At 62.6% G+C, this 57,671-nt stretch carries 50 protein-coding genes and 4 pseudogenes (1 of these 54 running past the window's edge); 46 read left to right on the top strand and 8 right to left on the bottom strand.

Annotation, left to right across the window (positions count from 1 at the left end):
- The 6 genes from G3N61_RS08355 to G3N61_RS08330 all read left to right on the top strand — a co-directional run.
- Positions 1–687, top strand: partial view of a helix-turn-helix transcriptional regulator gene (locus G3N61_RS08355; protein ID WP_205822148.1) — the 3' portion only. Its footprint begins 180 nt before the window's first position; 687 of the gene's 867 nt are visible here — the last part of the coding sequence; its start codon lies beyond the left edge, outside the window; its stop codon occupies positions 685–687.
- An 87-nt stretch (positions 688–774) separates the two neighbouring features.
- A complete protein-coding gene (locus G3N61_RS08350) occupies positions 775–1,689 on the top strand; it encodes an alpha/beta hydrolase (protein WP_043178506.1) in 915 nt (304 codons plus the stop codon).
- A gap of 478 nt (positions 1,690–2,167) precedes the next feature.
- Entirely contained in the window at positions 2,168–2,515 is a 348-nt protein-coding gene (locus G3N61_RS08345) for a hypothetical protein (protein WP_205822147.1), read from the top strand.
- Between the two features lie 293 nt (positions 2,516–2,808).
- Positions 2,809–3,183, top strand: a complete 375-nt coding sequence (locus tag G3N61_RS08340; protein WP_043178503.1) for a VOC family protein — start codon at positions 2,809–2,811, stop codon at positions 3,181–3,183.
- A 75-nt stretch (positions 3,184–3,258) separates the two neighbouring features.
- On the top strand, positions 3,259–3,465 hold the full coding sequence (locus G3N61_RS08335) for a hypothetical protein (RefSeq protein WP_205822146.1): 207 nt from the start codon (positions 3,259–3,261) through the stop codon (positions 3,463–3,465).
- Between the two features lie 170 nt (positions 3,466–3,635).
- The gene (locus tag G3N61_RS08330) at positions 3,636–4,190 is read left to right on the top strand and encodes a hypothetical protein (RefSeq protein ID WP_205822145.1); all 555 of its coding nucleotides are present in this window, start codon (positions 3,636–3,638) and stop codon (positions 4,188–4,190) included.
- 91 nt (positions 4,191–4,281) lie between these two features.
- Here the strand turns inward: G3N61_RS08330 and G3N61_RS08325 are convergent, their stop codons facing one another.
- Positions 4,282–4,821: a hypothetical protein gene (locus tag G3N61_RS08325; protein WP_205822144.1), complete on the bottom strand. Its 540-nt coding sequence runs from the start codon at positions 4,819–4,821 to the stop codon at positions 4,282–4,284.
- 47 nt (positions 4,822–4,868) lie between these two features.
- Here G3N61_RS08325 and G3N61_RS08320 point away from each other — a divergent pair, with 47 nt between their 5' ends.
- Both G3N61_RS08320 and G3N61_RS08315 read left to right on the top strand, forming a co-directional pair.
- Positions 4,869–6,761: an SAM-dependent methyltransferase gene (locus tag G3N61_RS08320; protein ID WP_205822143.1), complete on the top strand. Its 1,893-nt coding sequence runs from the start codon at positions 4,869–4,871 to the stop codon at positions 6,759–6,761.
- A 135-nt stretch (positions 6,762–6,896) separates the two neighbouring features.
- Positions 6,897–7,547 carry a hypothetical protein gene (locus G3N61_RS08315; RefSeq protein ID WP_346778558.1) on the top strand — a complete coding sequence of 217 codons (651 nt, stop codon included), beginning with the start codon at positions 6,897–6,899 and terminating at the stop codon, positions 7,545–7,547.
- A 69-nt stretch (positions 7,548–7,616) separates the two neighbouring features.
- Here the strand turns inward: G3N61_RS08315 and G3N61_RS08310 are convergent, their stop codons facing one another.
- Entirely contained in the window at positions 7,617–8,588 is a 972-nt protein-coding gene (locus G3N61_RS08310) for a LysR substrate-binding domain-containing protein (protein ID WP_205822141.1), read from the bottom strand.
- A 137-nt stretch (positions 8,589–8,725) separates the two neighbouring features.
- Here G3N61_RS08310 and G3N61_RS08305 point away from each other — a divergent pair, with 137 nt between their 5' ends.
- The 9 genes and pseudogenes from G3N61_RS08305 to G3N61_RS08265 all read left to right on the top strand — a co-directional run bounded on the left by G3N61_RS08305 (position 8,726) and on the right by G3N61_RS08265 (position 20,440).
- Positions 8,726–11,026, top strand: coding sequence for an NADP-dependent malic enzyme (locus G3N61_RS08305; protein ID WP_205822140.1), 2,301 nt, complete (start codon positions 8,726–8,728; stop codon positions 11,024–11,026).
- A 674-nt stretch (positions 11,027–11,700) separates the two neighbouring features.
- Positions 11,701–14,232, top strand: coding sequence for a type VI secretion system Vgr family protein (locus G3N61_RS08300; protein WP_205822139.1), 2,532 nt, complete (start codon positions 11,701–11,703; stop codon positions 14,230–14,232).
- Positions 14,233–14,236: 4 nt separating this feature from the next.
- Positions 14,237–15,244: a DUF4123 domain-containing protein gene (locus G3N61_RS08295; protein ID WP_089453711.1), complete on the top strand. Its 1,008-nt coding sequence runs from the start codon at positions 14,237–14,239 to the stop codon at positions 15,242–15,244.
- Between the two features lie 27 nt (positions 15,245–15,271).
- Positions 15,272–18,133: a T6SS effector BTH_I2691 family protein gene (locus G3N61_RS08290; protein ID WP_277405090.1), complete on the top strand. Its 2,862-nt coding sequence runs from the start codon at positions 15,272–15,274 to the stop codon at positions 18,131–18,133.
- Positions 18,134–18,135: 2 nt separating this feature from the next.
- The gene (locus G3N61_RS08285; RefSeq protein ID WP_089453709.1) at positions 18,136–18,873 is read left to right on the top strand and encodes a putative type VI secretion system effector; all 738 of its coding nucleotides are present in this window, start codon (positions 18,136–18,138) and stop codon (positions 18,871–18,873) included.
- Between the two features lie 116 nt (positions 18,874–18,989).
- A pseudogene (locus tag G3N61_RS08280) lies at positions 18,990–19,114 on the top strand (IS5/IS1182 family transposase); the annotation flags it as partial.
- A 41-nt stretch (positions 19,115–19,155) separates the two neighbouring features.
- Complete coding sequence (locus tag G3N61_RS08275) at positions 19,156–19,365, top strand: hypothetical protein (RefSeq protein WP_089453708.1); 210 nt, start codon at positions 19,156–19,158, stop codon at positions 19,363–19,365.
- Positions 19,366–19,367: 2 nt separating this feature from the next.
- Positions 19,368–20,108, top strand: coding sequence for a putative type VI secretion system effector (locus G3N61_RS08270; RefSeq protein ID WP_089453707.1), 741 nt, complete (start codon positions 19,368–19,370; stop codon positions 20,106–20,108).
- 56 nt (positions 20,109–20,164) lie between these two features.
- Entirely contained in the window at positions 20,165–20,440 is a 276-nt protein-coding gene (locus G3N61_RS08265; protein ID WP_089453706.1) for a PAAR domain-containing protein, read from the top strand.
- Positions 20,441–20,507: 67 nt separating this feature from the next.
- On the opposite strand, the gene tssF (G3N61_RS08260) is transcribed toward G3N61_RS08265, so the two are convergent.
- A complete protein-coding gene (gene tssF / locus G3N61_RS08260; RefSeq protein ID WP_241017641.1) occupies positions 20,508–22,022 on the bottom strand; it encodes a type VI secretion system baseplate subunit TssF in 1,515 nt (504 codons plus the stop codon).
- Positions 22,023–22,029: 7 nt separating this feature from the next.
- Between tssF (G3N61_RS08260) and G3N61_RS08255 the strand changes: the two are divergent.
- The 5 genes and pseudogenes from G3N61_RS08255 to G3N61_RS08240 all read left to right on the top strand — a co-directional run.
- Positions 22,030–22,647 (top strand): annotated as a pseudogene (locus G3N61_RS08255) (IS3 family transposase); the annotation flags it as partial.
- Positions 22,648–23,542: 895 nt separating this feature from the next.
- Positions 23,543–24,271 (top strand): putative type VI secretion system effector, encoded by a 729-nt coding sequence (locus G3N61_RS08250; protein WP_089453704.1) that lies wholly within the window; start codon positions 23,543–23,545, stop codon positions 24,269–24,271.
- 11 nt (positions 24,272–24,282) lie between these two features.
- Positions 24,283–24,503 (top strand): annotated as a pseudogene (locus G3N61_RS39455) (PAAR domain-containing protein).
- 45 nt (positions 24,504–24,548) lie between these two features.
- Positions 24,549–25,286 (top strand): putative type VI secretion system effector, encoded by a 738-nt coding sequence (locus tag G3N61_RS08245; RefSeq protein WP_205822137.1) that lies wholly within the window; start codon positions 24,549–24,551, stop codon positions 25,284–25,286.
- Between the two features lie 35 nt (positions 25,287–25,321).
- Positions 25,322–25,573 (top strand): PAAR domain-containing protein, encoded by a 252-nt coding sequence (locus tag G3N61_RS08240; RefSeq protein ID WP_043178489.1) that lies wholly within the window; start codon positions 25,322–25,324, stop codon positions 25,571–25,573.
- A 52-nt stretch (positions 25,574–25,625) separates the two neighbouring features.
- Here G3N61_RS08240 and tssF (G3N61_RS08235) read toward each other — a convergent pair whose 3' ends face one another.
- Entirely contained in the window at positions 25,626–27,515 is a 1,890-nt protein-coding gene (gene tssF, locus G3N61_RS08235; protein WP_241017640.1) for a type VI secretion system baseplate subunit TssF, read from the bottom strand.
- Positions 27,516–27,608: 93 nt separating this feature from the next.
- Here tssF (G3N61_RS08235) and G3N61_RS08230 point away from each other — a divergent pair, with 93 nt between their 5' ends.
- Both G3N61_RS08230 and G3N61_RS08225 read left to right on the top strand, forming a co-directional pair.
- A complete protein-coding gene (locus G3N61_RS08230; protein WP_244912129.1) occupies positions 27,609–28,064 on the top strand; it encodes a hypothetical protein in 456 nt (151 codons plus the stop codon).
- A 486-nt stretch (positions 28,065–28,550) separates the two neighbouring features.
- The gene (locus G3N61_RS08225; protein ID WP_230624102.1) at positions 28,551–29,453 is read left to right on the top strand and encodes a hypothetical protein; all 903 of its coding nucleotides are present in this window, start codon (positions 28,551–28,553) and stop codon (positions 29,451–29,453) included.
- 40 nt (positions 29,454–29,493) lie between these two features.
- On the opposite strand, the gene G3N61_RS08220 is transcribed toward G3N61_RS08225, so the two are convergent.
- On the bottom strand, positions 29,494–31,188 hold the full coding sequence (locus tag G3N61_RS08220; RefSeq protein WP_205822136.1) for a bacteriophage N4 adsorption protein A: 1,695 nt from the start codon (positions 31,186–31,188) through the stop codon (positions 29,494–29,496).
- Positions 31,185–33,152, bottom strand: a complete 1,968-nt coding sequence (locus tag G3N61_RS08215; protein ID WP_205822135.1) for a glycosyl transferase family protein — start codon at positions 33,150–33,152, stop codon at positions 31,185–31,187. Before G3N61_RS08215 ends, G3N61_RS08220 begins: the two co-directional genes overlap by 4 nt.
- A 940-nt stretch (positions 33,153–34,092) precedes the next feature.
- Here G3N61_RS08215 and G3N61_RS08210 point away from each other — a divergent pair.
- From G3N61_RS08210 to G3N61_RS08185, 6 genes are all read left to right on the top strand, one after another.
- The gene (locus G3N61_RS08210; RefSeq protein ID WP_241017638.1) at positions 34,093–34,401 is read left to right on the top strand and encodes a hypothetical protein; all 309 of its coding nucleotides are present in this window, start codon (positions 34,093–34,095) and stop codon (positions 34,399–34,401) included.
- Positions 34,402–34,413: 12 nt separating this feature from the next.
- Entirely contained in the window at positions 34,414–36,057 is a 1,644-nt protein-coding gene (locus G3N61_RS08205) for a DUF2334 domain-containing protein (RefSeq protein WP_043178475.1), read from the top strand.
- Between the two features lie 107 nt (positions 36,058–36,164).
- Complete coding sequence (locus G3N61_RS08200; protein ID WP_205822134.1) at positions 36,165–37,133, top strand: hypothetical protein; 969 nt, start codon at positions 36,165–36,167, stop codon at positions 37,131–37,133.
- A gap of 312 nt (positions 37,134–37,445) precedes the next feature.
- Positions 37,446–38,645, top strand: coding sequence for a PLP-dependent aminotransferase family protein (locus G3N61_RS08195; RefSeq protein ID WP_205822133.1), 1,200 nt, complete (start codon positions 37,446–37,448; stop codon positions 38,643–38,645).
- 12 nt (positions 38,646–38,657) lie between these two features.
- Positions 38,658–38,849 carry a hypothetical protein gene (locus G3N61_RS08190; RefSeq protein ID WP_043178469.1) on the top strand — a complete coding sequence of 64 codons (192 nt, stop codon included), beginning with the start codon at positions 38,658–38,660 and terminating at the stop codon, positions 38,847–38,849.
- A gap of 95 nt (positions 38,850–38,944) precedes the next feature.
- Positions 38,945–39,541, top strand: a complete 597-nt coding sequence (locus tag G3N61_RS08185) for a pyridoxamine 5'-phosphate oxidase family protein (protein ID WP_205822132.1) — start codon at positions 38,945–38,947, stop codon at positions 39,539–39,541.
- Here the strand turns inward: G3N61_RS08185 and gcvA are convergent.
- Positions 39,514–40,434, bottom strand: coding sequence for a transcriptional regulator GcvA (gene gcvA, locus G3N61_RS08180; RefSeq protein WP_043178468.1), 921 nt, complete (start codon positions 40,432–40,434; stop codon positions 39,514–39,516). The genes G3N61_RS08185 and gcvA overlap by 28 nt on opposite strands.
- Positions 40,435–40,568: 134 nt before the next feature.
- On the opposite strand from gcvA, the gene G3N61_RS08175 reads away from it, so the two are divergent.
- The 7 genes from G3N61_RS08175 (at position 40,569) to G3N61_RS08145 (ending at position 48,767) form a co-directional block, all read left to right on the top strand.
- Positions 40,569–41,273: an SDR family oxidoreductase gene (locus G3N61_RS08175; RefSeq protein WP_039354670.1), complete on the top strand. Its 705-nt coding sequence runs from the start codon at positions 40,569–40,571 to the stop codon at positions 41,271–41,273.
- A gap of 198 nt (positions 41,274–41,471) precedes the next feature.
- A complete protein-coding gene (locus G3N61_RS08170; protein ID WP_089453695.1) occupies positions 41,472–42,749 on the top strand; it encodes an epoxide hydrolase in 1,278 nt (425 codons plus the stop codon).
- A gap of 422 nt (positions 42,750–43,171) precedes the next feature.
- A complete protein-coding gene (gene fabI / locus G3N61_RS08165) occupies positions 43,172–43,936 on the top strand; it encodes an enoyl-ACP reductase FabI (protein ID WP_089453759.1) in 765 nt (254 codons plus the stop codon).
- A gap of 61 nt (positions 43,937–43,997) precedes the next feature.
- Entirely contained in the window at positions 43,998–46,346 is a 2,349-nt protein-coding gene (locus G3N61_RS08160; RefSeq protein ID WP_205822131.1) for a DUF3141 domain-containing protein, read from the top strand.
- Between the two features lie 19 nt (positions 46,347–46,365).
- Positions 46,366–47,304, top strand: coding sequence for a phosphate acetyltransferase (locus G3N61_RS08155; protein ID WP_205822130.1), 939 nt, complete (start codon positions 46,366–46,368; stop codon positions 47,302–47,304).
- 4 nt (positions 47,305–47,308) lie between these two features.
- On the top strand, positions 47,309–48,487 hold the full coding sequence (locus G3N61_RS08150; protein WP_205822129.1) for an acetate/propionate family kinase: 1,179 nt from the start codon (positions 47,309–47,311) through the stop codon (positions 48,485–48,487).
- Positions 48,488–48,512: 25 nt separating this feature from the next.
- Positions 48,513–48,767: an RNA-binding protein gene (locus G3N61_RS08145; protein WP_205822128.1), complete on the top strand. Its 255-nt coding sequence runs from the start codon at positions 48,513–48,515 to the stop codon at positions 48,765–48,767.
- 167 nt (positions 48,768–48,934) lie between these two features.
- Here the strand turns inward: G3N61_RS08145 and G3N61_RS08140 are convergent, their stop codons facing one another.
- On the bottom strand, positions 48,935–49,330 hold the full coding sequence (locus tag G3N61_RS08140; protein ID WP_205822127.1) for a hypothetical protein: 396 nt from the start codon (positions 49,328–49,330) through the stop codon (positions 48,935–48,937).
- Between the two features lie 405 nt (positions 49,331–49,735).
- Between G3N61_RS08140 and G3N61_RS08135 the strand changes: the two genes are divergently transcribed.
- The 9 genes and pseudogenes from G3N61_RS08135 to G3N61_RS08095 all read left to right on the top strand — a co-directional run bounded on the left by G3N61_RS08135 (position 49,736) and on the right by G3N61_RS08095 (position 57,470).
- Entirely contained in the window at positions 49,736–50,779 is a 1,044-nt protein-coding gene (locus G3N61_RS08135) for an alpha/beta hydrolase (RefSeq protein WP_205822126.1), read from the top strand.
- Positions 50,776–51,321, top strand: a complete 546-nt coding sequence (locus G3N61_RS08130) for a cytochrome P460 family protein (RefSeq protein WP_346778557.1) — start codon at positions 50,776–50,778, stop codon at positions 51,319–51,321. Before G3N61_RS08135 ends, G3N61_RS08130 begins: the two co-directional genes overlap by 4 nt.
- A 292-nt stretch (positions 51,322–51,613) precedes the next feature.
- Positions 51,614–51,952 (top strand): annotated as a pseudogene (locus G3N61_RS08125) (DUF4148 domain-containing protein); the annotation flags it as partial.
- 84 nt (positions 51,953–52,036) lie between these two features.
- Positions 52,037–52,828, top strand: a complete 792-nt coding sequence (locus G3N61_RS08120) for an alpha/beta hydrolase (protein WP_043178457.1) — start codon at positions 52,037–52,039, stop codon at positions 52,826–52,828.
- Between the two features lie 76 nt (positions 52,829–52,904).
- Complete coding sequence (locus tag G3N61_RS08115; RefSeq protein WP_089453688.1) at positions 52,905–54,305, top strand: amidase family protein; 1,401 nt, start codon at positions 52,905–52,907, stop codon at positions 54,303–54,305.
- A gap of 426 nt (positions 54,306–54,731) precedes the next feature.
- Complete coding sequence (locus G3N61_RS08110) at positions 54,732–55,202, top strand: rhodanese-like domain-containing protein (protein ID WP_089453687.1); 471 nt, start codon at positions 54,732–54,734, stop codon at positions 55,200–55,202.
- 28 nt (positions 55,203–55,230) lie between these two features.
- Positions 55,231–56,169 (top strand): serine O-acetyltransferase EpsC, encoded by a 939-nt coding sequence (gene epsC, locus G3N61_RS08105; protein WP_089453686.1) that lies wholly within the window; start codon positions 55,231–55,233, stop codon positions 56,167–56,169.
- 8 nt (positions 56,170–56,177) lie between these two features.
- Complete coding sequence (locus G3N61_RS08100; RefSeq protein ID WP_089453685.1) at positions 56,178–56,399, top strand: helix-turn-helix transcriptional regulator; 222 nt, start codon at positions 56,178–56,180, stop codon at positions 56,397–56,399.
- Between the two features lie 138 nt (positions 56,400–56,537).
- Positions 56,538–57,470, top strand: a complete 933-nt coding sequence (locus G3N61_RS08095) for a family 2A encapsulin nanocompartment shell protein (protein WP_021156739.1) — start codon at positions 56,538–56,540, stop codon at positions 57,468–57,470.
- Positions 57,471–57,671: the final 201 nt, after the last annotated feature.

Below are 57,671 nucleotides of genomic sequence, written 5' to 3'. Positions count from 1 at the left end.
CGGCACCCGCGCGCGCAACTCGTTTACACCACGACGGGCATCGCCGAAGTCGTCGCCGGCCAGTCGCTGTGGATGATCCCGCCGCATCGCGCACTCTGGATTCCGCCCGACCTGCCGCACGCGATGCGCGCACACGGACCACTCGAAATGCGTACCGCCTACGTCGACCCGCGAGCGTATCGGTCGGCAACCCCGGATCAGCCGAGCCTGGTCAACGTTTCGCCGCTGCTGCGCGAGTTGATCGTGCGCGCGTCGTCGTTCCCGGTCGAGGTCAATCCCGATGGACGAGACGATCTCGTCATCCAGCTCATGCTGGCCGAGATCGAGTGGTCTCCGGAGCAGCCCTTGCCGCTGCCGTCCGGCCAGGACCGGCGTCTTGCCCGAGTCTGCGACGCGCTGCTCGAGCATCCGGCCGATCAGCGAACGCTGACGGAATGGGCCGATGAAGTCGGTGCATCGAGCCGGACACTCGCCCGGCTGTTCACTGCCGAAACCGGGTTGTCGTTCAGCCAGTGGCGGCAGCAGGCCCGGATTTCGGCCGCACGCCCGCTGCTGGCGTCGGGATGCGCGGTGATCGCCGTCGCGGCCGAACTCGGCTATGAAACCACGAGCGCCTTCTCGACCGTGTTTCGCCGGTTTGTCGGCATGACGCCCAGCGCGTACGCGAAACTGTCCGATTCCGCGTAGCAATCGTCTTTCCAGCACATGCGGCGCGTGGCGCGTGCCTTTATCGTGTCGCTCATCGAACCCACTGACCGAATGAGGCAAGCCGACATGACGCGACACGACATCGAATTCCTGTCCGAAGCCGCCACGCTGCGAGGCTGGTACTACGAGCCGGCGCAGCGCCTCGCCGATACGCCGACGTATCCGGCGATCGTGATGGCGCACGGTTTCTCCGGCGTGAAGGAGCAATATCTGGACCGCTACGCCGAAGTGTTTGCCGCCAGCGGTTTTGGCGTGCTGCTCTACGATCACCGGAATTTCGGTGCGAGCGACGGGTACCCGCGTCAGGAGATCGACCCCGTGCAACAGAAGCGCGGCTATCGCGATGCGATCAGCTATCTGCTGACCCGCCCCGAGGTCGACGCCGCACGCATCGGCATCTGGGGCACCAGCTACAGCGGCGGCCACGTGCTCGAAGTCGCGGCAATCGACCGGCGCGTCAAATGCGTGGTGGCGCAGGTGCCGACGATCAGCGGGTATCAGTCGGCGTTGCGCCGCACGCGTTCCGATCTGGTGCCGGCGCTGCTGGCTCGCTTCAATGAAGATCGCGCGCAGCGATTCGCGGGCGGCCCGCCGGCGATGTTGCCGGCAGTCAGTGCCGATCCCGCGACAGCCTGTGCGATGGCCGGCGCCGATGCGTACCGGTTCTTCACCGAGTCGGCGGCGCAGTTTGCACCGAACTGGAAAAACGAAGTGACGCTGCGCAGCGCCGAGATGTCGCGCGAGAACGAACCGGGCCAGTATGTCGATCGCATCTCGCCCACCCCGTTGCTGATGATCGTGGCCGACCAGGATCTGCTGACGCCCACCGATCTTTGCCTCAAGGCGTGGGGTAACGCGCTGGAGCCGAAGCGCTTGCTCCAGATCAAGGGCGGGCATTTCACGCCGTATATCGAGCATTTCGACGCAACCAGCCGGGCGGCGGTGGAATGGTTCACGCTGCATTTGGCCGGCACGCGTTGATCTGGCCCGTTGCTGCGTCGGCGGTGTCCACGGCTTGTATGACAGTCGCCGCCGGTTTTGACGGTGCGTGCGTTTGCCGGGCACATGAGAGCTTGATGCGCGATGGCGCCAATCTGCCGGCCGGAAGCGGTGTACGCGAACGGCAAGCCGAGCCGTCGTGACACGGGCACGCGGGCTCACGGCCTCATGGGCGATGTGTCACCACCTGAACGCACGCGACGGCGACCGAGGCTTCGTTATATGGAGTAATAGCTGTAATTTGGCCTGAAATTTTCTTTCCGGTGACTCGGGCTAGACTGGTCTCGCCTTGATACCCCCCCAAGGTTGTTGTTGTGTTCTCGGTTTGGCCCGCGCGTTCAAGTGCGGGCCAATTTTTTCGGGCGGGCGCCGCGGGCGGCCGAACGATCGCCGACCGGATGCACATTGGAGGAAACGTAGCGTGACAGTACGCCCGACAGTCCGCGGTGCCGGTTCGCTCGTGCGGATCGCCGCGTTGAGCGCGGCGGCGGCGGCCGCGATGATGTCCGCCATGCCGTCGGCATTCGCGCAAGCCAGCGAGCCCGTGGCCAGCAGCGTATTCGTGCACCGCTCGTACGACACGGGCAATAGCGCGATCAATGACAACTTCCAGTACATCGCGCATCCGCCAATACGGCCGGTTGCCGCGAGCGCGCCTCCGGTCGCGCGTGGCGCACACCGCGGCCGCCGCGGACAGACGGGCACCACGAATTCGGCCGGCGCAACGGGCAGCGGGGCGAATAGTGCGGCCATTCCTTTGCCGACCATGCCGGCGGACGGGTCATCCGGCACCCCGGTTTCGCAATAGCTATCTCTCTCTGAATCCTTCCTGGCGGTCCGGGCGACCGACGATCGGTTGCAGGGTCGTTTGAGATTGCCGGGTGTCGCCAGGCATCGCGATGACGTTGTGTAGCACGGTGTGACCGCTCGATGAGGGATGAGCGGGATGTCTCCTTGTATCTCGCTCGTTGGCCCGACTGTGTCGGGCTTTTTTTGTTCGGTTGCGAGCGGGGGTGCCGGCGACGGCTACGTGTGGCAACATCGCGGTGATTTCCGCATTCCATCCGGGTGTCGGCAGACCCATCTATCCGAGGGGGAGTCATGTTTGACCATGTCAAATTCGGCGTGAGCGACTATGCAGCCAGCAAGGCGTTTTTCCTGAACGCGCTGGAACCGCTTGGCGTAGTGGTGCAGGGGGAGGGCGAGCCTTCGTACGGCATCGAGATTTCTCCGCCGGGCCAGCCCTCGTTGTGCCTGTTCCAGACGACGGAGAAACCGGCGCATCTTCACATCGCGTTCGTGGCCGAGCATCGGCAGCAAGTCGACGCGTTCTATCGCGCGGCGCTGGAGTCAGGCGGGAAGGACAATGGCGCGCCGGGGCTGCGGCCGCACTATCACGCGAATTACTACGCGGCGTTTGTCATCGGGCCGGATGGGCACAATATCGAGGTGGTGTGTCATCGGGCGGAGGGGTGAGCGTCGGGCGACTGATCGCTGTCATTCAAACCATGAGCGAACGCATACGCCACGCACGCAACCGAGCATTCCCGGATGAGTGAAATCACCATTGATTGGCCTTTTTATCTCATCGTGCTTGGAACCGGCATGGAATACTGGCCCGTGACGCTTTGTGTCGGCGTGGTGGGATTGTATTTCGGGGCGACTCGCCTGCGCGGTGTGTGGCGAGTTGCCTGCCTCCTCATTGCGCTCTTGTTCATCGGTGATGCCGGTACCGGAATTTACTTATCCCTTGGTTAGCGTTCAGGAAAATCACGCTGACGCATGGCGTGCAAAACGTTGTCGGCGTGGGCGCGCGGTACGCGTCGGAGCGCGAGCGGTCAGGAGCAGGCGCCGGGTTTCGGTGTCTGGCGTGTCAATCAGTAGTGGAAAGGCAGCGTAAAAGAATGACGAGAAATCGCGGTAACGGGATGCGCGCCGACAGCGGTGCGGGCGTGTTCTCCTTGCGGGCACGGGCCGTACTTTTGCGGGCGGTTTTATTTTTCCCGTTGGCATACCACTGCCAGGCTCACGCCGAAGCGTCGGTACCAAAGAACATCACGCCGGCAAGCTCCGGATATAAAACGGAGATCTTCAATCTCGTCGGTCCGGACGGGGATCAATTCGATACGGCGATCGGCCGGACGGTATCGGCCGCATTCGACCGTTTCCTGAATCTGGCCGGCCAGGATTCGAAAACGATTCGAAAGCGCTTGCTGAGCGGTCCCGCGACGGAAGGGACACTGTGGCAAATCGGTGAGTCTCGCGAATGGCTTTATCACATTTGCCAGGCCCACCAGTGCAACGTGACGAATGTTGCCCTGCTTTACGATGAACAATCACATCGCGCGGCAGGACGGCTGCTGTACCGCTGCGAGACAAAGTGGCTCGGAAACCCGAGCGACGCGGAACGGGCGCTGATCGGGCGTGAATATCCCGTCAAGATCGACCCGGACGACGCAAAGTTCTTTTGCAAGAGGCCGTGATCGACGTGGTTTTTCTCGCCAACGCCGTGTTCGAGTGGGTTCCAGCGTGCGACTTCAGTCTGGCCGTTGGCGTAGCGGCCGGATGAATGGTCTATTTCTTCCACGATGGCGGGAAAAACAGCTCCGTGGTCGCCGCAAGCGAACTGGCGTCAAACATCTTCAAAAGGTGTTCGGCGCGCATGTCGTACAGCTTGATATGCACCAACTCGATCGCGCCGTTGTCGTCCTCAAGCGCGGATGCATCAACTTCCGGACTCACGAAGTGTTGTTCGCCGGCGAACCGTTCGAGTGGCTGCATCCCGAGCGTCGTCGCGAGGAAGATTCGGGTGGCCTCGGGCAGACGGGTATCGGCACTGAACTCCCAGCCATCGTCGGTTAGCCGCTTTTCATTCGGTAGCGGGAGAATGAATGCCGCTTCGTAGCGTCGCCTCAACGGAACCCCCTGAATCATGGCGAAAGACAGACGACTGAAGCATATCTCTTCCTTCTCCCGCGTTCGGCATGATCGGGCTTCGTCGACAAGATTCCGCGAACGCCGCCGCACACATTCGCGGCAGGTTTGCGCGAAGACCCGGCAGATGGCCCCGACGTCTTCCAGCCGCACACACAAACCCTTCGATTTCACTTGCACCTGACGCTACGTCAGCTTTTATGGTCGACACCGACGACTGGGAAAAAATGCGACTGAAAATCGGCGATCTGGCGAAGCAGGCGGGACTGAGCGTCCGGGCCCTGCATCACTACGATGCAATCGGGCTGCTGTCACCGTCGCAGCGCACGGACGGCGGCGCGCGCCTGTATGGGCGGGACGACCTCGTCCGGCTGCATCGGATCGAGGCGCTGAAGCGGTTCGGGTATTCGCTGTCGGACATCAAGGCCAGCCTCGATGGTCAACTCGCCGGTTCGCCGCTCCAGCTTCTGCGGCGCCAGATTGCGGAACTCGACGTGCAGGCATCGCGCGCGCAGCGCCTCAGTCGTCACCTGCGATACATCGTGGACATGATCGCCGCCGGCGACGAGACCACGGCGACCGACTGGCTGAACGCTCTGGAGTTGATGAACATGATGCAAAAACACCTTGATGACGACGAACTCGATGCGCTGCTGGCATCCGGGCCGGATACGATCGCGCCGACGGATCCATCCTGGCTCGAACTGATCGACGAAGTGCGCATTGCCAGGCAGCAGGCGCTGCCGGCCGACAGCGAGGCCGCCCATGCACTGGCGTGGCGCTGGATCCGGCTCGTGGTCCGGATGACCCGCAACGACCCGACGCTCGCGACCAAGCTGATGACGATGCAGCTCGACGAGCCGCGCGCCCCGCAAATCGTCGGCATCACGGCGGAGATGCTGGCATGGATCGACGAAGCGTTCACGCACGCGCGCTGTGCGCTGCTTGCGAAATACCTCGATCCGGCTCAGGCCGACGAAGTGCGGCGGCGCCAGTTCGCCGCGATGAAGCATCGGGCGTGGCCGGCACTGGTGGTCGAGCTGAGAGCGCACCTGGATGCGGGCGTCGACGCCGGCGCCGCACCGGTGCAGGCCGTCGTCAAGCGCTGGCAGCAGCTGTTTCTCGACAGCTTCTGCGGCGACGACGCGGCGCTGGAAGCACGCGTGCGCGATGCGATGATGCGTGAACCGGATCTGCAACTGGGCATCGGCCTCGACGATGCGTTGCTCGCCTATCTGAACCGGGCGCATATCGTCGGCCACGACACGACGCCGGTGAACGCCGGCCCCAAGCCGAGCGCATTGATGGTGGCCACGCAGCGGGCCGCGCACCAGTTGCTCGACCGGCCGCTGGTGCTCGACGATCCGGTCGCGCTGACCGTCCTCGGCACGGCCGAGGCGCAAGCGTTGCGCGACAACCTCGACAAGTTCCGCCAGCCGATGACCGTGGGCATGCGCAGCACGGTGGTCGTACGCAGCCGGCTGGCCGACGACGTCTGGGCCGATGCGATCGAACGCGGCACCCGCCAGTACGTGGTGCTCGGCGCGGGGCTCGATACCAGCGCATACCGGCGACCCGATGCGCCGGGACGCGTGTTCGAGGTCGACCTGCCGGCGACGCAGGCGTGGAAGCAGGCCCGCTTGCGCGAGGCCGGCATCGCGGTGCCGCCGTCGCTGCAGTTCGTGCCGGTCGACTTCGAGCGCGTCGGTCTCGCGGAGGGACTGGCGCGCGCCGGCTTCGATCCCGATGCGCCGGCGCTGTTCAGCTGGCTGGGCGTGACGATGTATCTCGACGAGGCCGCGGTCGTCGAGACGCTGCGCTTCATCGCCGGCTGCGCCAAAGGCAGTGCGGTTCTGCTCGAATATGTGGTCCCGCTGTCGAGCCTGTCGCCGATCGTGCGTATCGCGGTGGAGCAGATGATGGCGCGCTTCGCCGAGCGTGGCGAACCGTGGAAGAGCTTCTTCGAACCCGCCGAGCTGACCGGGCGGCTGGCTGCGCTGGGCTTCAGCCACTGCAACACCTGGACGCCGGACGAGTTGAACCAGCGTTATCTCGCGAATCGTTCCGACGGGCTGCATATCGGCGCGTCACCGGGGCGTCTGGTGCTGGCCACTGTCTGACGTGTGTTGGCCGGCGCGCGTCGCCGGCCGCACCCGTTCATTCGACAGACTCGGCCGGATCATCGACAATTCGCGCCTGACAAAACATGAGAGAAGGGGGGCAGGTGCATGCGCAGGGTTTTCAAGCGGCTCGGCGTGATCTTGAGCATTTCCATTGTTGGCATCGCAGGGGCTCAAGCCGCATCCAGCGAACTCGCATTCCCGCGTTTCGCCCAGGCGGAGGGCCGGCTGGACAACGAGGGGTTCCCGTTGTCCGGCGTGAAACTCTGCGTGCTCCCCGATCGCGCGCCGTGCTTCGAAATGCCGCCCGCGCCGCTTTACGATGGCTCGAAGGACGTGTACCAGTTCGGTCTGAAGCCGCGATCCGAACGGTTGCCGATTGCGTCGGGCGGCTCGTGGGTGTTCTTCTCGGGGATGTTCTTCGGCGGTGGCAGCGGGATGCTGGAGCGCGTGGCGATATTACGTTATGGCGCGAACGGCAAGATCGAGAACCTGATGCCGAAAGTCACCCAGACGGAGCTGGCCGACCGCGCGATGTGGAAGGTGCCGGACGTGTCGCCCTATCCGGTGTTCGTTCGAGCCGATTACCTGTGGGGCGACGGCGAGAGTCATTTCGAGGCGCACCTGTTCGTCGTCGATGCGTGGGTGTTCGATCCCGCCACCAGCCAGTACAGGAAGCGGTTTTCCTACCGGACGACCAAGCGCTATGACCGCGGCGAGGGCTCGGATCATGTGCTGACCGCCGAGCGTGCGGAAATTCTGCGGCGCCTCGCCGCCAGCCAGTAGCCTGCTACGGGGCGGCCCGGTATCCGTCGAAGCACGTGACGGCTTTCGGCGGGCCCGGCGCGCGAACCCTCATCGCTGCGCTTCGCCGTACGTCTCCCTGCACACCTTGCGCAGTGCGTCTACGAGCAGATCGCGCGCCGGCGCGCGCGAATCGGCGGCGCGGGTAAACAGCGCGATCGGCGGGAGCGTCCACACCAGCGAGTACGGCACGATCGCCACGCCGGCGAACCGCACCAGTTCTTCCGCGATATCGGCGGGCACGATCGAGACGGCCTCGTCGCTCGACGCGATCATCTCGCCGATCAGCTTCGACGAATAGCTTTCGACGATCGGAACGGGCGGCGGGATGCCGGCCGACAGGAACAGGTCGGTCACCTGTTCCCGCATCGGCGTATGCGGTGCGCCGAGAATCCAGTCGAGCGCGTGCAGCTTGTGCCAGTCGAGCGCGGTGCGAGCCAGTTTCGCGGCAAGACGCCGGCTCGCGATCATGCGCGGCTGCTGCTGGTACAGCACCTCGAAGGAGACCTGGCCCAGATCGATCGCCGACGACGCCCGCCCGATCACGATGTCGACGCTGTGGTCCCTGAGCTGCAGCAGGAGCTGATCGCTGGTGCCTTCGTGAATCGTCACGGTCACGCGCCGCTCCATGCGCGCTTGCAGCCGCTTGAGCGCCGCCGACAGCATCTGTCCGGAAATGAACGGAATCACGCCGATATGCAGGTGGGCCGCATGCCCGGCGGCGACGGCTTCCATTTCGCGGGCGAGGTGGTCGAGATCCTTGATCATCGCCTTCGCCCGCTCGAGCACGACCGCGCCGAGCGCGGTGGGCCGCATGCCGCGCGACGAGCGCTCGAACAGCGGCGTGCCGAACATGCTCTCCAGCTCGGACAACGCGTTCGTCACGGCCGGCTGGCTGCTGGCCATGTGCTCCGCGACGCGCGTCAGCGATCCGTGCTGCTGGATCTGCAACAACAGCACCAGGTGCCGCATCTTCAGGCGCGCGCCCAGCCGCCTGACCACGTCGTTTGCGTCAAAAGTCATTGACTGGTCATGTATTCATCATGAAAAAGTGATGGGCCGATATTAAAACAGAATCATCACCTTATGGCGGATCCCTAGAATCACCTTCATGGATCGCGCCGGGACTGGCCTGGCGCCCGTGCCCGGATCGGAAAAACATGAAACAGACAGAGACACAGCAGCAGGCCGCGTTCGACTATCACGAATTTCCGACCCCGGGAAAGATCTCGGTCGTCGCCAGCAAGCCGCTCGTGACCCAGCGCGATCTCGCGCTGGCCTACACGCCGGGCGTGGCGGGCGTGTGCGAAGCCATCGCCGCCGATCCGCTGCAGGCGCACCGTTTCACGAGCCGCGGCAATCTGGTGGGCGTGATCACGAACGGCACGGCCGTGCTGGGTCTGGGCAACATCGGCCCGCTCGCGTCCAAGCCGGTCATGGAAGGCAAGGCCGTGCTGTTCAAGAAGTTCGCGGGGATCGACGTGTTCGACATCGAGATCAACGAAACCGATCCGGACAAGCTGGTCGACATCATCGCCGGTCTCGAGCCGACCTTCGGCGGCATCAACCTCGAGGACATCAAGGCGCCCGAGTGCTTCACGGTCGAGCAGAAGCTGCGAGATCGCATGAAGATTCCGGTCTTCCACGACGATCAGCACGGCACCGCCATCACCGTCTCCGCCGCGTTCATCAACGGGCTGAAGGTCGTCGGGAAGTCGATTTCGGAGGTGAAGGTCGTGACGTCGGGGGCCGGCGCCGCCGCACTGGCCTGCCTGGACCTGCTGGTCGACCTCGGGCTGCCGGTTGAAAACGTCTGGGTGACCGACATCGAAGGCGTCGTCTATCGCGGCCGCACTGCGCTGATGGACCCGGCCAAGTCGCGCTTTGCGCAGGAAACCGACGCGCGCAAGCTCGCGGAAGTGATCGGCGGCGCGGACGTGTTCCTGGGCCTGTCGGTCGGCGGCATCCTGACCGCCGACATGCTGAAAGAGATGGCGCCGCGTCCGCTGATTCTTGCGCTGGCCAATCCCACGCCGGAAATCTTCCCGGAACTGGCGCATGCGACGCGCGACGACGTCGTGATCGCGACGGGCCGCTCGGACTACCCGAACCAGGTCAACAACGTCCTCTGCTTCCCGTACATCTTCCGCGGCGCGCTGGACGTGGGCGCGACGACGATCACCCGCGAAATGGAGATCGCCGCGGTTCACGCGATCGCGGGGCTGGCCGAGGAAGAGCAGAACGAAGTCGTTGCGGCCGCCTATGGTGCGTACGACGTGGCGTTCGGCGCGCAATACCTGATTCCGAAGCCGTTCGACCCGCGCCTGATCGTCCGCATCGCGCCGGCCGTGGCCAAGGCGGCGATGGAAGGCGGCGTGGCGAAGCGCCCGCTGACCGATCTCGACGCGTACGTCGAGCAACTGCAGCAATTCGTCTACCACTCCGGCGCGTTCATGAAGCCGCTGTTCGCGACGGCGCGCCAGCTGGTGCGCGACGGTGGCAAGGCGCGGATCGTCTTTACCGAAGGCGAGGACGAGCGCGTGCTCCGCGCGGTGCAGGTGATCGTCGACGAGAAGCTGGCGCGTCCGATCCTGGTCGGGCGCCCGGAAGTGCTGCTGGCGCGCATCGAGCGCTTCGGGTTGCGGATCCGGCTCGGGCAGGATGTCGAGGTGACGAACCCCGAGTATGACGAGCGGTTCCCGCAATACTGGACGACGTACTGGGAACTGCGGTGCCGGGACGGCATCTCGAAGGAAATGGCGCGGGTCGAGATGCGCCGCCGCCTGACGCTGATCGGCGCGATGATGGTGCGGCTCGGCGATGCGGACGGGATGATTTGCGGGACGGTGGGCGAGTATCACAACCACCTGCGGTTCGTCGACGAGGTGATCGGGAAGAAGCCGGGTGCGTCCACGTATGGGGCGATGAACATCCTGTTGCTCGATCAGCGGACGGTCGCGCTGGTGGATACGCACGTCAACGACAACCCCGATGCGGAGCAGATCGCGGAATTCACGATTGCCGCGGCACGCCAGATGGAATGGCTGAATCTGACGCCGAAGGCGGCGTTGCTGTCGCGCTCGAACTTCGGGTCGGGCAGTGCGGCTTCGGGCGTGAAGATGCGTCGGGCGCTGGAGATCGTCCGGGAGCAGGCGCCGGATATCGAGGCGGACGGCGAGATGCATGGCGACTGTGCGCTCGACGAGGGCTTGCGGTCGAGGCTGCTGCCGATGTCGCCGCTGAAGGGGGCGGCCAACCTGCTCGTATGCCCGAACGTAGACGCGGGGAATATTGCGTACAACCTGCTCAAGACCGAGGCGGGCAGCAATGTGGCGGTGGGGCCGTTCCTGCTGGGCGTCAATGCGCCGGTGAACATTCTGACGTCGAGCTCGACGGTGCGGCGGATCGTGAATATGGCGGCGCTGACGGTGATTGAGGCGAATCGCAACGCGGGTGCCTGAGTCGGTGCAGAAAGGGGGCGGGTTGACCGGGCGTGGTGTCGTTCGGGGAACCCGCCCCATTTGTTATCGATTCGAACACGTCGTGTCGCGCGGCGTGGGTCGAAACGGCGTTCGGGTTCGTCAATGCGATCACCGGCGGGATCGGCGTTGTTCATATCCCTATGGCGATCTTGACGAGTGCCGTTTATTACAAGATCGTGAAACGACGCCTGATTTTCCCATTTCTTGCACTTCTCCAATCGAAATGACGACGGGATAGGTGGCGCCGAGGGCGAGAAAGCACGAGCCGCTTAATTCCTGGCTGAGCGTCAATAGAGCCCCGATACGAATCTCGCGATCGATATGCGGGCAAGGCCGACTGGCACGGCATCAAAGAGGGGGAAATCCGCCGAATTTCCCGTGCGCAGTGCGCGTTATCCGGGAGTACGGCCGCAGAGCCGCCACTGTTGGCCGGGTTCAGAAAAGAGATGAGTGGTTTAAAGCGACTCACGATAATAATCGGAAATTTTTCCCTGAAAAATTGTGAAGTCTCTTTAATTTCGCGTGCGCCGGTCACATTTTCCGATTATTTGAAATAGATGAGGTGCAACGGCCACTATCGTCTTGTTCCGAAAGATATTTATAATCACCGCTCGGCAGAAACCCCACCTGAATACCAACCAAGGGCAAGCTGCATGGGCCATACCGCGCTTTATAAGACATTGCGTCTTGGCGACGCGCAATACAATCGTCTTGTCAAACTGGATACGCCGCTCGGCGTCGACTGGTTATTGCCGCTCTATGTGAAAGGAACGGCTAGACTTGGCCGCGATTACGAATTCGAGATTGATGCCGTTTCACCACGTGGCAGTCAGATCGAACTCAGCGCGCTGCTCGCCAAGCCGGTCACGCTTTGGATCCAGCAGGCAAACGGCTCATACATGCCGATCCATGGCTATGTTCACCGATTCAGCCGGCTGGGGGCGGATGGGCCGTTGACCTTTTACAAGCTGGCCTTCTCGTCCTGGCTCTATTTTCTACGCCTGCGCCGCGATATGCGTGACTGGCAGGAGCAGAACGGCGAGCAGATTCTGACCGACGTATTCGACCAGCATCCGCAGGCACGCGGCGCGTATCGTTTCGATTTGCATAAACCGCTTCCGTCGTATTCGAACCGCGTGCAATGGGAATACGACCTGAACTTCGTTCATCGCAGCCTTGAAGAGGTGGGCGCGTTCCCGTACTTCGAGCAGGCGGACAATGGTCGGTCGCACACGATGGTGCTGACGGACGACGTTTATTTTGTCCCGCAGCTGAAGCAGCCGGTTGTCGAGTTCGGCCCTACGGAAATCAGCGGCGAACTGGACGGGTTCGCGCAATGGAAGGAGCAGCTCCAGATCGATAGTGCGCAGCTGACGTCGCGCTCGTTCGACTATAAGCGCCCCGATCTTCCTCGGCAGGTGCAGGGTGTGACCGACGTGGACGGCAAGCTGCCGACCGATGGGGAGATCTACGACTATCCCGGCGCGTACATGTGGTCGGATCGTGAGCAAGGCGAGCGTCTTGCGCAGATTAGGCTCGAAGAGCGCAAGTCGCGGATGAAGCGCTTTCACGGCATCGGCGGCTTGCGTTGTGCTATGCCGGGGCGGCGCTTCGAACTGCGCGGCCATCCGGTGCACGATGCGGGCAGTCAACCGGATCGCGAATTCGTTCTGCTCGGCGTCGACTGGTTGATCTGCAATAACCTGCCCGGTCTGGACGAAGCAGAGCAATTCCCCGACGGGCTGGCTGAGGAGGTTGCGCAAGCGAAGGCGGGCGCGACGGTTCGCCATGCCGATGGCAGCGAAGGTTTCTTTCAGGTGATGGTCGAAGCGCAACCGCGCAACGTTCCGTTCCGCAGCCCGTTCGAACACAAGAAGCCCGTGATGCAGTTGCAGAATGCGATCGTGGCCGGGCCGAGCGGCGAGGAGGTTTATACCGATTCGCTGAACCGGGTGAAGGTGTGGTTCCACTGGAATCGCCGCAACGGCCAGGATGAACGCGCGTCGTGCTGGGTACGTCCGACGTTCCTTGATGCGGGCTCGAGCCGTGGCGGGATTCAGCCGCTACGCAAGGGCGACGAAGTCGTCGTGGGCTTCATGGAAGGTGACTGCGATCGGCCCGTCATCATCGCGCGGATGTACGGGGGCGCGACGCAGCCGGTGTGGCACACAAACGGTTTGCTGTCCGGTCAACGCTCGCGCGAGTACGGCGGCACCGGCTACAACCAGCTCGTGATGGACGACTCGACGCAGCAGAATCGGGTTCACCTTTACTCGAGCAGCTACCAGTCTCATTTGCACCTCGGGTACCTGATCCAGCAGACCGACAATACGCGTGGTGCGTTCCTCGGTAGCGGTTTCGACCTCAAATCGGACGCCTATGGCGCCATTCGGGCGGGGCAGGGCCTGTTCGTATCAACGCACCCGACAGCGACGAACCAGCCGTTGAACGTGACCGCTGCATCCGAGCAGTTGGCCAGTGCGGAAACCGTTGTCGATCTGACGTCACAGGCGAGTTCGGCGAACCAGGCGGAGAGCCTGCAAGAAGGGCAGGACGCGCTAAAGAAATTCACCGACGCGACGCACTATAGCGTGAGCGGTGGCGCCGGCAGTGGCGGCCGGACGGACGGGGGCGGCACGGGCAACGCGAACGGCTTTTCGACACCGATCATGCTGATGGCGAGTCCTGCGGGCTTGGGGCTGTCGACTCAGGATTCAGCGCAACTGACGGCTAATCAGCAAGTCAATATCGTCAGCGGTAAGAGCACGCACGTGGCGGCCGGCAAATCGCTGATCGTAAGTGTGATGGAGAAGATTAGCCTGTTCGCGCAGAACGCGGGGATCAAGCTGTTTGCTGCGAAGGGGAAGGTCGAGATCCAAGCGAAAAGCGATGCCATGGCACTGACCTCGCAACAGGATCTGAGCATCACGAGTGTCGACGGTCGGGTGGTGATTTCGGCTGACAAGGAGATCTGGATTGGTGCAGGCGGGTCGTACATCAAGATCACGCCGGATCTGATCGAGAACGGGACAACCGGCCAGATTCTCGAGAAGGGTGCGTCGTGGAGCAAGCAGGGTGCATCGTCGATGCGCTTGCCGGCACAGATTACGAGTGTCACGAAGGGATGCTCCTGGCAGACCGCGTCGGCGTCCGCTAATAGCGCCTCTACCGTCGTGCTGGAGTAAGTCGATGTCAGACATGCAGACACAGGGGCGTGACGGTATTGAGGCGGACGATTCCGTGGCGGAGGAGGCCAGGATTCGCGGGCAGGTTAGTGCATTGACGGCTTGGTTTAACCGGCATCCGGACATGCATTGCTTGTTGCTCGTTGACCCGAGCCAGAGGGATCCGCTGGCCGACGACGCTGGTGACAGTTCGTCATTCGCCGACCTACCCAAGACCGAAGTGGTCATCGATCACGAAGCGGTTTCGCCCACACATTACCCCTACCTTCTCGAACTGGATCTCGACACGGATTCTGGTGTTGCCGCGCTGGAAGTAAGCGTGCAGTTGGCGTTCGAGGACAGGCACCCGCAATCGATGGCCGAGGGGCTGGGGCAACGCATCGGTGGTTGGCTGGCCAGTTCTGCATCAGCGCGAGAGGTCGCGGCACATTGCTCGCGTCTCGCTCTTCAGAACGACGATCAGGGTCGTCTTTGCTTGCTGAGATTTTACGATCCTCGTTCGCAGGCGCTGCTCTGGCCTATGTTGGCACCAGTGCAGCAACACGCGTTGTTGGGGCCCATCCAAGCATGGCATACCCTCGACGCTGGAGCGGCGCCCATCATTCGCATGAACACTATGGGACGACGAGACGACTTTGCGCTAGACGCCGCGCAATGGCAGGCTATCCATTGCCATGGCATCGTCAATCGCGCACTTGCGATGCATGCATACGATCTCGACCGCCAACCGAAGCAACACGAGGTCGATGCAGCTGTGGCGGCGTCGCTGAGGGCTCGACGCTATGGCCTAACCGACGAGGCTGACGAGGTGGCTTTTGTCGGCCATGCGCTCTCGTGGCATCCGGAGTTCGACTTGCATCCGCGGGTTCTGCAGATACTCGGCACCAGGATCGATGGGGATCTTTATGTCGAACGGATCGACGAGCTCACTTCGGACGAAATTGCGGAAATTCGGAATGGCGTCTGGCATGAGCGCTTGCGTGTCTCGGATAACGCTGGCGGCCGCGCCTGAACCCTATAACGAATAACGAAACAGATCATGGCAAACACTCCTCTGACTTGTACCGCGACGTGCCCGAACTGTATGAAATCCGGTCTCGCGATCTTGCCGGCTCGGTATGCCGTTGTGCCGAAAACCATGTCGAATGCGATGCCTCCCGGCATCGTTGGTCCGGGCGTCACGGACATCTCCTTGAGCGCGCATCACTACAGTCTGAGAACGTTGCGAGAGGGCTGGCTTTATCTTTTCTACGAGAAGGGCGCCCGTGGCAGCAACTACTGGGAAGCCTACCGCGTGACCGAAGACGGGCGGCTCTGGAAACAGACGATCCCGTTACCGTCGGTGCCGAAGACGGACCCAGCGTGCGCGCAGGGCGGCGGCGCCGTGCCGATGGATGTTATCTCCATCGAGAAGCCCGAAAAGGCGACGCGAGTCTTCATCGCCTTCTCCGAATATCCGTGGATCAAAGAAGTTTTCGAGAAGTATACGACGTCCTCGAAACTGCGCGGCGAACGTATGCAGGTCATTATGCCGGCTACGTGGATCAAGACGGGAAGTGGCATGTTCGGTATGCAGAAAGGCGAGGCCGGACATGCGACCGTTGCGACACAGGCCGGGATAGACCAGATCGTCGAGTATCAGCCGGGCTTGAAGGCAGACTTGCTCGCTCCGCCAGCCAAACCGATCGTGGTAGATGATTATGGGCGTGCAACGGACGATACCATTTGGGAGCAGGAAGCCACGCGCTATCCCTTGTATATCCGTCAAACCTCGCCGTCGGGCTCGGCCAGCAAGGATCTGGTAAAGCTGATGAACGACATTGGCGAGAATGCTGGCGGCACGCCCCATAAACCGATGCTGCTGGCGTTGTGGGATGGGATAGGTATCGCGCACGAACTTGCTGGGTTCCACAACGATCCCGCTGGCACGCTGATGCGCTATACCAGCATGCAGCCGCTTCGCGTCGATGCCACGCAATCCATCGAAGCGGCCGAACGGTCGGTTCGAAGTGGAGCCGCATTGAGCGAGAGCCTCCTGCGCCAAGGGATGATGAGTGCTGCGCTTGGTGCGGGTGACGGCGGCATTATGGCACCCAGCGCACTCGAGATGATTGACAAGGCAGGACAACTCACGCCGGAAGAAAAGCGAACTGCAGGTAACAAAGCCTGGCACAAGTACCAAGCGAGCCTCAAGGGCGGGAAATGGCCGAACAACTTTAGTACCTGGTTCGATAAAGTCACCCTCAAGGTCGAACAGTTGCAGAAGCAACGTGTGCCCGACCGCGACGCCTGGCTGTCCTCCGATGCGTTCCGGCATGCGCTCAACGATTACCATTCGGATGACGCGGGCGATGGCTTGGCGTTTCACGGGGTGATTGACGAGGCGTACGCTGGATTGTCGGCGACTGATCCGGGGCTACGTATTGTTGAAAAACTCATCAACAACATGGATCCGACCGATGAGCGCAGCTATTACTGGCGGGCGTTCGCGTATAACCAGACCGATATTCGCGAAGAGATGAAGACGTACCTGGCGATGGTGCGGGCCGGCCAAAGCGAATCCATCGTGGACCGGGCCGCGTCGTGGTACGTGACGAAGCAGGCATCGCTCTATCTCGATCTTGGCTATCTGAAGGCATTCGTAAAGTTCTACGAAAAGGTCGAGGACATATTCAAGCACGAACGCGCCGGGTCGGCGACCGAGCGCCCGCTCAAGGCACTGGGGATCGAGCGATTGATGCTGTGGTCGGGGCGTGCGATGGTGAATGTCTTCGGACCGATTTCCCGTTCCGTTGGCGGGATCTTGATCAAGGGCGCGCTTTTGGTCCGTGGGGGCCTCGTACTGGATGACGCGAAACGCATCGTGGCGGAGCTGGCTGCCTGGGAAGGGCAAATGGATACCGCGGTAAGCAAAGCGATATGGGACATCAAGGCGAAGAATCCGAGTTTGGATCCGATGCAGGTCCGGGCGCAAGCTTATGTCGTGTTGGCCGAAGATGACCGTGGCGCGCTCGTGCGCAAGCTGTATGCGGAGGCGCGGCTTACTCCGAATGCCACGCGGGACAAGGCTGCGGCGTCGGTGAAGCTTTCCGGGGCGTTGTTCATCATCGAGATGATGAATTACTTCCTGCTCTGGACAAAGCCGAACAAGACATCAGATGACGAGTTAGCGATTGCGAGTGGGACATTATCGTTGGTTGGGGCGGGGCTGAACGTCTACAACAAATGGCTGAGCAGCTTTGGCAAGACTTCGGCGAGCATGACACTTGCGAACTTGAAAGTCGCCGCGAGTTGTTTGGGGGGGATTTCATCGTTTATTTCAGTCTGGATTGATGTTCACAAAGCATTTTCTGGTTCGAAATCTGGGAATATAAAACAAACTTTTTTCTATGCTTTCAAGGGATTCTTTGATCTTGGGATCGGAGTCGCGACTGTCCTGACAGCTATTAGCTCTTCTGCACCCCTGCTAATGCGATCGTCCAGTTTGTCTCCGGGAAAGGTGCGATTCCTAGGCCGGCTTGCGGCGCGCACGGCTGGTGCCCAGGCTCGGATCGAGGGCAAGGCGGCAGGTCTAGCTGGGCAAAAACTGGGGGCATTTGTCGGGGATGCGGTACTCAAGGAGGTCGGGGCTTACGCAGGGGAGACCGTTGCGGCCGGGCTTGCGGCTGAAGTAACCGCGGGAGGATGGCTCTTGTTTAGTGGACGTCTGATCCTGATCGCAACGGGCTGGGAGGTGGGCGTGATCGTGACGGTCATTACGCTGATCTACAACTACTTCACGCCGGACGATCTTGAAAACTGGCTATCCAGTTCGCCATTCGGAACCGCGCCAGACAAAGGGCTTACATTGGACAAGCAGCAGGCCGCGTTTGAGAAAGCGCTCGGTGCAACGGGATATTGAAGATGGAAAATAAGCAGACTACCGCTCCAGTGCTTCTGCGCGGAATTATCACGGAAATGACGAAGTGTCGTGCCTCCTATGAAACCATCTTCACCGAAGAGGATAAGCGGGCAATGGAGCGCACTGCGATCGTTGCAGCATTGGCAGGCTTGAATGATATTGCACTTAACCTCAGCACATCCACGGAATTCACGGATACGGTGGGTGACCTTGTGACTTTCCAGCTGAACGGCGAAGAAATTCGCGCGTGGCTTTGGCTGTCTGTTTTCGAAAATGGGGACGAGGTCGAGGTTGTTGCGGATCGAGCAGAGTCTGGGTGGATGGGGTACGCAATCAGACGATGCAGTGATGGTATTTTATCTGTTCATCCGCACTGCGAGCGCGGAAGTCGAGCGTTATTTAAATTTTTCTTGAAATTATCTTTGTCATTTTGGAGCGGTTGCGCATTAGTCATCACATTAATTTTGGCTGCGATGTCTATGCGCGATAGTGAAGGGCGGGAAACTTTAGTGCAGGGCTTGTTGCTCGCTTGGCTTTCAGTTGAAATCATGGCTATATTTATAGCCTATAGAGTCAGTCGACGATTCAAGAGGCAATTGCCGATGGCCAATAAAATATTTGCGACATTTGGCTGGAAAGATCCTCCTAACGTTAATTTGCCGAAAGCGTCTAAGAAATTGAGGCGACCTGAAGATACGTGGCAAATGGGGAAACTTATTTTTCGCTACAACGAGTCCTGATTTTTCGCAGGATAGGAAACGAAGCGCCCTCAACCGTTCACTAGACGGAGCCCACTATGAGTAAGGCGTTAGTGTGCGATGTCGATCCGACTATGACCAACGGGCGTGTCATCGCGACCGCATCGAGTAACCGTTTGTGGGCACGACGCGCCCAATCGCAGGCAACTGAGGGTGCCATCCGCGTGGGGTGCTGAACCGCATGGCGGACATCGCACGTCCGCAATCCGTTCGCATCGCCTGACGCCCTAAACTTACGAGTCACTTCGTCCTCACACTCGATTTATGCAACAACGCCGTCTGATCCTGATCGCAACGGGCTGGGAGGTGGGCGTGATCGTGACGGTCATTACGCTGATCTACAACTACTTCACGCCGGACGATCTTGAAAGCTGGCTATCCAGTTCGCCATTCGGAACCGCTCCAGACAAAGGACTTACATTGGACAAGCAGCAGGCCGAGTTTGAGAAAGCGCTCAGTGCAACGGGAAATTGAAGATGGAAAATAAGCAGACTGCCGCTCCAGTGCTTCTGCGCGGAATTATCACGGAAATGACGAAATGTCGTGCCTCCTATGAAACCATCTTCACAGAAGAGGATAAGCAGGCAATGGAGCGCACGGCAGTCGTTGCAGCATTGGCAGGATTGAATGATATTGCACTTAACCTCAGTGCATCCACGGAATTCACGGATACGGTGGGTGACCTTGTGACTCTCCAGCTGAACGGCGAAGAAATTCGCGCGTGGCTTTGGCTATCTGTTTTCGAAAATGGGGATGAGGTCGAGGTTGTTGCCGAGCGGGCGGAGGCTGGATGGATGGGGTACGCAATCAGACGATGTAGTGATGGTATTTTATCCGTTCATCCTCACTGCGAGCGCGGAAGTAGAGCGTTATTTAAATTCTTTATGAAGATCTCAATGTTATTTTGGAGCGGTTGCGCATTGGTGACGATGCTTGTTGTAACTGCAATGGTAATGTTTGGCGGAGCATTTAATCAGTGGAAAATGATGGCTGAGGTCTATCTGGTAGGCGGATTAGCGCTGGAGATGGTTGCTTTGTTTATTGCATTTAGGGTTTGGTTAAGATTTAAAAAACAATTGCCAATGGCAAATCGGATATTTGCGACATTTGGTTGGAAGCATCCGTCCAATGTTGATTTGCCGAAGGCGTCAAAAAGGCTAAGGCAACCCGAAGATACGTGGCAGATGGGGAAGCTTATTTTTCGCTATAACGAATAATGAGTTCTCGCAGGATGGGCAGTGCCCCCTCAACCGCTTACTAGACGGAGTCCACTATGAGTAAAGCATTGGTATGTGATGGCGATCTGACTACGACCGGCGGGCGAGTCATCGCGACCGCTTCGAGTATGTACGATGGCGACAGACGTATCGCTCTGGATCACGAAATGGCAACGTGCACTAAATGTCCCGGCGAGCATCCGATCCAGGGTAGCGGAACCGATATGCAAGAGGACGGCAGATCATGCGTCTTGGATGGTGACCTGGTGCTTTGTCCGTGTGGAGCGAATCACGTCAAAGCAGGCAGTGGTTCGGGATGTTCGACAGTCTGAAGAAGAAACGCGTCCCATGCTGATGCGGCATCAGCTTACCTGTTTGGTCGGGCCATGCCGCAGCCCGTCAGGCGAGCGGAATTGTGCCAGGGCGCGGTGTGCAGCGCCGAATTTCTCCACCAGTGTTAGCCGACATCACGACAAGTTGGACAAAGCTTGTTGTCTGCGCATGCCCCGTGAAGAAGTGATCCATCACGCCGATGAACGCGTTCAAACTGACGGCGGCAAACGCTTGTTCATCGACCGTCAACGTCACTTCTAGACTCCGCACGAAACTTGGCATGGGTTTTCCGGGAAGCCAGAGCTGTTTGGTCCGATGGCTCAGGTTCGTTAGTCCGTCGAGCAATTTCGCGTGTCCCGCAGAATGAGCGGTGAATTGGCGGAACAGGCGTTTCAGCTCCGCAAGCCCGGTACGGGTTAATTCAATCGAGTGCGGGGCGAACTGCGTAATGAGCCGCCAAGCCGCATCGCCCTCCTTCGACAATCGCGTGACTTCCGTAGGTGCGTCCAGCATCACGATGCGCGAAACCATCGTTCCCTGCTCGTTCACAAGATCACCATCCTCGGCGCCGGCCCGCATCGTGCGAGGGCGATTGCCATTCGAACAGGTGACGTCTGCCGTTATCTGTTCGATTCCGGTGTCGGTTGCCGGTCGGCCGTCGAGTTCGATCAGGCTGAGCGCGGTTTCCTTCTTTCCCGATGGCGGGGCCGCATCGTGTTGTGTGAGAACCCAGTAGGGGGCGCCCGGTTTGGCGGAACTGCCGTGCATGAGCGACGTGAATGGATGAATGATGTTCGCTCTGGAGCTGCCTGTCGTGGCACGGACCGACTCGACAGACCAAACTTCGACACCAGCAGCGTCCGTATTCTGGGATTGCACGGGGTACGTGTTCGTGATTGGATTCCGCTTGAGTGGCAGCGACGTAAGCCGGAACAGGTTGACGATCGGTGTGCAAAAGAGCTTCAGATTGTCTGCCGACAGATCTTTTAGTCGCTGTGCCGTCCACGAATCTGGATGAACGCCGCAAATGGCGAGATGCAAGGTAAGTTGCTGGTTGGAGCCCGCCGTATGCGCGAGCGCGGCGAGGTCGACGTCAACGAAATCGAATTTCTTGGGAAACGCAAAGTATTCGCACAGTAGCCGCAGGGCTGGCGGCCCGTCGTCTTCGTCGAGCAGTTTCTCGGTCGCATCGTAGCCGGCAGCGAGTGGCAGTGTGGCCAGCGTTGACCAGCGACGTTCAGCGTTTTCGACGAAGGCGGCTGCCGTGCGCATCGTCATCGTATCCATTGCCGCGCTGACGACTTCGTGGGGGCCGTTGACATGGATGCGCAACGGACTGGGGACGGCTTCGATGCGAAAGTCGGGGCGGGCAACCGCAAAGGTGATGGAGAGCAGGCCGGTAGTGCCGGCGGGCAGGACGACGTCGGAGGGAACGGCAGTTGCCGGGGCGTAGCGCGCAGCCGAAATTCGCACGGGAGCTAACGTTACGTCATATACGGTTCGGAAGAGACAGTCTTCTACCTTGCTTGCGAGTTCGGTGTTTCGGGCAATGAACGATGGCTCAGTGAGCTTTTCAAACATGTCTGGCCTGATGGAGGAACTGGGGCTGATCTGTAAGCAGCCCGGCCGCCATGCATACAAGCAGGCCACGGTCGAGCGAATCGACATCCCGAATCGTCTCAATCGCCAGTTCGTCGTCGATGCGTCAAACCAGGTCTGGTGTGGTGACATTACGTATGTCTGGGCCCAGGGCCGTTGGCATTACTTGGCGGCGGTGCTCGATCTGTTCACGCGACGGATCGTAGGCTGGGCGTTCTCGACACGCCCTGACGCCGATCTGGTTGTGCAAGCATTGGACATGGCCTATGAGCAGCGCGGCCGACCGCAGGGGTTGCTGTTCCACTCGGATCAGGGCGGTCAATACGCTAGCCGGAAGATCCGTCAGCGCCTGTGGCGCTATCGGATACAGCAGAGCATGAGTCGCCGTGGAAATTGCTGGGACAACTCCCCGATGGAGAGACTGTTCCGCAGTCTCAAGACCGAATGGGTGCCGTCGGTGGGTTACATGACGGCGCAGGAGGCACATCGGGACATCAGCCATTACCTGATGCACCGGTACAACTGGATGCGGCCGCATCAGTTCAATGACGGACTGGCACCGGCTGTCGCGGAAGAAAAACTTAACGCAGTGTCCGGAATGAGTTGACCACTACAGATCGCCGTCGTTCGTCAGATGGGCTGGCACGGTTGCATGCCGCTGCACAGACGCGTGGCGGGCGATGCCTGGCTGATCGCTATGACGGCGTACTTGCTCAATACACCTTTGAGTGCGCCGAAGGTCATAGATGGCAGACGGCAGGTGGCCGAGTATTGCGGGGGAGCTGGTGCCGGCAGTGCGCAAACGCGCATGTCGGTGACGTCTTGCGACATGCGGATGGACTGGCGATGCTTCAGGCTAACGCGGAGGCCAATGGCGGTGAATGTCTGGATGAGCAGTATCTAGGAACGCATCGTCGTCATCGGTTTCGTTGCAGTGAAGGCCACGAGTGGACGGTGAAGGCTGGGAATATTCTGCGAGGGAGTTGGTGTGCGCGCTGCGGCATCGAGCTTCAGCGCTTGACGATTGAAGATGCGAGGAGGGTCGCTCACGAACGAGGGGGCGGGTGCTTGTCGGACGAGTACGTCAACGCGCGCAGCCGGCTCACATGGCAATGCCATCGCGGTCATGTCTGGCAGGCTAATTTCGACAACGTCAAGAACAAGGGCAAGTGGTGCCCAGATTGCAGAAACTTGAACCAGATTGCAAACGCGAAATCGAAGGCGAGACGGCGCTATGAGCCGAATGGTTGATGGTGCGGTATCGAGTTGATGTCGAGCATGGTGTCGAATGAGCCCTGTACTGGAGCAGGTAAGATCGCAATATTTTCATTGCAAATGCTTGCTGACATTCTCACACCAGACGAGTTGGAATCGTGGTGCTCTCGTTGCGTATTTGGTACTGGGCAAGAGGCGATTCTACGGGTGAAGGATCATAGTGTCGAAAAATACAAGGACATGGCGCAACAGGAAAAGGATTTCGAAAAGGCAATGGTGGGGATGTCATGAGCTCGGAGCGTGAATATGCGGTTCAAGTACTGCGAGGGTCGATCGCCAATTTGAAGTGTCGGCGCCGCCAGCAGGACTTCGTCTTAAATGAGGCACAGCATGCCTACATGCAGGCTACTGCTGCAGGTGCTGCATTGGCTGGCATGGGTGCATCGGCCATCGGCCTGATTCAGATGTCCGCGAATTCCGAGGAGGAGGCGGATTGGGTAGAGTTCGAACTCGACGGCAAGCACGTCGAGGGATGGCTCTGGAAGATGCCGATGAGAGATGGTGAAGCAGTGGAGATTGTTGGTGAGCCGCGTGGGCGCGACCGGTATTTTGCCTATTCGATCCGGAGGCTCGGTGACGATGTGGTTGCGGTGTACCCGCATGCGACGAGGGGGAGGTCGGCCCTCTATCGTTGGCTCATGAAGGTCATGTTGATTACCGTAGTTATTTTGAATGTAGTGGGGAGTCTGCTTACATTCACCGGTACGGGGATGGATCGGGGAACTCTGGCAATTGTAATGGGTGGGGCGTGGCTTTTCTCGCTCTTGCTTTTTTGGATCCTATTTCATCGCGCTTACCTGAAGATGAGGCATTTTTCTCGATTGGCTGAAGTTATTTTTTCTTGCTATGGATGGCGCGATGTGCGTGAAATTGATCTCGTGCGTTCGTCAAAGAAGATGAAGCAAAGCAATCGAGATATCGAATATGGCGCTCATTACTTTCGCTATCGACCATAAGGTATTCGGAAATGATGAATCTCATATGCGTCGGCGATGACACCGACCACGGCGGCAAGGTGATCACTGGTTCATCGATCCTGATGTCAAATCGAGTCTGATTGTCGAGGGCGGTGAGTCTATGGCTGGTAACAGTGTTCCGATTGCTCGGCACGATCATCGAACGACCTGTCGATGCCATCTGATCCATGAGTCGGGTCTGGGATTCGGTAAAGCAGAGCGACGAATTTGAGAGGGCGTTGAAGGTAATGGGTCTTTCGGCTGACGGAACGGATCAATGACGGCAAACACGGAAAAATCCTCTCCTACCCGATTGTTGAGAGGGCATATCAAGGATCTTCGTAGCACGAGGCAGTTTCAGGAGTTCTTGTTTACCGATGCGGATCGAACGGCGATGGGCGCAACGGCTGTTGTGGCTGGGCTGGCGGGTCTGGGTGGGGTGGCCATCGGGCTAGCCGCGTCTGCGGACGATACGGCCGAAGAAGCCGCTTTGCTTGAATTTGAACTGGACGGGAAGAGCATTCGTGCGTGGGTATGGTTATCCGTGTTCAAAGAGGGTGATGAAGTCGAGATTGTCGCAGAGCCGTTTGGTGAGATATGGCGTGCATTCGGCATCAGACGTGTCAGTGACCGAATCGTAGCGCTCCATCCGCATTGCAGTCGAGGCCGATATGCCCACTATAAGGCAACGGCGCGATGGTGGTTTTTAATATATTCGTCAATGATGTTGGTTATGGTTTTTTTGGGGTTGGTTGTCATCCCATTTAAAGAGATTCATGACTGGTTTGCAGTATTTTATATGTATGCGGTCGGAGGAGGGATGGCGGCAGCTGTTTTTGGCGTGATCGCATTCAACATATCCAGGAAATTTATGGGATTTGTTCGTCTGGCTGAGGGGATTTTTTCCGGTTTCGGTTGGAAGAACGTGAAAAATATTGACCTGCCTGCGATCACGAAAAAGAGCAAGCAGCCTGGCGAGCCAGGTGCATTAGGTGTCTTGTATTTCCGTTACTAACCGTAGTTCGCTCACTCGAAGGTTGGGCCTCACTCATGATGAATCTCATCCGTGTCGGCGATGACACCGACCACGGCGGCAAGGTGATCACTGGCTCATCGACGATGCGCTTCGACGGCCGTTTTGTTGCCCGCAAGGGCGACGAGGTATCGTGTCCTCAGCATCCCGACGTCAAGCCGAATCTGATTGTAGAGGGCGATGAATCAATGACCGACAACGGTGTTCCGATTGCGCGGCACGGTCATCGGGCGACCTGCGGCTGCCATCTGATTTCGAGCCTTACCTGATCCGCGCGGATTTCGTGCGTGCCATGACGCCGGGATTGGGGCCGCGGGAAAGTCAGGTCAGCGGGATCGTGCCCGGCCTCGGTGCGCAGCGTCGAATCTCTCTGCCGTTATTGGCAGACGTCACGACGAGTTGAACGAAGCTTGTCGCGGGCGCGTACATGGCGAAAAAGTGGTCCATGACGACGATGAACGTGCTGAGGCTGGCAGCGGCGAATGCCTGTTCATCGACCGTCAACGTGACTTCCAGGCCCCGCACGAAGCTCGGCATCGGTTCTCCCGACAACCAGAGCTGCCTGACGCGATGGCTCAGGTTCGTCAGGCCATCCAGCAGGTTCGCGTGTCTCGCCGCATGATTGGAGAATTCGCGGAGCAGGCGTTTCAGCTCCACAAGGCCCGCGCGAGTCAGTTCGATCGAGTGTGGGGCGAGCAGCGCGATAAACCGCCATGCCGCATTGCCATCGCGCGGCAAACGTTCGACCTCCGTCGGAGCGCTCAACATCACGATGCGTGACACCAGCGCGCCCTGCTCATTGACCAGATCGCCATCGTCGGCGCCGAATCGCATCGTGCGAGGGAGGTCGCCATTCGAGCAGGTGACATCTACCACGACCTGCTCAATCCCGGTGTCGGCAGCGGAGCGTCCGTCAAGTCCAACCAGATCGAGTGCGGCTTCCTTCCTGTCCGATGGCGCGGCCACATTGCGTTGTTTGGGCACCCAGTAGGGACCGGCCGGCCTGGTAGAGCTGCCGTGCATGAGCGACGTGAACGGATGAATGACGTTCGCCCGGGATGCGTTTGTCGTGGCGCGGACGGCGTCGACCGAGCAGATTTCGACGTCGGTGGCATCGGTATTCTGGGACCGGACGGGGTACGTGCCACTGATCGGGTCTCGCTTGAGCGGCAGTGACGTGAGTTGGAACAGGTTGACGATTGGCGTGCAAAAGAGCCTGAGATGGTCGGCCGACAGATTCTTCAACCTCTGGGCAGCGGGCGAATCCGGGTGAATACTGGAAATGGCGAGGTGGAGTGTCAGACGTTGCGCGGAGCCTGCCGCACGCGCGAGCGACGCGAGATCGACGTCGACAAAATCGAATTTCTTCGGATACGCAAAGTATTCGCTCAGCAACGTCAACGCTGCCGGGCCGTCATCTTCGTCAATCAGCCGCTCGGAATCACCGTAGCCGACTGCGGCAAGGGGCGGCGCGTTCAGTGCTTCCCAGCGATGTTCAGTGTCCTCGACGAAGGCTGCGGCCGTGTATATCGTCATCGCATCCATGGTGGCGCCGACGATTTCGCTGGCGCCACTGATGTGGATGCGCAACGGGTGGGGCATGGCGTCGATGCGGAAGTCCGGCCGGGCAACGGCGAAGGTGATTGAGAGCAGGCCGGCCGTGTTCGGGGGCAGCGCCACGTTAGACGGGGCGGCCGACGCCGACGTGTAGCGCGCATCCGAAATACGTACGGGTGCCAGCGTGACGTCATATACGGTTCGGAAACGGCAGTCTTCGGTCTTGCTGACCAGCTCGGTTGCGCGGGGAACGATGGACGGCTCGGTGATCTTGTCGAACATGTCCGAGACATCGAACTGAGCGACCGCACATGCCGGAAACGCGCGTAGATACCGGGGGTAAAGCATGCCGAGGAGGGCTTCGGCAAACTCCGGATAACTGTCATCGAGCCGGCTGTCTATATCCGCCGCGAGGAGCGCGAACGACTGCAGCATTCGCTCGAGATGGGGATCTTCGGAACGGTCGCCGCTAATCCCGAGCCGAATGGCAATCTTGGGATAGCGCGATGCGAAGGCGGCAACCGATCGGCGTAGTAGTGCAAGTTCTCGTTCGTAATGCGGAAGCAGGTAATCCATCGCGTAAAGTGAGGAACCGGCACGACGACAAAACTGTCTGTTCGCCGTCTGGCGGTTGCGCTGAATGGTGTCAGGCATACTAAGGTCGGCTGTCGCTATGATAACCGCTTAATCGGCGATGCTCTTTGAAGTGTTCTCGACCCACTGGCAGGCCAGCGATGCCGCGATTGAGTGAAGTTCCCGAGCCGTCCACCGACCAAGCCTGATTTCAATAAGACTCTCCGCAGCGAACGGCTGCCTGCACCGATGCGTCAGATACCTTTTCTTGCTTTTGCGCTCTCGGCCCTCGTGCCCGGTCTACTGTGGTCGTATTTCACCGGCGATCACGGGTCACTGAAATATTCCATTCCAATCGCCTATTTCGGCACGGCAGTGTTCGCCATTCCACAATATCTGCTGGTAGTGAAATACTGGCGCGTTTCCGTGATCGCATCGTGTCTGTGTGGCGGTATGACGGGATTGTTGACGTGGATTGCCACCTTTTTGATTTACACGTCGATCTGGGATGACGATCTTTTCAAAGCCGGTTTGTCGGCCGCCTTGGGGTTTCTGGCGTTCGTATGCCTGGGTGCGGTGGCGGGATTCGTGTTCTGGCTCATGCATCGTTGGCAACGATCCAACGGCTGATCCGTGCGCGCGAAGCCATGTCACGTGCCTACGTCGTGGCGGCTTCCGTTACCGGTCGCCTGGCGAGCGTCCGTGTCGCGTGCGGCGCCTGCCGCGGGGGCGCACTTGTCGGTCGAGGTGGGCGGCCACCCGCTTCGAGCGTTGGCAATCGTTTGCCCCCGGCCACCCGGACCTCGGCTTTACCCTGACGCGCATACGTCGAACGCCCGCCGGCTCCCCGCGCCAGCCTTCCGCACCGATGCTGCAGTGCAATTGATCAGTATCTCGTAACAATAGCCCGGTCGCGACGCCCCGAAGTGCTCATTTTCGATACCAATCCTAACGATGTTTTGGGGGCTCGCTAGTTCGGATATCATCCGATAATTAGCTTTTATTTTCGTCTAAAATCGCGCTTCTTCTTACTTTAGGATGGAAGGCGTTTTGAAAAAACTGACGAAAAATCTCTCGCGCACGGCCATCGCCGCATGCGTTGCTTATGCCGGGCTCATGCCCTTATCCCGGCCCGCCGAGGCCCAGGTCGAACCGCTGAAGAATCCCGTCTACGGTGTGACCCTCGACGACCTGACCAAGCTGGACGCCATCGTCGCGTCGCTGCAGAACTTGCCGTACAAGCCCACCGTGCGTGTCGTGTTCGATCCGGGTACGTCTGCGGCCGACTACTACGCACCGCTGCTGCGCCTGCACGCAGTCGCGTACGTGATGGGCGAAGTCTACGATTCTTACTATTTCCCGACAGATCTCGCCACGTACAAGGCACGGACGCAGGAACTGGTGTCGCAGTTGAAGAACACCGTCGACGTCTGGGAGATCGCGAACGAAATCAACGGCGAATGGCTGCGTACTGACCCGAGCGGCACGAACTCCGTGGTCAACTCGGAAGAGCAGCAGATCGGTCAGATGGTTGCCGCGGCCAACCAGATCGTCAAATCGAACGGCGGCAAGACGGCCATCACGCTGTACTACAACGACGACAGCAAGGGCAACAACTGCTGGGAGAAGCCGCTGGATTACTGGAAGACGTGGCCGACCACCTTCCTGTCCTCGACGGTCCGCCAGCAGGCCGACTACGCACTGTTCAGCTACTACCCGTACCAGGATTGCCCGGGGCTGAATCCGACGTGGAAGAACGACTTCGCAGCGCTGGAAAGCATCTTCCCGAACGCGAAGGTCGGCTTCGGCGAAATCGGCACCTCGGACACCGCCGCGCCGGCATCGGTGCAGCAGAACCTGATCAAGACGTACTACCCGATGGTCAACAGCATGACCGATCCGCGTTTCATCGGCGGATTCTTCTGGTGGAACTACGTCGAGCAAATGCTCCCGTATTCGACGAGCTCGTACTTCCAGCTGTTGCGTCAAACGATCCTTCCGCTCAAGTCGCCCAACTAAGCGAAAAGCGCTGTTCAAGATCAAGCGTCAGCGTCGATGGCTAGAACCACAATGTCGCGCGTACCACGAGACCACGTGCGCGTGCCGCTGACGTCAACCCGAACCGGTATTGCACCGTGACATCCAGGTAGCTTGCCGGCGCGCTATACCGGCCTTCGCGAAACCAGTACCGCAACTGGATGCCGGGCCCGGCGCCGATCGCCGTCTTGTCCGGTTGTCGATTGTCGTGATCGCCGGCCACCGCGGCGTGCGGGTAGATGGTCAGCCGATCGCTGATCATCGGCAAGCGCCAGGTGTGCCCGTAACGCAACTCCGAATAAATGATGTACCGACCCGCGCTGATGAAGTACGCGCCCTCCACATACGCCTGCCAGCTGCGCCAGCTCGGTTCGGTCACCCTCAGGTCGGTGCCGGCTTCCGACGAATAACCCAGGCGCATCAGCCAGTCGGTCGTCGACAGGGCGCCGACGTGGAACAGCCGCTCGGCGGTCAGCACGACGTTCTGGTCGGGCAGCGGCTTGTAGCGTGCGCCCACCGAACCCTGTACGGTCGGCATGCCGGTCACGTTGCCCGTCCCGTCGTAGGCCGTACCGTATCCGCGCACGAAGAACTGGAAGATGCGGCCGTTCTGATAGCCGATCTTCGGCGGCTGCCAATACACTTCGATACCCGGCTGCAACACGCTGATGGTGCCTTGCGGGCCGAATGCGGCCGACTGGTACGGCGCGCTCAGCACGAACCCCCAGCTGCGCTGAAGCTGTTCGACTTCCCGCCGATAGCCGAACTTGTGCTGCGCGTCGAACGTGTGTTCGTTTTCGTCGGCGTCGAGGCTGTGCTCGAACAGATCGATGGACTCCTGGTTCAGCCCGATCCGCTTGGCGGCGTAGCCCGCGTCCGCGTAGTTCATCGCGTTGCCGGCGCCGCCGGAAAATCCCTCCTGGAATGCATCGAGCGCCTCGCGATCCTTGTGGTCGCGCAGCAGGTCATAGGCTTCCTGCAGCTTCTGCTGCGCGGTATTGTCCACCGGCGCCTGAGCGGCCTGATCGTCTTGCCGCGCCTGCGCCGCGATCGACGCGGCCATGTTGCGCTCGCCATCGGACGTCGCATCGCTGGCGGCCAGGTCCGCCATGCGGATCGCGGTGTCGCGGTCGCCTGCCTGCAGGCTCAACTGTGCGATACGCAACTGGACCACGGCCGATTTCTCATCGGCCAGCGGCGTCAGTGCAATGCCGGCTTCATGCGGACGCTTCGCCGCGAGCGCGCTGTCCGCCCAGGCGAGGCGCAGGTTGCGCTGCTGTTCCTTGCTCCATTTCCCGGTCGCGACGGCCGCGGCGAAATCGCTGCAGGCAACGTCGTAGCGCATCTGCCGCTGCGCCAGGTAGCCATGCTGTGCGCGTACCGCCGCACTCTTCGGAAAACGAACGATCAGCGATTCGGTCATCGCGTCCGCTTGGTCGACTTTTCCTTCCCTTCTGTAGACATCGACGAGCAGCAGCCCGAGCTGTTCGCTTCCAGGTTGAATCTTGATGGCACGCGACGCATACCCTTCCGCGAGGGGCAGGTCGCCGGCATTGATCGCCTTGTAGGCGCTGTCGGCGAGCCGGTAGGCTTTGGGCGTCAGGTGCGGGGCGGCGGATGCCGGCGCCTGCCAGGCCAGCGACACGGCGATCGCCAGTGCGCTCAACCGTGCGCAGCGCTTGAGGCTGGCCGCGAGCGGGAGTCTCGAATGCTTCATGCCTGTTCTCCCGACGGTTTTTTCGCGGGAGCGTCCTGCTGCGCCGACGGATCGCCGTCGCGTGCGCGTACGAGTTCGACGAAGCGCGAGTGCCGGGCGAGTTCGGCGGTAATCTCCAGATCGCAGGCAATGAAATAGGCCACCTTCGCCCGGGCGCCGCGCCGCACGACATCCTGTTCGTCCGGCGTGAGCGGTCGCCCGACCGCGATGTTCAACGTGCCGTCGTCCGCCGTTGAAAACGGGACGGCGCGATACGCGTACTGCAGCTCGAATGCCAGCGAATCCGCGAAGTGGCCCACCGCGACGTTGCTCAGGCACACCCGAGGCAGTTCGGCTTGCTCGGCGATTGCATCCGCCAGCGATTCGGTCGAGAGCGCGCTACCTTCGATCAACAACTCGCCCAGCCGCTTGCCGCAGATCAGCTGCTTCTCCAGGCTCGCCTGCAATTGTTCCAGCGTGACCACTCCCCAACCGACGAGAATCTCGCCGATCTTGAGGCGCGCTTTGCCGAGTTCCTTGTTCGACAGGTAGGTATGACTGGTCTTGTCCCACGCGATGGGCTTGCCGCTCGCGAGATGGCCGAGATAGATGCGCCACGCGCGGCAGACCGCGTAGAAATTGATCAGGTTGTTGACGAACATCCGCGGAATCGACAGCAGCCCCTGGACCGGGCCGTTCAGCTTGCTGACGAAGTGATAGCGTTGTCCCGCACGCGCAAACAGCATGGCGGTGTTCACCCACAGCAGCGGCGCGACCCAGGGGCTCGCCGCGAGCGCGGTGGCGCCGACAGGGATGGCATGGCCGGCTTTCTGAAGGGCGGCCAGCAACAGGAAGTTGAGCAGCACGCCATAGGCAATCACCGAAAACAGTGACGTCACGATGCCTTTGCGATCGTGGAAGAACATGTAGCGGGTGAGCAGGTTGCCTTTCCAGCCGAGTTGCTCCCAGCCCTGAAAGGCGATGCCGAGAATCCAGCGCGCGCGCTGACGGTAGGCGGTGCGAAATGTCTTGGGAAAATACTCGCGCGTGGCCAGCAGGTTTCGATTGACGACGCTGCTGCTGCCACTGGCACGCTCGGCCCCGGTGTCGCGCGCGATATCCGAAAGCGGAAAGCGGGCGAAGGTTTCCTTCATGCCGAGGTCCCTCAGCCGAAAGCTGAAGTCGTAGTCCTCGGTCAGCGAACTGGTGTTGAACGGGCAACCGTTGCGTTCTTTCATCGCCGCTTCGATCGAGCGCCTGCTGTAGCACGACGCCACGCCCGCGCCCGGGACGATGCCGGTCAGGCGGGCCCGCACCGGCACGTCCTTCTGGTGCGTTTCGCTGAAGTCGTCCAGGTAGCAGCCGGCGACGAACTCGTTCCACTTGCGCGGCAAGGACAGCACGGGAAGCTGGACCAGGTCGCTCTCCGCTACCGCGTGATTGAGGTACTTGAGTTCGACCGGATGAATGACATCCTCGCAGTCGTGCATGACGACGCCCGCGAACTGGATGTGATGAACCGCTTCGTAGCGCAGGATGGCTTCGACGATCCAGTTCAGGCAATCCGCCTTGCAGGTCGGCCCGTCGTTCATGACCGTCGCGCGCGTGACCCTGCCGGGATACCGGCGGACCATCCGCTCGACCTCGGCCGTGGTTTCGGCATCGTTGTGATAGGTGCCGACGAAGATCACGTAGCGCTCGTATTCGAGGGTCGCCAACGTGTTTTCGATCATCTTGGCGATCACGTCATATTCTTTCCAGGCCGGCACCATCAGCGCCAGATGGCGCTCTTCCAGCGCGCGCAGCATGCCGATATCGATCGTTTGCGATTTTTCACGGCGCAGGATCCGACCGATTTCAAAGGACCAGTAACAGGCGTCCAGCGTGAGGTCATCCAGTGTGCTCACCAGGATGACGATTGCGGTCACAATGGTGACAAGGTTAAGTGCATATAAATACGCACTCCAAATCATGTTATCCATCATTCTTTCCGCGCTGTTATCTTGTATTGGATTATTTCCCCTCGTACCGGCGCAAGACGAAACGTTCCCCGTCTTCGCCGCCCCCGTCACGTCCACTCCGTGGTGTGCGCCACGCGAATGCCTGCCGCTCGAAAAGGCGCTGCGCCGGGCGCGACCCTCCTCGATGCAACGTGTTCAGTGGATGACTTTTCGACAACCCGGTCCCTGCTTGCCTGCTTCCGTCCCAGCGTGCTTCAACACGCTTGCCGCCACGCTCCACCCGGCGCACGCGCAGTGCTCCCCGCGCACCGACTTCGCAACCCACTGCTCATGAAGCAAGTCGTGCGCCATCGCTGCGTGACCCTTGAGCCTGAGGGCGTCACGGGGCGTCGCACAGGATCGGCCCATCGAATCCGAGCCAAATGTTTCAGTGCTGAAACACGCGGTAGATCGACCGGATGACACATCGTTTTCAGACCCTCTGCCGGGCGCAGGCGGCCACCCTCGGGAAGTCGTCGCGCGATTCCAGCAGCGACCGGCCGGATGGATCGGCGTCGAACCGGAAATCAGGCTCCTCGGTCGTCATTGCGCATGCATGTCGTCCGCGGCCATGACCGTGTTGCATCTTTGCGAAGCGCCGCGATCAACTGGTTTTCCCTGAATCGTACGAACAGGCCTGGCGCGTTTGTCCGATTAAATTCGTGACACCGCCGCGTTGCACGCCTGAAACGTTTATCGAAGCAATTTTTGAGCTGCGTTGATGCGTCAATTTAGGCGCCTTGGCGCTATGCCCATTTGCGACGGATGGTACGGTTCTAGCTTGAAAGTAAAACCATCTCCTGCCGGATTTATTCGTCTGGTTTCAATCGCGCAGCAGAAATTCACGACATAACGCCCCGAATCCGGATGGCGCTTCGCCGTGCTCGTTTCGTTAACGAGATGAACTTATTTTGCATATCAAAGGATGAAAATCATGCCTTCGCATCGCAAGCAATCTTTTCGGAACGGGTTGAGCACTGCCGGATCGCTCGTCGCCATCATCGCCACGCTTGTCTTCGCTGTCGGCGTGCAGGATGCGAGTGCGCAGCAGAACGGCAATTCTTCTGTCCAGAAGAAGGTGAAACCGCCTCCGCTGCCGAACGGCTCGGCTCAGGTCAAAGTGAAAGCAGGCATGTCCGACGAGGATTGGGACAAGGCGTACAAGGAAACGGGCCGCCCGAAGTTCGACAGGAAGTCCGTCAAGAAATCCAATGGCAATGTGGAACGTGACTAGGGAGAAACGGCCATGAAAAAGATCTTGCTCGTCATCGCCCTGCTTGCCGGACTCGCGCAAATGACATTGCCGGGCACCGCGCATGCGCAGGCCACCACCGCCCATACGCTCGTGCTGTACGACAATCCGGCCAACGATCCGTATTCGAAGCTGGGCCTGATGTACAGCATCATGTTGAGGAACCTGCTGGGTCACTTCAATACGACGGTCGACCTGGTGCCGATCCAGAACTACACGTCCGGCATGATCGGAAGCCACGACGCGACGTTCTATATCGGCGACTACTACAACAACCCGATTCCGACGGCGTTCATGAGCGACGTGATGACCGCCCAGAAGACCGTGGTCTGGTTCAAGTACAACCTGTGGGAACTGGCATGGAACACGGCCTACACGTTCAACCAGACCTACGGGTTCAGCTTCTCGGGCCTCGCGGGGATGAACGCGACGCCGTCGGCGAGCAATCCGAATCCCGGCTTCTACGACACGGTCACGTACAAGAACCTGTCGATGGTCAAGTACTACGCCTATGACGCGTCGACCGGCGTCATCAATGCGGATCCGGATGTCGGCCTGACCCAGATCGTCGATGCCACCAAGGCACAGGCGCTCGTCACCATCAAGAACAGCCAGAGCGGTGCAACCACGCCGTACGTCATGCGCTCGGGCAACCTCTGGTACTTCGCGGACATGCCGTTTTCCTACATCGGCCCGACGGATCGCTACCTGGTGATTTGCGACATCCTGCACGACATTCTGAAGACCAATGCACCGGTGAATCATCGTGCGCTCGTCCGCCTGGAGGATCTCGACGCGTACACGACGACGAGTTCGATGCAGAAGCTGACGAATTACCTGTACTCGAAGAAGATCCCGTTCACGATGGCCACCATCCCGTTGTATACGGACCCGAACGGCTATTACAACGGCGGCGTGCCGGAGACGATCCATCTGGCACAGGCAACCGGCCTCAAGAGTGCGCTGAACTATGCGGTCGCGCATGGCGGCTCAATCGTGATGCACGGTTATACGCACCAGTACGATTCGACGCCGAACCTGCAGAACGCCGTGAGCGGCAGCGATTACGAGTTCTGGTTCGCCGTGCAGAACCGGCCTGTTGATGAGGACTCCGTGCAATGGGCGGAAGGCCGGATGACCGACGGCCTGCTCGAGTTCACGACCAACGGCTACAAGGTCGTCGGCTGGGCCGCGCCGCAGTACCAGATGTCGCCGGCCGCGTCGTCGGCGACGGCCCTCACGTTCCCGACCACGTTCCAGCGGGCCGTGTATTACACCGCGACCAATCCGCAACTCGGAACGGGGGCGGCCAACCAGGACTTTTCTGCCGGGCAGTTTTTCCCGTACATCATCAACTCCGATTACTACGGGCAGCGGATCATTCCGGAGAACCTGGGCAGCGTGCAATACAACATCTGCAATATCGACCCGTTCTCGTGCATCACGTACACGTGGCAGCAAATCGTGACCAATGCCCAGTATGGTCTGGCGGTGCGGGACGGTTTCGCATCGTTCTTCTTCCATCCGTACTGGCTTGAACCCGATCTCGGATTGCCGGCATATCAGGACTTCCAGAGTCTCGTCACCGGCATCACGAATCTTGGCTACACGTGGGTGGACGGCACGACGGCCAAGTGACGGCGCCGTAGCGGCAACTCCGTGCGACCCGCGTCAACAACGCGGGTCGCACGTTTGCATTTGATCGGCTACGATGACGCGCAGGCATGCTTCCCGGGGAGCCAGCGATGACCACGTACGCGATTCCAGCCTTGCGCAGGATTCGTCTGTGCATGGGCCGGTTTCGGCTCGCAGCAGGACCGGGCCTGCTCGCCGCCGCGCCGCGTTCGCCCCGGGCGGCGACGCTTGCGGCCATCGGCGCATCGCTCGTCGTGGCCGCCTGCAGCTGGACCGCGCACGACGTGCACGCGGACGGCATCGTCTGGCAGGTGGACAACTCGACGACGAACCCGGTCGGCAACTGGCAGATGCTCGGCATCAGCGATCTGCTGATTCAATGGACCGTCGTCGACGATGCCGCGTACATCGCCAACACCCGCATCCCGCCTGCTGCGCACCTTCCCGACTGGGAACGTATCGGTCGTGAGCCGTGGGCCCGAAACGTCATCCTGGGCCTGGCCGGCTACCAGGATGAAAAGCGCGCGCGCACCCATCTGTCGACGCTCGCCGACCAGTCCCTGGAAGTGGCGCACGCATCCGTCCCGCTGCATGTCACCGGCTACTACTTCCCGGTCGAAATCGATCCGACCTGGCAGGATGCCCCCAAGCTCGCCGCGGTCCTGCAACGGTTGCCGCGTCCGCTCTGGGTGAGCGTGTACGACCAGACCAATATCGGCGGAAAGGCGCTCGCGGACTGGCTCGCAACGTGGTTGCCAGCGGACGTCGGCGTGTTCTTCCAGGATGGTTGCGGCGTCTATGCCCGCGAGCCGTATGTCGCACGCAGCTACCTCGACGAACTGGTTGCAAAACTGGGCAAACGCCGCGTGCGGGTCATCGCCGAGGCGTTCCGGCCCGCCGAGCGCGGCGGGTTCCGTTCGGCCAGCGCCGACGAGTTGAGCAGGCAACTGCTCGCGTATCGCGGCTATTCGGTCTATCTGTTCGATGGTCCGCACTACGTGTCGGACGACCTCACGCGCGCGCTCTCGACGTGGAAGCCCGGGCCGCCGCCGGTCGCGCCTGCGGGGCCGGCGCACTGATTCGGCGCGATCCCGGCAAGCGGGGCGGGCGGGGCGAACGCTTCGCGAAACAATCGGACGGATTGGCTTTCCGCCGGCAACGCGTGCCCGGAATCCGGTGTCGAGACGCCGGGAACCAGCGCGTTTCGCTTCCCCCGTCCAAGGCCCATTTGATGATCAAACCGCAAGACCTAGTGCATAGATATCGTTTGCCGCGGCCTTAATGACTATCGACAATCGTGGCTCGATTTCACCGCCGTGGCGCCAGCAGCGCCGCGGTGGCCGGCATCGGGCGGCTATCCCGGCCGTCCGCGCCATCCAGCTCACGACGACATGTACGCGTTCACTCCCTCATTCCAGAATCCCGCCGGCTCGCCGATCCGCGAACTGTTCAAGTACCTGTCCGAACCGGGCATGATTTCCTTCGCGGGCGGCTATCCGGCCAGCGACCTGTTCGACGTCGACGGCCTGAACGCGGCCGCCGAGCGCGCGTACGCGCAGCCCGTGCGTTGCCTGCAATATGGCCCGACCGACGGCCTCGCCGACCTGAAGCAGCAACTGATCGCGCTGATGGCGCGCCGCGGGGTGGCGTGCACGCCGGCCGAACTGCTCGTCACGACCGGTTCGCAGCAGGGCCTCGACCTGCTGCTGCGCGTGATGGTGTCGCCCGGCGACGTCGTGCTGACCGAGCAGCCGGCCTATCCGGCGACGCTGCAGGCGATGCGTCTGCAGCAGGCGCGCATCGTGACGATTCCGGTCGACGGCGACGGTCTCGACGTCGACGGTCTCGGCGAGCAGCTTGCGTCCGGCGCGATCGCGCAGCCGAAGCTGCTCTACACGGTGCCGACCTTCGCGAACCCGACGGGTGCGACGCTTACGCGCGAGCGCCGGCTGAAGCTGCTGCGTCTCGCGGTGCAATACCGTTTCCTGATCGTCGAGGACGATCCGTACGGCGACCTGCGTTTCGCGGGCGAGGCCGTGCCGTCGATGCTGGCGCTCGCCGATGAAGTGGACGGCGCACGCGACTGGCTCGTGCATTTCGCGAGCCTGTCGAAGATCGTCGCGCCGGGGCTGCGCGTGGGCTGGACGATCGCGCCGGCCGAGATCGCGCGGCGCTGCGTGATCGCGAAGCAGACGGTCGATCTGTGCAGCACGCCGTGGACGCAGGCGGCCGCCGCCGAATATCTGGCCGACGGCGCGCTCGAACGCCATCTGCCGCGCATCACGGCCGCCTATCAGCGCAAATGCGACGCGATGTGCGACGCGCTGCGCGACGGCCTCGGCGATGCGATCGAATTCCATCGTCCCGAAGGCGGGATGTTCGTGTGGGCGCGGATCGGCGCGGTGTCGTCGGACGTGCTGCTGCAACAGGCGATCGCGAACAAGATCGTGTTCGTGCCGGGCAAGGCATTCTTCGCGGACAACGTCGACGCGGCCTCGCTGCGCCTGTCGTTTGCCGCACCGGACGTCGACGCGATCCGGGAAGGCGTTGCGCGCCTCGTGCGCGCGTATGGTGCGGCGCTGGCCGCTTGAGGAGACATCCACATGAAACTCACCGTCAACGACACCGTATCGATGGGCGCAGCACCGGGCGCGGGCGATCACCGGCCGGTTGCGCACCGTTCGTCGCAGATCAGCGCGGGGCCGCAGTATGTGGCCGACGTGCTCGGCCGCTTCGGCGCGGAGCCGGCAGCCGACCTCGGCGAAGCGGCATCGGTCGTGCTCGGCTACAACTGAGTCGCACGGCGACGGCCGGCGCGCCATGCGCGTGCCGTCGCCGCCGCAAACGGTTAAGCTTGCGCGATCGCCACCCGCACGATCGCCGCTTCGTCATGCCCGACTCAACGTCCGAATCGCTCGCGCAAACCTACGAGCGCCTGTGGTCCTGCCTCGAATCCGGCGTGAGCGCGCAGCGCTCGCCGTTCACGATGCTGCAGGCCGCGACGCTCGGCATCGACGGCGCGCCGAAGGTACGCACGATCGTCTTGCGCCAGGTGAGCCGCGCCGATCGCGTGCTGTCGTTTCATACCGATGCGCGTTCGGAGAAGGTCGCGGAGCTGCGCCGCGATCCGCGCATCGCGCTCGTCGCCAACGATCTCGATGCGCTCGTGCAGATTCGCGTGGAGGGGGGTGCATCGATCTGCGACGACGACGCGCAACGGCGCGCGATCTGGCAATCGAGCCGCCCGCATACGCTGCTGCTGTATCGCGCGCCCTTGCCGCCAGGTACGCCGGTCGAGTCGCCGGAGGCGGCGCATGTCCCGGCGAGCCAACGCGCCGAGCCATCCGGCGACGGCTATGAAAACTTCTGCCTGCTTCACGTGACCGCAACGCGCATCGACTGGCTCGAACTCGCGCGCAGCGGTCATCGCCGCGCGATATTCGATCTGCACGCAGGCGGCTACGACGGCCGCTGGATCGCGCCCTGACCCTGCCGTTCGTCGGACACCGCCTGCGCGATCATCCACTCGCGCATCACGGCGATCGCATCGTCGTCCCGTCGCTCGGCCGGATACACGAGATAGAACCCCACCGACAGCGGAAACGCGAAATCGAACGGCTTGCACAGCCTGCCCGCGGCAATGTCGCGCTCGACGAGCGGATCGGTCGCGAGCGCGATGCCCTGGCCGGCGACGGCCGCATCGATCGCGAGCGACGTCTGGTTGAAGCGCAGCCCCTTGTGCGGATCGATATCGACGGGTTCCGGCATCGCGGCGAGGAACGCGGGCCACAGGTCGTGCGCGTCGTGCAGCAGCACCTGGCCCGCGAGCGCGCTCGACGACGCGGGCGCGGCCAGCAGCGCGGGGCTGCATACCGCGCACACGTCGAGCGGGAACAGCGCATGCGTGGCGAGATGCTTGCCGAACGGCGGCTTGCCGTAGCGGATCGCGAGATCGACGCCGTCGTGGCGGAACGTCGCGAGCTGCGGGTCGGCGATCACGCGCACGTCGTAGTCGGGATGCGCGTCGGTGAATCGTGCGAGCCGGGGGATCAGCCATTTCGACGCGAACGACGGCGTCGTGCTGATCGTCAGCGCGGCGCGCCGCTTCACGAGCTTGTCGGTGGCGTCGGCGATCGCGTGCAGCGCGCGCTGCACGTCGGAGAAATACGCGGCGCCGTCGTGCGTCAGCGCGAGGCCGCGCGGCAGGCGTTCGAACAGCTTCAGGCCGAGCACGTCCTCGAGGTGGCGCACCTGCTGTGCGACGGCGCCCTGCGTGACGCCGATCTCGTCGGCCGCGGCGCGGAAATTGAGGTGCCGCGCGGACACTTCGAACGCGCGAAGCGCATTCAGCGGCGGCAGGCGGGAGGGGCGAGGCGGCATCGTCAGGCTGTAGAAAAACTATCGGCTGGAGGCAGAAATACTGGTTCGACAGTCGGTATCGATGCGCCTACATTACCACCATGGCGCGCCGAACGGCGGCTGCGCGGTGGCAGGATTCGAACGAGGAGCAGATCGTGACTGTAGAAAAAGTGGCGTTGATCACGGCGGCAGGCAAGGGCATGGGCGCGGCGATCGCGCGCGAACTGGCGGCGACGGGCTATCGCGTCGCGCTGATGTCGCCGTCGGGCAGCGCGGTGGCGCTCGGCGAGGAGCTGGGCGGGTTCGGCATCCAGGGCTCGGTGACGGAAGAAGCCGATATCGACCGGCTCGTGCAGGAAACGGTTGCGCGCTACGGCCGCATCGATGCGGTCGTGAACAACACCGGGCATCCGCCGAAGGGCGAGCTGCTGGCGATCACCGACGACAACTGGCACGCGGGGCTCGACCTGATCCTGCTGAACGTGGTGCGCGTGATGCGCCGCGTGACGCCGATCTTCCAGAAGCAGGGCGGCGGTGCGGTGGTCAACATCTCGAGCTTCGCGGCCGACGCACCCGAGCAGCCGATGCCCGTTTCGTCGGCACTGCGCGCGGCGCTGAGCGCGTGGACGCGTCTTTACGCGGAACGCTATGCGGCCGAGAACATCCGGATGAACGCGGTGCTGCCGGGCTTCATCGACAGCTGGCCGGAAACGCCGGAGATCGTCGCGCGCATTCCGGCCGGCCGCTTCGGCAAGACCGGCGAGATCGCGAAGACCGTCGCGTTCCTGCTGTCCGACGGCGCGGGCTACATCACCGGGCAGAACATTCGCGTCGACGGCGCGATCGTCAAGGCGCTCTGAGCGTCACATGGGCGAGCGGCCGCGCGGGCCGCTCGCCGCGCAAGAGCTACAAACGCGTACAAATCAGACAAATCCGGGATACATCAGACCTTTCAAATGGGCGACGCCGCGTGAGCAGGGCGCGCCGGATTGAAAGCGAAGGCGCGACCCTGCGCGCGGCATGTTCACTTTCCACCTCACGAAAGGAGATGCCGAACGATGTCTTCCACACCGTTTTCCCCGATGCGTCGCCACCTGCTGGCCACCTCCGTGGCCGCCGGGGTCTCGGCGATGCTGCCCACCGCGCTGCATGCGGCGACCGGTAACAGCGGCATACGCCCGTTCACCGCGCACATTCCCGATGAAGCCGTGGCCGACCTGCGCCGCCGCATTGCCGCGACGCGCTGGCCGGGCCGCGAGACCGTCGCCGACGAATCGCAGGGCGTGCGGCTCGCACGCATGCAGGCGCTGCTCGGTTACTGGGGCACCGACTACGACTGGCGCAAGGGCGAGGCGCGCCTGAACGGTTTCCCGATGTTCATCACGGAAATCGACGGGCTCGACATTCATTTCATTCACGTGCGATCGCGGCACGAGAACGCGATGCCGATGATCATGACGCATGGCTGGCCGGGCTCGATCTTCGAGTTGCTGAAGGCGATCGGCCCGCTGACCGATCCGACCGCGCACGGCGCGAGCGCGGACGATGCGTTTCACGTCGTCGTGCCGTCGTTGCCGGGCTTCGGCTTCTCGGGCCGGCCGACGCAGACCGGCTGGGGTTCCGACCACATCGCGCGCGCGTGGGGCGAACTGATGGCTCGGCTCGGCTATACGCGCTTCGTGTCGCAGGGCGGCGATTGCGGCTCGGTGATCTCGCACCGGATGGCGATGCAGCGCGTGCAGGGCCTCGCCGGGATTCACGTGAACATGCCGGCGACGGTGCCGCCGGATATCGCGACGCTGCTCGCCACCGATGCGCCCGCACCGGCTTCGCTGTCGCCGAAGGAGAAGGCCGCGTACGACAAGCTCGCGACGTTCTATCGCGACAACTGCGGCTACTCGGCGATGATGGTCACGCGCCCGCAGACGGTCGGCTATGCGCTGGCCGATTCGCCTTCGGGTCAGGCTGCGTGGATGTATGACAAGATTTCCCAGTGGACGTATAGCGGCGGCGTGCCCGAACGCTCGATTCCGCGCGACGAGATTCTCGACGACATCTCGCTGTACTGGCTGACGAACACCGCGACGTCCGCCGCGCAGATCTACTGGGAGGATCACTCGAACAACTTCAACGCGGTGGATATCTCGCTGCCGGCTGCGATCACGGTGTTTCCGGGCGAGATCTACCAGGCGCCGCGCAGTTGGGCCGAGCGCAGTTATCACAACCTGATCTACTTCAACGAAGTCGACAAGGGCGGGCATTTCGCGGCATGGGAGGAGCCGGAATTGTTTGCTCGTGAAGTGCGTGCCGGGTTCCGGCCGTTGCGGCGCGCGTAGGCGAGGGGGAACTGACGAACGCGGGCCGGTGCAGTCATGCGGCTTGCGTTCGTTTCTGTTTTATCGCGAAAACAGCGGTTATTTTGTTTCTGCTTGCAGAAGCAACGCGCGTTTTTACGCACGGTTGAATGACATATCGATGAAATACACCCTTCCCGACTGAAACATTCCAGCGTAATTATTTGATTGAAAAGCGATTTTGATAAAAATCAAAAATATATCGCACGAATGATCTGATGGTTTGAAACCCTCAATACAATGATTCGCGACTGCACATGCGTGCGGACTGCTCCTCCTGTTTATTGGCTCGCGGCAGAAAGGTAAATCAACCTTTCTACAGTTTCGCGCAGTGAAAAAATACGACCCGAGGTTTCGCGATGACGAATCACGACGTGCGCGAGTCGCGCGTGTCCGGCAATGGCATGCGGCCCCTTGAAGGCAAAAGGGGAATCGTCGTCGGCATGGCGAACGAGCAGAGCATCGCGTGGGGATGTGCGCGCGCTTTTCACGCAGCAGGCGCCGAGCTGGCCGTGACCTGGCAATCCGACCGGGCATTGCCGTTTGTCGAGCCGCTGCTGGAACAGTTGAAGCCGGCGATTGCGATGCCCGTCGACGTGAGCCGGGCCGACCAGATGCAAGCGGTGTTCGACATGATCGGCGAGCAGTGGGGCGGCCTCGATTTTCTGCTGCATGCCGTGGCCTTCGCACCGAAGGCCGATCTGCACGGGCGGGTTGTCGACAGCTCGCCGGAAGGATTCGCCCTCGCGATGGATACCTCCTGCCACTCGTTCATCAGGATGGCAAAGCTTGCCGAGCCGTTGATGACGTCCGGCGGCAGCTTGATGGCGATGACCTATATCGGCGCCGACCAGGTCATCGCGGAGTACGGCGTGATGGGGCCGGTCAAGGCGGCGCTGGAGGCCACCGTCCGCTACCTGGCCGTCGAACTGGGGCCGGCCGGCATCCGCGTGCATGCGGTTTCGCCTGGCGCATTGCCCACGCGGGCGGCCTCCGGGCTGCCGAACTTCGATCACCTGCTTGACGACACCGCACGGCGTGCGCCGTTGCGCCGGCCGCTCGACATCGACGACGTCGGCGCGCTGTGCACCTTTCTTGCCAGCGATGCCGCACGTGCGATGACCGGCGGCGTTCACTACATCGACGCGGGGATGCACGTGCTCGGCTGACGCGAGGCGGCCGCTCCCGGAATGCGTCGAGACTCACCTTGCCCCTCTGGAGAACAGTGTTATGGATGCTGCCACGCAACTGGCGCGCAGTCATGAGATCGCCACGGAGATTGCCCACGTCCTGCAAAAGCGCACGCAGCACGCGCTGGAACAATACGGGAAACGGTTGGGCGAAGCGCTCGACGGCAGCGAGGGCCCAAGTCACGACTCGGGCACTGCCCCTTTCGCCACGCCTTTCTCGCCGCTGAGCGCCTGGCATTACGCGGTGGATGCCGTGCAGCGCTCGCTGCTGTTCTGGGACACGCTGCGCGAGCGCGGCACGCAATACGTCGAGCGCACGGCCCAGGGGCTCAAGCCGGTGCTGCATTTCGACTACGAAGTCGTGCTCGATGGCCGGCAGTTCGAACGGCCCGTCAATTACGCGCTCGTTCACATCCAGCCGCCGGACGGCGTGATCGTCGACGCCAGCAAGCGGCCTTACCTGATCATCGATCCGCGCGCGGGGCATGGCCCGGGTATCGGCGGCTTCAAGGACGATTCGCAGGTCGGCGTGGCGTTGCGCGCGGGGCATCCCGTGTACTTCGTCGTGTTCTTCCAGGAGCCCGAGCCCGGCCAGACGCTGCTCGACGTGTGTGCGGCGGAACAGGCGTTCGTCCGGAAAGTACGGGAGCTGCATCCGGACAGCCTCAAGCCGGCCATCGTCGGCAATTGCCAGGGCGGCTGGGCCGCGATGATGCTCGCGAGTTCGTCGGCGGACGATACGGGCCCGATCGTCATCAACGGCGCCCCGATGTCGTACTGGAGCGGTGCGTGGAGCGACGGGCCCGGCGACAATCCGATGCGCTATGCCGGCGGTCTGCTCGGCGGCACCTGGCTCGCGTCGTTCTCGTCGGACCTCGGCAACGGCAAGTTCGACGGCGCCTATCTCGTGCAGAACTTCGAGAACCTGAACCCGGCGAACACGTTGTGGGACAAGTACTACCACGTGTACGACAACATCGACACCGAGCCGCCGCGCTTCCTCGAGTTCGAGCGCTGGTGGGGCGGCTACTACCTGATGAACCGCGAAGAGATCGAGTGGATCACGCGCAACCTGTTCATCGGCAACAAGCTCTGGTCCGGCGAGGTGCGGGACGGGGCAGGCAAAGCGTTCGACCTGCGCGAGATCCGCTCGCCGATCATCCTGTTCGCGTCGATGGGCGACAACATCACGCCACCGCAGCAGGCGTTCAACTGGGTCGCGGACATCTACGGCAGCACGGAGGAGATCAAGTCGCGCGGGCAGGTGATCATCGGGTTGATGGAAGAGGATGTCGGGCATCTCGGCATCTTCGTGTCGGGCAAGGTCGCGAAGAAGGAGCACGCGCAGATCGTGAGCGTGCTGGATGCCGTCGAAACGCTGCCGCCCGGCCTCTATGCGATGTCGATCGAGGAGGTGAAAGGCGCCGACGGGAAGGTCGCTTACGAGGTCACCTTCGCCGAGCACCGTCTCGAAGAGATCGCGCAACACTTCAACCGCTTCGGGCGCAAGGACGAACATGCGTTCGAGGCTGTCGCCGAGCTGTCCGAATTCACGCAGCGCGCCTATGAACTGTTCATGCAGCCGTTCGTGCAGCAGGCATCGAACGAAACCACGGCACGCCTGTTGCGCGATTTTCATCCGCTGCGCTTTCAGCGCTGGGCGTTTTCGGACCTGAATCCGTGGCTTGGCTGGCTGAAGCCGGCCGCCGACACGGTCCGGGCTCACCGCCAGCCGGCCGACGATATCGAGCCGTGGCGCAAGCTCGAACATCGCGGCTCCGATATCGTCAGCGCGTCGCTCGATTTTTTCCGCGCGATACGCGATGCGAGTACCGAGTCGCTGTTTTTCACGCTGTACACGCAGCCCTTCATGCTGCATTTCGCCGAGCAGTATCGTGACCATCATGCCGCTTCGCCGGTGGCGACGGACCCTCGCGATCTGCCGTTCGTGAAGGAGGCGCTCGCATCGATCGACCGGGGCGGCTACACCGAAGCGGTGGCGCGCGCAGCGTTTCTGCTCGAACGCAGCGGCGAACCGTTTCCGCTGGCGCAGCTGGCGACCGAGCGCGAACTCGCGGAAACCTACGCCGAGTACCTGCCGGACCTGCCGGCCGATCAGTGGCGGCGCATCTACGGCGAGCAGGAGATCATCGCGACTTACGCGCCGCAGCAGGCCGTCGCCACGCTGCCGGCACTGCTTGCCAGGCCCGAGGACCGCCAGCGGCTGCTGACGTTGCTGGACAAGCTGCTCGGCGATCCGCGCGTGCAAAGCGCGTCGGTGAGCGAGCAGCAGTGGGCGGCCCTGCAACGCATCCGCGCGGTGCTGGGCGCGGCGCCCGCGAAGCGGCCGGCCAAGGGGCCGGTAGCGACCCCCGATCGTGTGCAGTGACAGCCGGCAAGGAACCGAGATGGAAAACAGACACGAGAAATACCAGCGCCTCATCGAACACTGCCAGACGCTGGCGCCGATGCCGACCGCCGTCGCGCATCCGTGCGATCGAAGCTCGCTCGAAGGGGCGCTGGAGGCGGCGCGCAAGGGGTTGATCGACCCGATCCTGGTCGGCCCGCGTGCACGTATCGAAGCGACCGCCGCGGAGTTCGGGCTGTCGATCCGCGCGCACGAGATCGTCGATACGCCGTACAGCGAGGCGTCGGCAGCGGCGGCGGTGCGACTCGTACGCGACGGCCGGGCGTCCGCGCTGATGAAGGGCAGCCTGCACACCGACGAACTCATGGCCGAAGTGGTCCGGCACGATGCCGGACTGCGCACGGGCCGGCGCATCAGCCATTGCTTCGTGATGGACGTGCCCGCGCACGCCGATCCGCTGATCGTGACCGACGCGGCGATCAATATCGCGCCGACGCTCGAGGAAAAGGTCGACATCCTGCAGAACGCCATCGATCTCGCGCATGCGCTGGCGTTTCCGCAGGTGTACGTGGCGATCCTCTCGGCGATGGAGACGGTCAACCCGAAAGTGCCGTCGACGCTCGAAGCCGCCGCGCTGTGCAAGATGGTGGATCGGCGGCAGATTAGCGGCGCGCTCGTCGACGGCCCCCTTGCACTCGACAACGCGATCGATCCCGAGGCCGCGCGCATCAAGCAGATCGATTCGCCGGTGGCGGGGCACGCGAACGTGCTGATGGTGCCGGATCTCGAAGCCGGCAACATGCTCGCCAAGAGCCTGTCGTTCCTGGCCGGCGCGGACGCGGCGGGGATCGTGCTCGGCGCGCGCGTGCCGGTCATCCTGACGAGCCGCGCCGATTCGTTGATCACCCGGCTGGCTTCCTGTGCGGTCGCGATGCTCGTCGCGAACGGGCAGCGTGAAGCGGCCAGGCGCGCGGGGTGACGCCATGGCAGACGTGATTCTGGTGTTGAATGCCGGCTCGTCGAGCATCAAGTTTTCCGCATTCGACGTGCAGGGCGACACGCTCGGGCTGATCGTGCACGGCCAGGTCGATGGCCTGTACACGGCCACCGCGCACTTCAGCGCGGTCGACCATCACGCGGAACGGCACGAGCGGCAATGGGCCGGCGGCGCGTCGTTCGGCCATCACGAAGGGCTCGAGCAGATCGCCGCGTTCCTGGAGGATCATCAGGAAGGGCACCGTCTCGCCGCGGTGGGCCATCGCGTCGTGCACGGCGGGCAACGCTTCAGCGGCCCGGTGCGCGTCACGCCCGAGATCGTCGCCGAGCTGGAAAAACTCACGCCGCTCGCGCCGTTGCATCAACCGCACAACCTCACGCCGATTCGCATCCTCGAAACGGTGCAGCCCGGTATCGAGCAGGTGGCCTGCTTCGATACGGCGTTCCACAGCACGCAGCCCGCGGTGACCCAGGCGTTCGCGCTGCCCGCGTCGATCACCAGCCGGGGCGTGCGACGCTACGGTTTCCATGGGCTGTCGTACGAGTACATCGCGAGCGTGCTGCCCGACGTCGCGCCGCAGGCGGCGCGCGGGCGCACGGTCGTCGCCCACCTCGGCAATGGCGCGAGCATGTGTGCGCTCGTGGCAGGCAAGAGCGTCGCGAGCACGATGGGGTTCACGGCGGTCGACGGATTGCCGATGGGCACGCGCTGCGGCAACCTCGATCCGGGCGTCGTGCTGTTCCTGATGGACGAACTCGGGATGGACGTGCGCGCCGTCGAGGATCTGCTCTATCGGCGCTCCGGGCTGCTCGGCGTGTCCGGCCTGTCGAGCGACATGCGGACCTTGCTCGCGAGCGACGATCCGCATGCGCGCTTCGCGATCGAGCTATACATCTACCGTATCGCGCGCGAACTCGGTTCGCTGGCCGCCGCGATGGAGGGCATCGACGCCATCGTTTTCACGGCGGGGATCGGCGAGCACGCGGCGGCGATTCGCGAAGGCGTGCTGCGCCGTGCGGCCTGGCTCGGCGTCGAGATCGACGTCGAAGCGAACCGCGCGGACGGGCCGCTGATCGCGACGGCGTCGAGTCGCGTGCCGGCCTGGGTGATCCCGACCAACGAGGAACTGATGATCGCGCAACATACGCGCCGGTTGATCCGGTGACGAACGAACAAGAAAAGGAGCCGTCATGGCCGAACTTTTGCTGGTCAATGTCGAAGAACACGCACGCGACGACGAAGTCGGCGCGTTCCTGACGCGGCACGGGTTCCCGCTGTTCGATGCGATCGAGCGCGTGCCGGCCGGGATCGGCGATCCCATCGCGTTGCTCAGGTTCAATACGCTGACGTCGGTGGGGCTTTACACGCTGCGGGCGCGGATCGACCACATATCGTGGCGGGGGCGGTCGATTCGGGCCCATATCCTGCCGGATCGGAAGGCGTGAACGGCTTCGTGCATCGGCGTGGTGCTCGCGGTGATGGCGGGCCGGCCGTCAGGTGGCCCGCGTTCGCTGGCGATGCCTGACGGCATCACGCATCCGCGATGTTGCCGGCGGACGTCAGGTAGCGCAGTCGCGCCGATACGTGCGGCAATCCTGCATGACCTTGCGCGTCAGAGAACGCGGCAGTCGCTGTGTGAACTCCCCAGCCAGGCGAGCAATGCCGTGGCGCCATAGACACAAAGCAGCGCAATCAGAAATCGAAGCCACGTGACCCTGAAGCGCTGAAGTCGCCGGACGACCTCGGCGAGCGCGATGCAGGCAACCAGTCCGACCGGCAAGACATCCCGATAGAGCTTGAAGACGCCATAAACGGCGGCGGCCGTGCAGAGCACGACCCAGACCACGGCACCGCCGAGGTCATTGCAGTACCCGGTGGAGAAACCGAAGAACGACGCAAGCGAAAGCGCTGCCAGTCCGAACACGGTCAGGATGGTCGCGAGCCAGAGCGGCGGCCTGTTCGGGCTTGCCCGTTGTACGGGGACGCGTTGTTCATTGGCATGGGTCAAACCGATCACCTGAAGTCGAATGGGATGTCACCCCGGTACCCGGAGTATCGCCGCAATCTTGCATGGGCGGCGCACGCGTTTCCGGTCGCGCCTTTTCAACGCGCGAGCATGTGCCCGCGATCGCCGGGTAGTTTCGGCGCGGGTGCCGACGCCGGCGCCACGGGGCCGATGGCGCCTTGAGGCAACCCGAAAGCGTCGTTCTCCGCTCGATTTTTGAATCCCCGTGTGTCGTATTCGCACACAGATACGTTGGGATACACAGCCTCCGGATGGATCGGATATAAATCCGGTGAAGCGATTCACACGGCGGCGCAGTGCCAGTGCCGCCACCGCGAACGACGCTTCCCGAGCACCCGCACGTGCCGCGGGGCCCCTTTCTTAGCGATCGACCATGGAGAACGAGTCATGCCTGACACCGTGAACACCCGCCGCCGCCTGATCCTGGGTACGACACTCGCGAGCCTGAGCCTCGCCGACCTCGGCTTCAGTGCCCTCGCGCATGCGCAGTCGGCGCCCGATGCGCCGGCGGGGAAGCGCTCGGCCGGCGTCGCGTCGCTGGGCACGATTCACCAGATCGACGCGGGCGTGCTCAACGTCGGGTATGCGGACCTCGGGCCGAAGAACGGCCCCGTCGTGTTCCTGCTGCACGGCTGGCCGTACGACATCTACAGCTATGCGGAAGTCGCGCCGCTGCTCGTCGCGGCCGGCTATCGCGTGATCGTGCCGTACCTGCGCGGCTACGGGTCGACGACGTTCCGCTCGGCCGACACGGTGCGCAACGGCCAGCAGGCCGTGACGGCGGTGGACATCGTCGCGCTGATGGATGCGCTGCAGATCGACCGCGCGGTGTTCGGCGGCTACGACTGGGGCGCGCGCACGGCCGACATCATCGCCGCGCTGTGGCCGCAGCGCGTGAAGGCGCTGGTGTCGGTGAGCGGCTACCTGATCGGCAGCCAGGAGGCGAACCGCAAGCCGCTGCCGCCGCAGGCCGAATTCCAGTGGTGGTATCAGTTCTACTTCACGACCGAGCGCGGCGCGCTGGGCTACGCGGCGAACCGCGATGCGTTCAACAAGCTGATCTGGCAGCTTGCGTCGCCGAAGTGGCAGTTCTCCGACGAAACCTATGCACGCTCGGCCGCGTCGTTCCAGAACCCCGATCACGTGGCCGTCGTGATCCACAACTATCGCTGGCGCCTCGGGCTCGCGAAGGGCGAGGCGCAGTACGACGATATCGAACGGCGTCTTGCCGCCGGGCCCGCGATTACGGTGCCGACGATCACGATGGAGGGTGACGCGAACGGTGCGCCGCATCCGGAACCGGCCGCGTACGCGAAGAAGTTCACGGGCAAGTACCAGCACCGGACGATCACCGGCGGGATTGGCCACAATCTGCCGCAGGAAGTGCCGCAGGCGTTCGCGGATGCGATCCTGCAAGTGGAGCATCTGTGAGGCGGGCTCGTGTGGGCCTGGTGCGTCGCGGCGCGCGGCGTGCGTTGGTCGCGCGCGTGCTGCTGGCTGGCGCGCTGTCGGCGAGCGGCCCGGCCGCGTTCGCGGAGCAGCCGAAGCCGGCGGCCGCCGCGTCGCCGATCTACGGCGTGACGATTCCGCCCGGCTACCGGAAGTGGGAAATGGTCGCGCCGGCGGAAGAGGCGGCGCCGCTCGATGAACTACGCGTGGTGCTCGGCAATCCCGTCGCGATCCGTGCGCTCGAACAGGCGACGCTGCCGTTCCCGGACGGTACGATCCTCGTGAAGCTCGCGTACAAGCGCAAGCAGTCCGACGAGTTCGCGCCGGCCACGGTGCCCGGCCAGGCGACGAACGTGCAGGTGATGGTGAAGGACTCGCGCCGCTATGCATCGACGGGCGGCTGGGGTTTCGGGCGCTTCGTCAACGGCGTACCGGCCGATATCGGCCAGCATCAGACGTGCTTTGCGTGCCACCAGGCGCGTGTGAAGAACCACGACTACGTGTTCACGCGGCTCGCGCCGTGACGTACGCGGTGTGATGGGGTCGACGGAAGGCGTGCCGTGCGTGGCACGCCTTTTTTTCATGGCGGGTGTGCTTGGGGGGAGCACTTCAGCAGACAGCGTGAATGAACGATGCGGCAGCCGGGTTTGTATCGCACTGTATCTGCGGCCGCTCCTGAAAAACTGGCATGCAGAAAGCACCGGTTCTGGAAACATGGCAGATACGTGCGCGGGTTCTACTGTCGACATGCAGGAAACGTTCGATGCCAGACGAACTGGATCGGATGCCGAATGATCGACTGACCACCTTCCTTCAAGGAGAACCTTCATGAAAGCCGCTCGAATCCTCGCCGTCGCCGTCCTCGCCGCCGTCCCCGCATTGTCGTTCGCCGATACCGGCCACGGTCTCACGCGTGCCGACGTGCGCGCCGAACTCGTCCGTCTGGAACAGGCCGGCTACAACCCGGCCCGCAGCGAACCGCATTACCCGGAAGACATCGCCGCCGCGCTGCAGGTCGCGCGTTCCGACCAGAACGGCCCGTCGAAGTCGCAAGGCGACAATGTGGCCGACGCATCGACGCCGGCCAGCCATCGCGACGCAGCCCAATCGCGTTCCGGACGGAACGCTGCGGACGACCTGTACGCGCATTCGTGATCCGGTGCCGCGCCTGCTGCATGGAGGCGCGGTCGCCAATGCAGCACTTCATTTGAATCACACGACACAGACAGGAGCATGACGATGGCAGGTTTGACGAAACGCGTTCTGGTATCCGCTGCGGTGATCGGCGGACTGTTCGGTGCGGTCGCGGCGCAGGCTGCGCCGAAGGACGACCTGAAGGGCACGAACGTCGTGCTCGTGCACGGCGCATTCGCCGACGGGTCGAGCTGGAACCGCGTGATTCCGCTGCTCGAGGCGCGCGGGCTGCACGTGGTGTCGGTGCAGAATCCGCTGAGCTCGCTCGCCGACGACGCGGCCGCGACGAAGCGCACGATCGACGCGCAGAAGGGGCCGGTCGTGCTGGTCGGCCATTCGTGGGCCGGCGTCGTGATCAGCGATGCGGGCAACGACGACAAGGTGAAATCGCTCGTGTACGTCGCCGCGTTCGCGCCCGACAACGGCCAGTCGATCGCCGATGTCACGCAAGGGCTGCCGGCGCCCGCGTGGGCCGGTGAGCTGCGCAAGGATGCGGGTGGCTTCGCCACGCTGTCGGACAAGGCGATCGCGCAGGATTTCGCGCCGGACCTGCCGCCCGCGCAGCAGCGCATCGTGGCGGCGACCCAGGGGCCGTGGTATGGCGGTTGCATCTCGGAGAAGGTCGCGCAGGCCGCGTGGCATGCGAAGCCGTCGTCGTTCGTCGTCGCGACGCAGGACAAGATGATCGATCCGAAGCTGCAGGAAGCGATGGCGAAGCGGATCGGCGCGACGGTCACGCGCGTGAACGGCAGCCATGTGTCGATGCTGAGCCAGCCGAAGGCCGTGGCCGACGCGATCATCGCAGCGGCCGAACGCGCGAAGCAGGATACGCAGTGAGTGAACGCGGCGCCGCGCTTTCGTTGGGAAGCGCGGCGCCATGAGTGATTGTGATGCCCTTCCACAAGGAGAAGTCATGACGCAACTCTGGCAACTGCCGGCAACCGAACTCGCGAAACGCGTGCGGCATCGTGAAGTGTCCGCACGCGAAGTGGCCGACGCGGTGCTCGATCGCCTCGATGCGGTGAATCCGGCGATCAACGCGGTGATCGAGCACCGGCCCGACGATGTACGGCGGCAGGCCGACGAAGTCGATCGCGTCATCGCGCGCGGCGACGATCCGGGGCCGCTCGCGGGTGTGCCCGTCACCGTGAAGATCAACGTCGACCAGGCGGATTTTGCGACGACCAACGGCACGCGTCTGCAGGAGAACCTGATCGCGCATGCAGACAGCCCGGTGGTCAGCAACATCAGAAAGGCCGGCGCGATCCTGCTCGGCCGCACCAATTCGCCGACGTTCGCGTTGCGCTGGTTCACGTCGAATCTCGTGCACGGCCACACACGTAATCCGCGCAATCCGTCGCTGACGCCGGGCGGATCGAGCGGCGGCGCGGCGGCAGCCGTGGCCGCCGGGATCGGCCCGCTGGCAGTGGGCACCGATATCGGCGGCTCGGTGCGTTACCCGGCCTATGCATGCGGTGTGCACGGGATCCGGCCGTCGCTCGGACGCGTGCCGGCGTTCAATGCGTCATCGCCCGAGCGTGCGATCGGCGCGCAACTGATGTCGACGGCGGGGCCGATTGCACGCACGATCGACGATCTCTCGCTCGCGCTGCGTGCGTTCGCCGCGCCGGACCCCCGCGATCCGTGGCACGTGGCGGTGCCGTTCGACGGGCGCGAGGTGCCCAAGCGCGCGGCGCTGTGCGTGCGGCCGGGTGGCTTGCAGGTCATGCCCGAGGTCGAGGCCGCATTGCGCGATGCCGCACGGCGGTTGATCGATGCCGGCTGGACCGTCGATGAAATCGACGACACACCGCCGATGCGCGAGGCCGCACTGTTGCAGGAGCAACTCTGGCTCGGCGATGGATTCGACGCGTTGACGAGCGCGGTCGTCAACGACGGCGATCCGGGTGCGGCTGCCGTGGTCGAGGCGGTGCGCGGCAAGGTGCGCGATCTGCCGGCCGACGTGATCAGCCGCGCGCTCGTCCGGCGCACGACGCTGACGCGGCAGTGGCGGCTGTTTCTCGACGAGTATGCGGTGGTGTTGCTGCCGGTGTCGTCGGAGCTACCGTTCCCTGACGATCTCGACCGGCAGGGGCAGGACGGGTTCGATCGCGTGTGGGAGGCGCAGCTCACGTTGCGCGCGCTGCCGGCGATGGGACTGCCGGGGCTGGCAGTCACGACTTCGCTCGTGAATGGCGTGCCGGTCGGCGTGCAGGTGGTGGCCGCGCATCACCGCGAGGATCTGTGCCTGCTGGCCGGGCGCGATATCGAAGCGCGCGGCGTGCCGGTCGCGCCAGTCGACCCGGTGCAGTAGCCGGTTGACGGACAAGCGAATGCATCGGCGATGCCCGTCCGGCATCGTGCCGATGCATTCCGCCAGCCAGCCGGATTTCATCAGTCGTCCCTGCCTGCGCGTCCGCGCATGCACGCTGCTTCGGATGCCATTCCAACGCGCCGCACGCCGCGTTGATCGTCTCCCGCAATGCCTTCCAACGTCCTTCGATGCGTGACATCGAACGGTCGCCATTCCGCCTGTCCTCCTCGCCACCGAACCGGCCCCGATAGCGCGCGTCTGCTATTGCATTCCTCGCGGCGCTGATTAGGAAATGAATTTTTATTGGTTCTGCTTGCCCGGCCGCACTCGCATAGTGGCGCTGACGGCTATAGACAGCATGCAAGCTGCAACGGCCGCATTCCCGGTGTTTTTGGTCATACGAATCAGCGAAAACAAGGAAGTGTCATGACGGTTGCATTGGAAGAACGAACCGCTGCGCAGCAGGCGCTCGAAGACGCGCGCGCGGCCGCCGCAGCGGCCGGCACGCCCTATGCGGGCGGCGTCGCGCCGGAAGCGGCGTGGGCGCTGTTCTCGTCCGGCGATGCGTTGCTGGTGGACGTGCGCACCGCCGAGGAACGGAAATTCGTCGGCCACGTGCCGGCGTCATTGCATGTGCCGTGGGCAACGGGCACGAGCCTGACGCGCAACCCGCGCTTCGTGCGCGAGCTGGAAGCGAAGACCGGCAAGGCGGCCGTCGTGCTGCTGTTGTGCCGAAGCGGCAACCGCTCGGCGCAGGCGGCCGAGGCCGCGACGAAAGGGGGCTTTACGCAGGTATTCAACGTGCTCGAAGGGTTCGAGGGCGACCTCGACGCGCGGCAGCATCGCGGCGGCAGCAATGGCTGGCGTTTTCGCGGCTTGCCGTGGGCACAGGACTGATTCACGGCCGTTACGGGGAGAAAGCAGCATGGCCGCATTCGACATCGACGACATCGTTCAATCGCTGCAGACCGTGCGCCGCGCATGGCGCGAGAAGCAGCGGCGCTCGCTCGAACCGGGCGGGCGCGACCTGCCGGCGCGCGAGGCGCTCGCGCAGATCATCGGCGCACTGAAGGGCGTGCTGTTCCCGATGCGGCTCGGGCCGCCCGACCTGCGCCAGGAGAGCGAGAACTTCCACGTGGCCCATGCGCTCGACGCGGCGCTGAATGCGCTGCTCGCGCAGGTGAAGCTGGAATTGCGCTACGCGGCGCGACAGCGCCAGGACGACGGGCAGGTCGATCACGTCGATGAAGTGGCGTCGACGGCCGTGCAGGCGTTTGCCGCGCGCTTGCCGGAGATTCGCCGGTTGCTCGACAGCGACGTGCTGGCCGCATTCCACGGCGATCCGGCGGCCGGCAGCGTCGACGAGGTGCTGCTGTGCTACCCGGGCATCCTCGCGATGATCCATCACCGGCTCGCGCACGAACTGTACGGGCTCGGCCTGCCGCTGCTCGCACGGATCATCGCCGAGCAGGCGCATGCGGAGACGGGCATCGACATTCATCCGGGCGCGCGCATCGGCGCGGGGTTCTTCATCGACCACGGCACGGGTGTCGTGATCGGCGAAACGGCGATCATCGGCGAGCGCGTTCGCGTGTACCAGGCCGTCACGCTCGGCGCGAAGCGCTTTCCGCGCGATGCGGCCGGCCATCTGGAGAAGGGGCTCGCACGTCATCCGATCGTCGAGGACGACGTCGTGATCTATGCGGGCGCAACGATCCTCGGCCGCGTGACGATCGGGCGCGGCGCGGTGATCGGCGGCAACGTGTGGCTCACGCAGGACGTGCCGGCCGGCGCGAACATCACGCAGGCGGTGCTGCGCAGCGAAGCGAACGCCGCGCCGCGCGCGGCGGCGCGTGTCGCCTAGGAGGCGCGATGAGCGACCTCATCCATCACTTCGGCGCCAACGTGCGCAAGCTGCGCGAAGCGCGCACGTGGTCGCAGGAGCAGCTGGCCGAGCATGCGGGGCTGAACCGCTCGTATGTCGGCGAGATCGAGCGCGGCGAGGCGATCGCATCGATCGTCACGGCCGACAAGATCGCGCGCGCGTTCGACGTGTCGATCTCGACGCTGCTGCCGGGCGTGTACGTCACCTGAGGCCGCCCCGTTTCGTTTCCCTTTCGGTTGCACGCGACATGACGGCTATAGCATGTTGAGCCGGCAGGTGTGTGCTTCCGATAATCACCGAGCGTCATAAGCAATCCCGTTTTTCATCTTAAGAACCCGGAGCCACACATGTCGACCGTTGCAAGCGGCACGGCCGCGCTGAGCGATCACGCCGCCCGCCAACTAGCGAACGCTACCAAGACCGTCCCCCAGCTTTCCACGATCACGCCGCGCTGGCTGACCCACTTGCTGCAATGGGTGCCGGTCGAGGCCGGCATCTATCGGCTGAACCAGGTGAAGAACCCGGAGGCCGTGCGCGCCGCGTGCACGCAGCTCGAGGACGAAAGCGTGCTGCCGCAGACCTTCGTGCCGTACGAGGAACAGCCGCGCGAATACTTCCTGAACGCGGTGAGCACGGTGCTCGACGTGCATACGCGGATCTCCGATCTTTACAGCAGTCCTCACGACCAGATCAAGGAACAGCTGCGCCTGACGATCGAGACGATCAAGGAGCTGCAGGAAAGCCAGCTGATCAACAACCCCGACTACGGGCTGCTCGCGAACGTGACCGACGATCAGCGGATCTTCCCGCTGACGGGCGCGCCGACGCCGGACGATCTCGATGAGCTGCTGACCAAGGTGTGGAAGGAACCCGCGTTCTTCCTCACGCACCCGCTCGCGATCGCCGCGTTCGGCCGCGAATGCACGCGGCGCGGCGTGCCGCCGCCGACGGTCAGCCTGTTCGGCTCGCAGTTCCTCACGTGGCGCGGCATTCCGCTGATCCCGTCGGACAAGGTGCCGGTCGCGGACGGCAAGACCAAGATCCTGCTGCTGCGCGTCGGCGACAAGCGGCAGGGCGTGGTCGGCCTGTATCAGCCGGGTGTCGCGGGCGAGCAGGGCCCGGGCCTGTCGGTGCGCTTCATGGGGATCAACAACCAGGCGATCGCGTCGTACCTGATCTCGCTGTATTGCTCGCTCGCGGTCCATTCGCCGGATGCGCTGGCTGTCCTCGATGACGTCGAAATCGCCAAGTTCCATGACTATCCCGACACCTACCGTTAATCCCGGCCTGGCCGGCGGCGACGCGCACGCGTTGCCGCACGCGCCGCTGCCGGCCGGCTTGCCCGATCCCGCGACGCTCTCGACGGAGCGTTGCGCGTAATCCCATTGTTCACGGTTTATCGAAGCACGAAAAGAAGAAGAAGCAGGCGAAGTGCCGCGAATTCGTCGAATGTCTCCAATCAACCACTGCGCCGGGCAGGC

Origin of the sequence: Burkholderia sp. Ac-20349 (assembly GCF_017104865.1) — a bacterium.
Lineage (GTDB): Bacteria > Pseudomonadota > Gammaproteobacteria > Burkholderiales > Burkholderiaceae > Burkholderia > Burkholderia aenigmatica.
The sequence above is the reverse complement of the archived record's forward strand: the minus strand, read 5'-3'. Positions and strand labels throughout refer to the sequence as shown.

Excerpts from the sequence above, each read along its gene's own strand:
- G3N61_RS08350 (WP_043178506.1), top strand. The coding sequence starts at position 775 with ATGACGCGACACGACATCGAATTCCTGTCCGAAGCCGCCACGCTGCGA.
- G3N61_RS08340 (WP_043178503.1), top strand. The coding sequence starts at position 2,809 with ATGTTTGACCATGTCAAATTCGGCGTGAGCGACTATGCAGCCAGCAAG.
- G3N61_RS08335 (WP_205822146.1), top strand. The coding sequence starts at position 3,259 with ATGAGTGAAATCACCATTGATTGGCCTTTTTATCTCATCGTGCTTGGA.
- G3N61_RS08330 (WP_205822145.1), top strand. The coding sequence starts at position 3,636 with ATGCGCGCCGACAGCGGTGCGGGCGTGTTCTCCTTGCGGGCACGGGCC.
- G3N61_RS08320 (WP_205822143.1), top strand. The coding sequence starts at position 4,869 with ATGCGACTGAAAATCGGCGATCTGGCGAAGCAGGCGGGACTGAGCGTC.
- G3N61_RS08310 (WP_205822141.1), bottom strand. The coding sequence starts at position 8,588 with ATGACTTTTGACGCAAACGACGTGGTCAGGCGGCTGGGCGCGCGCCTG.
- G3N61_RS08305 (WP_205822140.1), top strand. The coding sequence starts at position 8,726 with ATGAAACAGACAGAGACACAGCAGCAGGCCGCGTTCGACTATCACGAA.
- G3N61_RS08300 (WP_205822139.1), top strand. The coding sequence starts at position 11,701 with ATGGGCCATACCGCGCTTTATAAGACATTGCGTCTTGGCGACGCGCAA.
- G3N61_RS08295 (WP_089453711.1), top strand. The coding sequence starts at position 14,237 with ATGTCAGACATGCAGACACAGGGGCGTGACGGTATTGAGGCGGACGAT.
- G3N61_RS08290 (WP_277405090.1), top strand. The coding sequence starts at position 15,272 with ATGGCAAACACTCCTCTGACTTGTACCGCGACGTGCCCGAACTGTATG.
- G3N61_RS08285 (WP_089453709.1), top strand. The coding sequence starts at position 18,136 with ATGGAAAATAAGCAGACTACCGCTCCAGTGCTTCTGCGCGGAATTATC.
- G3N61_RS08275 (WP_089453708.1), top strand. The coding sequence starts at position 19,156 with ATGCAACAACGCCGTCTGATCCTGATCGCAACGGGCTGGGAGGTGGGC.
- G3N61_RS08270 (WP_089453707.1), top strand. The coding sequence starts at position 19,368 with ATGGAAAATAAGCAGACTGCCGCTCCAGTGCTTCTGCGCGGAATTATC.
- G3N61_RS08265 (WP_089453706.1), top strand. The coding sequence starts at position 20,165 with ATGAGTAAAGCATTGGTATGTGATGGCGATCTGACTACGACCGGCGGG.
- tssF (WP_241017641.1), bottom strand. The coding sequence starts at position 22,022 with ATGTTTGAAAAGCTCACTGAGCCATCGTTCATTGCCCGAAACACCGAA.
- G3N61_RS08250 (WP_089453704.1), top strand. The coding sequence starts at position 23,543 with ATGAGCTCGGAGCGTGAATATGCGGTTCAAGTACTGCGAGGGTCGATC.
- G3N61_RS08245 (WP_205822137.1), top strand. The coding sequence starts at position 24,549 with ATGACGGCAAACACGGAAAAATCCTCTCCTACCCGATTGTTGAGAGGG.
- G3N61_RS08240 (WP_043178489.1), top strand. The coding sequence starts at position 25,322 with ATGATGAATCTCATCCGTGTCGGCGATGACACCGACCACGGCGGCAAG.
- tssF (WP_241017640.1), bottom strand. The coding sequence starts at position 27,515 with ATGCCTGACACCATTCAGCGCAACCGCCAGACGGCGAACAGACAGTTT.
- G3N61_RS08225 (WP_230624102.1), top strand. The coding sequence starts at position 28,551 with ATGCCCTTATCCCGGCCCGCCGAGGCCCAGGTCGAACCGCTGAAGAAT.
- G3N61_RS08220 (WP_205822136.1), bottom strand. The coding sequence starts at position 31,188 with ATGAAGCATTCGAGACTCCCGCTCGCGGCCAGCCTCAAGCGCTGCGCA.
- G3N61_RS08215 (WP_205822135.1), bottom strand. The coding sequence starts at position 33,152 with ATGATGGATAACATGATTTGGAGTGCGTATTTATATGCACTTAACCTT.
- G3N61_RS08210 (WP_241017638.1), top strand. The coding sequence starts at position 34,093 with ATGAAAATCATGCCTTCGCATCGCAAGCAATCTTTTCGGAACGGGTTG.
- G3N61_RS08205 (WP_043178475.1), top strand. The coding sequence starts at position 34,414 with ATGAAAAAGATCTTGCTCGTCATCGCCCTGCTTGCCGGACTCGCGCAA.
- G3N61_RS08200 (WP_205822134.1), top strand. The coding sequence starts at position 36,165 with ATGACCACGTACGCGATTCCAGCCTTGCGCAGGATTCGTCTGTGCATG.
- G3N61_RS08195 (WP_205822133.1), top strand. The coding sequence starts at position 37,446 with ATGTACGCGTTCACTCCCTCATTCCAGAATCCCGCCGGCTCGCCGATC.
- G3N61_RS08190 (WP_043178469.1), top strand. The coding sequence starts at position 38,658 with ATGAAACTCACCGTCAACGACACCGTATCGATGGGCGCAGCACCGGGC.
- G3N61_RS08185 (WP_205822132.1), top strand. The coding sequence starts at position 38,945 with ATGCCCGACTCAACGTCCGAATCGCTCGCGCAAACCTACGAGCGCCTG.
- gcvA (WP_043178468.1), bottom strand. The coding sequence starts at position 40,434 with ATGCCGCCTCGCCCCTCCCGCCTGCCGCCGCTGAATGCGCTTCGCGCG.
- G3N61_RS08170 (WP_089453695.1), top strand. The coding sequence starts at position 41,472 with ATGTCTTCCACACCGTTTTCCCCGATGCGTCGCCACCTGCTGGCCACC.
- fabI (WP_089453759.1), top strand. The coding sequence starts at position 43,172 with ATGCGGCCCCTTGAAGGCAAAAGGGGAATCGTCGTCGGCATGGCGAAC.
- G3N61_RS08160 (WP_205822131.1), top strand. The coding sequence starts at position 43,998 with ATGGATGCTGCCACGCAACTGGCGCGCAGTCATGAGATCGCCACGGAG.
- G3N61_RS08155 (WP_205822130.1), top strand. The coding sequence starts at position 46,366 with ATGGAAAACAGACACGAGAAATACCAGCGCCTCATCGAACACTGCCAG.
- G3N61_RS08150 (WP_205822129.1), top strand. The coding sequence starts at position 47,309 with ATGGCAGACGTGATTCTGGTGTTGAATGCCGGCTCGTCGAGCATCAAG.
- G3N61_RS08145 (WP_205822128.1), top strand. The coding sequence starts at position 48,513 with ATGGCCGAACTTTTGCTGGTCAATGTCGAAGAACACGCACGCGACGAC.
- G3N61_RS08135 (WP_205822126.1), top strand. The coding sequence starts at position 49,736 with ATGCCTGACACCGTGAACACCCGCCGCCGCCTGATCCTGGGTACGACA.
- G3N61_RS08120 (WP_043178457.1), top strand. The coding sequence starts at position 52,037 with ATGGCAGGTTTGACGAAACGCGTTCTGGTATCCGCTGCGGTGATCGGC.
- G3N61_RS08115 (WP_089453688.1), top strand. The coding sequence starts at position 52,905 with ATGACGCAACTCTGGCAACTGCCGGCAACCGAACTCGCGAAACGCGTG.
- G3N61_RS08110 (WP_089453687.1), top strand. The coding sequence starts at position 54,732 with ATGACGGTTGCATTGGAAGAACGAACCGCTGCGCAGCAGGCGCTCGAA.
- epsC (WP_089453686.1), top strand. The coding sequence starts at position 55,231 with ATGGCCGCATTCGACATCGACGACATCGTTCAATCGCTGCAGACCGTG.
- G3N61_RS08100 (WP_089453685.1), top strand. The coding sequence starts at position 56,178 with ATGAGCGACCTCATCCATCACTTCGGCGCCAACGTGCGCAAGCTGCGC.
- G3N61_RS08095 (WP_021156739.1), top strand. The coding sequence starts at position 56,538 with ATGTCGACCGTTGCAAGCGGCACGGCCGCGCTGAGCGATCACGCCGCC.